Source organism: Streptomyces sp. NPDC046866, assembly GCF_040704625.1.
GTDB lineage: Bacteria > Actinomycetota > Actinomycetes > Streptomycetales > Streptomycetaceae > Streptomyces.
In genome coordinates this window covers 1-57076 of the sequence record NZ_JBEYXN010000025.1, presented here as the reverse complement: position 1 = coordinate 57076, position 57076 = coordinate 1, and the positions used below count along the sequence as shown (strand labels likewise).

The window sequence follows — 57076 nt, the reverse complement described above, 5'->3', positions numbered from 1 at the left end:
GCGCGGCGGACCCGCTCCCCCGCCGGCCACGGCCGGGCCTCGGTCAGCAGCGAGACCGCCCCCGCCGCCCAGTCCACGTGGCTGCTCGGCGCGTCCACGTGCAGGGTCATGGGCAGGCTCTCGTGGCGCAGTGCCTGGACCATCTTGATGATGCCGGCGACGCCCGCCGCGGCCTGGGTGTGCCCCAGGTTGGACTTGATGGAGCCGAGCCACAGCGGCTGGTCCTCGGGCCGGTCCTGACCGTACGTGGCGAGCAGGGCCTGCGCCTCGATCGGGTCGCCGAGCCGCGTACCGGTGCCGTGGCCCTCGACGGCGTCCACGTCCGCGGCCGTCAGCCGGGCGCTGGCGAGCGCCTGCCGGATGACGCGCTGCTGCGCCGGCCCGTTGGGCGCGGTGAGCTGGCTGCTGGCGCCGTCCTGGTTGACGGCGGAGCCGCTGACGACGGCCAGCACGCGGTGGCCGTTCTTGCGGGCGTCGGAGAGCTTCTCCAGGACGAGGACACCGACGCCCTCGCCCCAGCCGGTGCCGTCCGCGGCCTCCGCGTACGGCTTGCAGCGGCCGTCCGCAGCCAGACCGCGCTGGCGGCTGAAGTCGATGAAGGTCTCGGGGGTGGCCATGACGGTGACACCGCCGGCCAGGGCCATGGTGCATTCGCCGTTGCGCAGGGCCTGCGCGGCGAGGTGCACGGCCACGAGGGAGGAGGAGCAGGCCGTGTCGACGGTGACGGCCGGGCCCTCGAGCCCGAGGGCGTACGCGACGCGGCCGGAGACGACGCTCGCCGCGCTGCCGTTGCCCAGGAAGGCGCCGAGATCGTCCGGGACGTCGCTCAGCCGGGAGCCGTAGTCGTGGTACATGACGCCGGCGAAGACGCCGAGGTGTGCGCCGCGCACGCTCTGCGGGTCGATGCCCGCGCGCTCCAGGGCCTCCCAGGAGGTCTCGAGGAGCAGGCGCTGCTGCGGGTCGGTGGCGAGGGCCTCGCGCGGGCTGATCCCGAAGAAGCCGGCGTCGAAGTCGGCGGCGCGGTCGAGGAATCCGCCGTGCCGGGAGTACGTCTTGCCGGGCGCGTCCGGGTCGGGGTCGTAGATGCCCTCGGTGTCCCAGCCGCGGTTCTCGGGGAAGGCGGAGACGGCGTCGCGGCCGGCGGCGAGCAGCTCCCACAGTTCGTCGGGGGTGGTGACGTCACCGGGGTAGCGGCAGGCCATGCCGACGATGGCTATGGGTTCGCGTTGCCGGTTTTCCTCTTCGTGCAGTCGGCGCCGGGTTTCCCGCAGCTCTGCGGTCGCCCGCTTGAGGTAGTCGAGGAGCTTCTGTTCGTTCGACTCTGCCGACACGTGGTCCACCTCGCGGAAGAACGGGAGATACGGGAATACGGGAATACGGGAATGCGGAAATGCTGCAATACGGAATGCGGAAAATATCGATCGCTCTGACGAGGCTATTTCGCGCCACGGGGCCGAACCACCCCTGACGACCCCTATCGGACCGGTGTGACCACATGCCGAAGGGCGCGGCAGCACAGGGGCTGCCGCGCCCTTCGCACGGCGGAGCTCGGAAGCTCGGAAGCTCGGGAGAGGTCAGGCCGCGGCCGCGAACAGCCCGGTGAGCGTGGCCCACAGGGAGCCCGGGGTCGCGAACGTCTCCATGGCCAGGGCGTCGTCGGTGAACGTGACCTGGTAGGTGTTCTCCAGCTCGATGAGCAGGTCGACGATGCCGAGGGAGTCGAGCCCGAAATCACGCAGGTCGAGGTCCGCGGCGAATTCGGCGTCGTCGGGCAGGAAGGTCAGGTGCGGCCTGACGATGGGTTCGAAACGGCTGTCCCACAACATGGTGGTTTTCCTTTCTTGCGGCGGCGGCCGCCTCAGTCGCGGGCCAGGACGCACTCGATGACGCTGTGCTCCGTGGAGAGGTTCTTGATGGATCGGACCTCCAGGCCGGCCTTGGCGGCCTGGGCCCGCATGTCGTCCTCGCCGCGGATGCGGGTGCCCTCCTCGCAGACGACCATCTGGAACAGGGAGCGGATGGCGGAGGCGTTGTCGTGGCCCAGCAGCGGCTCGATGACGAAGAGGACCGGCTCGGCGGCGACGCCCTCGGACTCCTCGATCGTGCGGACCATGGCGCGCTGGACGCTCTCCAGGATCTTGCTGCTGCTCTCGGGGCTCCAGTTGTGCAGGACGTTCTTGAGGAAGTACGCGTCCGCGCCGCTGGGGACCTCGGTGAAGAAGTCGGCCTCGGTGAAGGACAGCCGGCCCTGCAGGTCCGCGTCGCCGGACTCGGCGAGGATGCGGGCGCCGCGGGCGGCGACGTCGCCGCGCTCGGCGACGGTGCCGGTGATGTCGGGGTGGGCGGCCAGGATGCCCTTGAGCAGGTGGCCGGTGCCGCCGCCGACGTCGATGACGTGGCTGATGTCGGAGAAGTCGAAGTCGCGGGCGAGTTCGGCGGCGGCCGGGCGGGTGATGTCGGCCATGGCCCGGTCGTAGACCTCGCCGGCCTCCGGGTCGCGGTCCATGTACGCGTAGATGGAGCTGCCGTACTCGGAGCGGGAGGAGGGGGCGCCGGTCTTGACGGTGGTGAGCAGGTCGCGCCACACGTCGTAGTACATCTCGCCGCCCAGCACGCACCAGTAGCGCATGGAGCGCGGGTGGTCGTCGCGCAGTTGCTGCGAGAGCTCGGTGTGGCCGAACGTGCCGTCCTCGTTCTCGTGGAAGACCCCCACTATGCCGAGGACGCGCATCAGGTAGAGCACGCCGTCGGGGTGGGCGTCGGTGAGTTCGGCGATCTCCTCGGCCGTCTTGGGGCCGTCGGCGAGGTGGTCTGCGATGCCGAGTCGGGCGGCGACGCCCAGGGAGCGGGAGATCCATCCCATGCCGGCGAGCTGCAGGAGCTGCATCCTTGTTCCATCTCCTCAGTGAGTGGGGTGGTGCGGTGGGCGGGAGTCGTTGGTGGTCAGCCGCAGTACGGTGCGGTGCTCGAGCACGTCCTGAAGGCTCAGGCGCAGTCCGTGCCTGCGGGCCCGGCCGACGACCTGTGCGGCGCCGAGGCTGGTACCGCCGAGGGCGAAGAAGTCGTCGTCGACTCCGACCTTCGGGGCCTGGGTGAACTGGGCGAACAGGGAGCACAGCAGCTCCTGTTCGGGGGTCTCGGGGGCCCGGTACGCGGTGCGGGCGGTGAACTTCGGCCTGGGCAGCGCGGCGGTGTCGAGCTTGCCGTTGGCGTTCAGCGGCAGCGCGTCCAGGGTGAGGAACGCCGTCGGCACCATGTAGTCGGGCAGGGTCCGGGCGAGGTGCGCCCGCAGCAGGCGCTCGTCGAGTACGTCGATCCCGGCGGCGGGCACCGCGTACGCGACCAGGTGCACCTCCCCGGACGGTTCGCGGTGCACGGTGACGGCGGCGCGGCCCACGTCGGGGTGGCGCAGCAGGGCCGTTTCGATCTCGCCGAGCTCCACGCGGTAGCCGCGGATCTTGATCTGCCCGTCGAGGCGGCCGAGGTACTCCAGGACCCCGTCGTCCCCTTCGCGCACCAGATCGCCGGTGCGGTACATGCGGCTGCCGGGCGGGCCGTACGGGTCGGCGACGAACCGTTCGGCGGTGAGGGCCGGGCGGCCGAGGTAGCCGCGGGCCAGCTGGGTCCCGGCGATGTACAGCTCGCCGGGGGTGCCGGGGGCGACCGGTCGCAGCAGGTCGTCGAGGACGTGCAGGCGGGTGGTGCTGGTGGGGCGGCCGATGGGCACGGCCGTACCGGGGGTGAGGGGGTCCTCGGGGGCCAGGACGTGCACGCAGCAGCCGACGGCGGCCTCGGTGGGCCCGTACTCGTTGATGACGGTGACGCCCGGGTTGCGGCGGCGGAAGGTGTCGACGACCTCGGAGAGCAGCTGCTCGCCGCCGACGACGAGCTGCCCGGTGGGCGCCGCGCCGTCGGGGAGGGTGTCGAGCAGCGCCATGTGCGAGGGGGTGACCTTCAGCAGACTGGCCTGCTGCCCGCCGGGCTCCTCCAGGGCGGCGATGCGGACAGCGCCGCCGTGCAGCAGGGGCGCGTACAGGGTGGTGACGGTCATGTCGAAGGCGACGGAGGAGTGCAGCAGGGCGCTGCCGGCGGCACTCGGGTACAGGGCGCGGGCGTCACCGAGGTAGGCGGCCAGGGCCCGGTGGGTGACCACGACGCCCTTGGGGCGGCCGGTGGAGCCGGAGGTGTAGATGACGTACGCGGGGTGGTCCGCATCCAGCGGCGTACGGCGCTCGCCGTCGGTGACGGGGTGCGCGGGCAGCGCCTCCAGCGCCCGGACGGTGTCCGGATCGTCGAGCAGCACGACCGGAGCCGCGGCACCGAGACCGGCGCCACCGCCGCTCGTGACGAGGAGGGCCGGACGGGAGTCCTCCAGCATGTGCGCGAGACGGTCGCGCGGGTTGTCGAGGTCGACCGGCAGGTACGCCGCGCCGGCCTTGAGGACGGCGAGGAAGGCGACGACGAGCTCCGCGGAGCGCCGCAGCCCGACGGCGACGAGGTCCTCGGGGCCGACGCCCCGCGCGATGAGGTACCGGGCGAGCCGGTCGGCACGCTCGTGGAGCTCCGCGTACGTGAGGACGGCGCCGCCGTGCACGAGGGCGGTGGCCCCGGGCGTCAGACGCGCCTGCACACCGAGCAGCTCGGGCACGAGAACCTCGGGCCCGGCAACGACGGCGTCGACCCGGACGGGGGTACCGGAAGTGACCATGCTCATGAAGGGTTTCACCTGCCCGCGGGCTGTCGGCGGTCGGACGCGATCAGGGCGCCCAGGGCGCGGGCCGCGGCCGGAGCGCGCAGCAGGTCGTCGTGGGGGACGTCGATGCGCAGCTCGCGGCCGACCGGGTGGCGCGGTGCCGCGGTGGTCACCGCGGCCGCCCCGGCCCAGGCGGCGGGGTCGGCGAGGTCGTCGGCAGCCGTCAGGTAGCCGACGAGGGCGCTGAAGGCGCCCGACAGCTCGTCGCGGATGTCGTCGTCGAGGTCGAGGCGCTCGGCGGTGGTGGCGACGGCCTCGGTGAAGGCCTGCTCGAGGACCAGGCCGGTGGCACCGACCCCGCCCGTCCCCTCCGGGCCGCCCTGCTCCTCGAGCCGGTTCCCCACCGCATGGAAGGCGGCCAGTTCCCGCTCGTCGAGCACGGCGGCGAGCGTGCCGCCCACTCCGTGGAAGTTCTTGAACATCCCTTCGCAGGAGGGGAGTTCGGGATCGAGCAGGATCAGCTGCGGCTGCTCCTGCCACGCGCCGATCCGGTCGGCGAGGGCTGCGGCGAAGACCGAACCGGCGCAGTAGCCGGCCACGGCCGCGACGCGGGTGCCCGTCTCCCGCAGCCCTGCCAGCCACCAGTCGAGGTAGGCCCCGCCGGTGCGGGCGACCCCGTCGCCCGGCAGCGGCGGAAGGCTGGCCCACACGGTCAGCGGCGGGTCCAGGAGCGGGGCCAGGTCGGCGAACTGCGCCTGCTCGCGGCCGCTGCCGGTGAAATCGACCACCAGCGTGACCGCGTCGTCCGCGCCATGACTCAGCGCTCTCCACGCTCTCGGGCTCACCGTGATTCCCAATCCTTGCGACGTCAGGAACTTCACTTCACGCTAGGGTCCCGGTCCTGATCTGCGGACCCCTACCGTTCCCGGCCCGACCCCTAACAGCCGACCGGATGCGTTGCGGGGCGGCGTCAGCGCACCCCGGCGACCCCCGCCGACACCCGCTCCCGCAGGACGTCGAGCACTTCCTGGGGCCGATCCGCCAGATAGAAGTGGCCGCCTCCGGGGAAGACCCGCAGCTCGATGCCGGCGCTGGTGTGCTCCTCCCAGGCGCGGGCCTCGGCCAGGGTGGTGGTGGGGTCGCTGTCGCCGACGAGGACGCAGACCGGGGTGTCGATCCGGGTGCCGGGCTCCGCCCGGTAGGTCTCCACGGCCCGGTAGTCGTTGCGGATGGAGGGGATCGCCATCCGCATGATCTCCTCGTTGCCCAGGACCCGGGCATCGGTGCCGCTGAGTCGGCGCAGCTCCTGGATGAGCCCGTCGTCGTCCCGGGTGTGGACCCGGTCGGCCCGTGTCCGGGAGGGGGCACGCCGCGCGGAGGCGAACAGCAGCACCGGCCCGGGCAGCGCAGCGTCCTGAAGCCGACGGGTCACCTCGAAGGCGACGGTGGCGCCCATGCTGTGGCCGAAGAGGTACAGCGGCACGTCCGGTTCGGCGGAGACCAGGGCGGCGAGCTCGGTGAAGATCCGGTCGGCGAGCACGGCAATGCTGTCGATCAGCGGCTCCCCGCGCCGGTCCTGGCGCCCCGGATACTGCACGGCGAGCACGTCGACGCCGGGGGCCAGGGCCTGCGCCACGGGGAAGTAGAAGCTGGCAGATCCCCCGGCATGCGGAAAACAAACCAGCCGCGGAGCCCCGGCATGAGCGTCGCCATAACGACGCAGCCAGACACTGTCGGTGGCGGGACGAGAGGACATGGAAGCCTCCTCAGGCTCGGTCGATTGATAGAAATCCAGCACGCGGCACACGCCCGCCCGCGCAACGCTTTCCGTTCCGGCCCGCCCAGCGCCTGCCGTTCCGGCCCACCGGCGTTTGCCGTTCCAGCCGCGCCGGCGTTTGCCCTTCCAGCCCCGCCGGCGTTTGAGGCGCGGGGGTCCGGGGGCGGAGCCCCCGAAAGGGGTGCAGGGGCGCAGCCCCGCAGCGGGGCCCGGGGGCCGCAGGCCCCGGTTTCGGGAAGGGGCGGGGTGGGGGAACGAACCGGCGCGGGACCAAGTCCCCCGCCCCCACCCCACCCCACCCCACCCCACCGTCTCAACCCCCCGGCAAGGGATCCGGCAGAAACCCGAAGAGCATGGACGTCAGCGCCCACTGCCCACACAACGCATCCAGCTCCGCACCCCCCACCTCAACTCCCAACTCCCGCAGCCCCGCCAGAAGCCTCCGCCCCGCCTCCCCATCAGCAGCCCCCTCCACCCCGGCAGCCACCCCAGGCACAGCCCACCCCCCGGCCGGAGCCGGAGCCAGGGCCGCAGCGGGCTCCAGATCCAGAGCGGGGGCCGGACCCCGGCGCGGCCGCCGCACATGCCACCCACTACGCCGCTGATACGCATCGGCGAGCCCGGCCAACGCGAAGTCACTCCCCGGCAACCCCGCCAACTGCAGCGACACCGGCAACCCGCCCTCAAAGCCCATCGGCAACGCAATGGCGGGGAATCCCACCCCGCTCCACAGCCCCGGCAGCCAGGAGATCGCCCCCAGCCCCTCGACGTCGTCGTACCGCGGCGCGACTCCGGGCCAGGCAGGCGTGGCCACGGCGGCGAGCCCGGCGAACCTCCGCCGCATGCCGGCCGCCGCCCAGGCCCGCACCCGCTGCGCCCTCACGTACGTGGAGGCGCTGATCAACCCGCCCAGCACGACGGTCCGGCGGAACGGCCGCCCGTACTGCGCCCAGCGCCCCGCGAGGGCCGCCTGGTGCACCTCGTACGCCTCGGCGAGCAGGGTGATGACCTGCGCGGCGAACAGCGGATACAGCTCGGGCAGCTCCACGGGCACCAGTTCGGCTCCCAGCCCCCGCAGCTCCTCCAGGGCGCCGTCGAAGGCGGTACCGCAGCCCTCCGAGAGCTGTCCGGATTCGGCAAGGGCCCGCTCGGGCACACCGATGCGCACCGGCCCCGCCGGATCCTGCCACGTCAGACCACCCGGCTCCCGCCCGGCCAGCACGGCCAGCGTCTCGGCCCCTTCCCGCACGCTCCGCGACAGCGTCCCGACGGTGTCCAGACTCCGGGCCAGCGGCAGAACGCCGTCCACCGGCACCAGCCCGGGCGTCGGCTTGATCCCGGTCACCCCGCACAGGGCGGCCGGGATGCGGATGCTGCCGCCGGTGTCCGTTCCCAGGCCCACGTCGAAGAGCCCGTCCGGCAGCCCCGCCGCGCTGCCGCTGCTGGAGCCGCCGGGATAGCGGTCGGGGTCCCACGGGTTGCGCGGCACCACCAGGCCGAGCTCCGGGTCGGGCCGCCCGAGGGCGTGCTCCGCCAGGGTGGTGGAGCCGACGACGACCGCCCCGGCCCGGCGCAGCCGTGCGACGAGGGGGGCGTCGGCTCCGGCGTACCAGGCCGGGTCGTTGACGCGGGAGTGCCCGGTGACGGGGGCTTCGCGGGTGGCTATCAGGTCCTTGACGGCGACCGCGAGCCCGTGCAGCGGGCCGGTGTCCTCACCGGCCGCCGCGGCGGCGTCCAGCCGGGCCGCGGCCTCGGCGGCCTCGTCCTCGTAGCGCCGGTTGAACACCCCCAGCACGGGGTCGAGCAGGTCCGTCCGGGCCCGCCGGCTCGCGATGCGGCTGCTGACGTCGGCCATGGCGCTCCCTGAGCAGTAGACGGAAGAAGAGCAGGACAAAAGCCCCGTGGACCGGAACGGATGGGGACGTCCCGGACCATGCGGCCCGAGCGTAGGCAGCACCGGCCCACCGCAGTCCCCCTGCCTCAACCCCTATCCGCACCCGGCCGGCACCCGGCCGGCACCCGGCCGGCGCCCGCCCCGGCAACCCATGCCCCCGACACCCTCCCCTTCGCCCTCCGACCAGCGCCGACATCGCAGGTCCGGCCCCCGGGCGCAACCCGTAACTATCTGCCGTGCAGCTTCCTGTCACCGGTCTGCGCTGGCAAGAAGCGGACACGGCTTTGCACGCTTGGACCTGCAAGAGGCCCGGGCCCGGGGGCTGGTGACCGGCGGCCCGGGCGTACCCGGCCGCGGCGCCGGGGGACCGCCTGCCGCCGCACGACGTCGCCGGCCCGAGGAGAACACCATGACGGTCGAGTCCACGACCACCGCCCTCCAGAGCGGACCGGCCGCCCCGCCCGGAACGGGCACCGCCGAGACGACAGAACTGGGCCACGGCACGGCCGTACGCCACCTCATCCACTGCCCGCCGTCATGGGACCGGTACCTGCTGGAGGCACCCGGCAGCAGCGAAGAGCACTTCGTCCTGGCCGGGGACCTTCCGACCGCGCACCCGCTGTTCAACGACGGCCCGGGCCTCCTCCACGACCCCCAGCTGCTGACCGAGACGCTCCGCGAGGTCGGCGAGTTCGTCGGCCACCAGTACTTCGGCGTGCCCCAGGACCGGCCCGGCCTCTTCCACCGCTTCGCCCTCGACCTCACCGGCACCGCCCCCTGGCGCACGGTCCCGGCCGCGGGTCCGGGCCCCTCCCGCCACCGCGCACGCCTCCTGACCCGCCTGGCGGTCCGCCCGACGCACAGCCTGGCGGGGGTCCCCCGCGGGCTGGAGTTCCGCCTCGAGGCCGCCATCGACGACGTGCTGTGCGCGACCGGCACCGCGGGCCTGGTCTTCCTGACCCCGGCGCTGCACCGCAGCCACATCGACCAGAGCCGGCGCGCCCTGCGGGCCGCCCCCGCCGAGGGGGCCCCGTACGGGGAGAGCGCGTGGCCGGTGCCAGCCGCCGAGGTGGGCCGGCGCAGCGAGGCCAACGTGGTGGTGCGCGAGGACCTCAGCGCGCCCGCCGCACCGGACCGGCTGTCCACCTGGATCGTGCCGCAGCCCGACCGCCCGCTGTTCGCCGGCCCGAACCGGCTCGACACCAAGGCCCACGGCGGGGGCCGACCCGCAGCCCGAAACGGAGGCCGGAGCGCCGCAGCCGAAAGGGAAGGCGAAGGGAAGCCGGAAGTGGGCGGCCTCTCCGCCCTGCTCCTCCTCGAAGGCATGCGCCAGAGCGCCCTGCTGGCCGCCGCACGCAGCGGCGCCGTGGACGTGGACCGGGCGGTCCTGGGCTCCTTCGACGTGCGCCTGACCGGCTACGCGGCGGACGACCTGCCGCTGCGCTGCACGGTGGTGTCCGGCCCGGGGGCTCACCGGCGCGAGAGAGAGGCGGCGCTGACGGTGACGCAGAACGGCCGCCCGGTCGCGGACGCCCGCGCCCGCGTGGTCCAGGACCAGGACTCCTAGGGACTAGGGAACGGCCTCTCTGATGGAATTCGGGCTCCTCGGTCCGGTGGAACTCACCGGCGAGGCCCCCGGGGTGAGCCATGCCCCGCGGGCGGCGAAGCTACGGGTGGTACTGGCGGCACTGCTGATGCGCGCCGGCGAGGTGGTCTCCGCGGGCACGCTGATCGACGAGCTGTGGCCGACGGACCCGCCGCGCACCGCGACCACCACCCTCCAGGTGTACGTGTCCCAGCTGCGCAAGGTGCTGCGGGCGGCCGACCCCGACCACGGCCCGGGCACCCTGCTCACCCGGCCGCCCGGCTACACCCTGCAGCTGGGACAGGGCCGCCTGGACGTGACCGAGTTCGAGCGGCTGCATGCCCGCGGGCGCGCCGCCGAGGCCGCCGGCGACCACGCCCGCGCCGCCGGACTCCACCGCCGGGCCCTGGGCCTGTGGCGCGGCCCCCTGGCCGCCGACACCCCGCACGGTCCCCTGCTGGAGGCGGCCGCGGTCCGGCTGGCCGAGACCCGGGCGGCGGCCCTGGACGCCCGGCTGCGGGCGGAACTGGCGCTGGGCCGCCACCACGAACTGGTCGGGGAGCTCGGCGAACTGGCCGCGGAACAGCCGCTGCGCGAGGAACTCCACGGACAGCTGATGCTGGCCCTGTACCGCTGCGGCCGCCAGGCCGAGGCCCTGGAGGCCTACGCCCGGCTGCGCCGCACCCTGGTCACGGACCTGGCCATCGAACCGGGCCCGCCCCTCCAGCACCTCCACCACCGCATCCTCACGGCCGACCCGGCCCTCCTGGCCGTCGCGCCGACCGAGACCCTCCCCTCACCGGCCGAAACCGCGCCCGAGCCCGCGCCCCGGACCGGACCCGAGCACCTCACGAGGGCGAGCGACACGCTGCCCCGAGCCGTCCTCGCCGCCGGGCCGGCACCCGCCGCCCACGACCTTCCCGGCTGGGCGACCGCCGCCGGGCCGGCGGAGCCGGCCCCCGCACCGTACCCCGCCCCCGCCTGGGCGGGCCTGGGCCCGTGGCGGGCCGCGGAGCCCGGAACCGCCGCGCTCGTCGGGGCGGTTGCCGAGGCGTACGCGGCCGGCCTGTGGCCCAGCGTCGTACGGCTCGCCGATGCCCTGACCGCGCCGGTGGAAGCGGGCGCGGCCTGGCCGGAGTGGGCCCGTACCCACACCCTGGCCCTGGACGCGGCCCGCCGCAGCGGCGACCGCCCCGCCGAGGCCCGGATGCTCCGCTCCCTCGGCGACCTCGCCTGGCAGCAGGGCCGTTCGGCCACGGCCCGCACGCACTACGAGCAGGCGCTGCTGACCGCCCACCACTGCGGCGCGTACGAGGAGCACGGCCGGGCCCTGGCCTCCCTGGCCGACCTGCACCTGGACGAGGGCTCCCACGCCCGGGCCCGCGAACTCCTGGACCAGGCCCTGGCCCAGTGCCCCGGCCCCGGCCGGGCCCGCTTCGACGCACTGCGCGCCACCGCCCTCCTGGCCTTGGACGAGGGCGACGCCGAGACCTCCGCCCGCTGCTTCGAGCAGGCCCGCCAGGTGGCCCGGACGCTGGGCGAGCAACGCCTGGAGGCCTACGCCCGCCGGGCGGGCCGCGCCGCGGCCGAGGGCGGCGGCCCCCACCGCGAGGTCCGCCCGGGCGTCTGGCGCCTCCGCATCCCCCAACCCCACCGCCCCCGCGCGACCCTGTAACAACCCCCCGAAACAGTCCCGGCAACGCAACCCCACCGGGCGCAGCCAACCCAGCCCGCCCGGCGCTTGAGCGCTGTGGCCCCCAGCGGTAGCTGGGAGAGGGTCCGGGCGCAGCAAACCCAGCCCGCGCGGCGCTTGAGCGCTGGGGGTCCCCCAGCGGTAGCTGGGAGAGGGTCCGGGCGGAGCAAACCCAGCCCGCGCGGCGTTTGAGCGCTGGGGCCCCAGCGGTAGCTGGGGGAGGGTCCGGGCGGAGCAAACCCAGCCCGCGCGGCGCTTGAGCGCTGGGGCCCCCAGCGGTAGCTGGGGGAGGGTCCGGGCGGAGCCCGGGAAACGGTGAAAGGGCGGGTAGGGGACGAGCCCCGCAGGGCCCGGGCCCCCGGCCCGGACATCGACCCCGCCCGGCCCCCGCCAAGGCACGGCTACGGCCCGGCTTTACCGCCCCTTCAGCACCACCGGCGACGGTGGCGGGGCCCGTGCCCGGCCGCATCCCGCGGGCGCGCCCCGCGACGTACCCACGGCACGGGCCGGAACCGAGAGCACAGGGGGCCCGATGACGGCGCACACCTTCCACCCGGCGACGGCGACGGCGACGGCGACGGCGACGGCGACAACACCACCGCCCACCCCCGCCACGACCCCGAGCCCCCTCCCTCCCGCCCCCACCCTGATCGGCCGAGAAGCCGACGCCCGGGCCCTGACCGCACGCCTGGCCGCCGGCCGCCTGCTCACCGTGACCGGCCCCGGCGGCATCGGCAAGAGCGCCCTGGCCGCCTCCCTCCTGCCCGACCTGACCGAACGCTTCGGCACGGTCACGTACGCGGACCTCTCCGAGGCGGCCTCATCCGCGCAGGCGGCCGCCCTGGTCCACCAGGCCGCCACCGCCCACGGCCCGGGCGGCCTGCTCGTCCTGGACGACTGCCGGGCCACGGGCCCCGAACTCGCCCGCGCCCTCACCCAAACCCTCTCCCCCACCCCCACCCCCACCCCCACCCCCGCCCTGAGCCCCCCGGCCGTCCTCCTCACCTCCCGCCACCCCCTCCGCACGGCGACCGAACAGCTCCTCGCCCTGGGCCCCTTGGCGGTGCCTCCGCCGCCCCCGTACCCGCAGGCCCCCCACCCCCCGGAGCTCGAACGGTTCGCCTCCGTCGCCCTGCTCGTGGCCCGGGCCGCCCAGGCCCGCGCCGGCTTCGCGCTGACCGAGGAGAACGCCGCGGCCGTGGCCGGCCTGTGCACCCTGCTGGAGGGGCTGCCGCTCGCGCTGGTCCTGGCCGCCGACCGGCTGCGCCTGTTCACCCCGCAGGTGCTGCTGGCCCGCCTCTCCCAGGGCGGCGCCGCGTTGACCGGCCTCGCGGGCGGGCCGGCCGACGCCCCCGCCCGGCACCGCTCGCTGGCGGCCCTGGCCGCCTCCCAGGTGGCCGACGCGCCGCCCGAGGCCCGGCGCACACTGGAACGCCTCTCCGTGTTCGCCCCCGGCTTCGGCATGGCCACGGCCGACCGCGCCCTGCGCGCACGCGCCCCGCGGGGCTCCCGTACCGAGGAGCCGCACCTCGACTCCCTCAACTCCCTCGACTCCCTTGACTCCCTTGACGCCTTGCTCGACGGCCTCCTCGACGCCCACCTGGTCACGGCTGGCTCCGACACCCCCGAGCCGCACCTCACCGTCCCCGAACCGGTCCGCTCCCACCTGCGCGGAGAACTCGCCCGCGACGGCCGCCTGGAGGAGGCCCAGGACCGCCACGCCGACGCCTACCACCAGCTCGTCCTGGCCGCCGAACCCCGCCTCGCCGGACCGGAGGAGGGCCGCTGGCTGCGCATCCTGGCCGCCGAGCACGCCAACACCCTCACCGCCCTGGACCGCTTGGAGGCCCGAGGCGACCGGGAGGCGGCCGCCTCGATGCTCCTCGCCCTGCGCACGCCCTGGCTGGTCCACGGCCACCTCGCCGAGGGGGTGCGCCGCTGTGAGCGCCTGCTCGCCGAGCAGCCCGGCCGGCCCGCGCCCGCCGAGTCCGTACAGGCCCGGCTGATCGACCTCTCGGCCTCCTTCACCCTCGCCCTGGGCGATGCGGACCTCGCGGTACGGCGCCACCGGCGCGCCCTGGCCCTGTGCAAGCGGCTCGGCGACCGCCGCCAGAGTGCGCTGGTGACGGCCCGGCTGGGCACGGCCCTGCTGGCCCTGCCCGACGCGGAGGCCGCGGAGGCGGCGCTGCGGCCCGCGCTCACGGCGCTGGAGTCGCTGGGCGCCACGGCCCCGGCCGCCGAGGCCGCGACCGCCCTGGCCCGCGCCCTGCGCCGCACCGGCCGCACCCGCAAGGCCGCCGAACTGCGCGAACAGGCCTTGGACTCCCACCGTCGCATCCGGGCCACCCGGGGCTTGGCGGAGGCCCTGACGGAAACGGCAGAAGCAGCAGAAGCAACGGGCGCCACGGAAGCGACAGAAGCCCAGGCACAGGCACAGGCACAGGCACAGGCACCGGCACCGGCACCGGCACCGGCACCAACAGAAGCGACGCAACCGGGCGCCGACGGCGACGACCTGACCGCCCTCAAGTCCCTGCGCGAAGCCCTCTCCCTCTACGCAGAGCTCGGCGAACGCACCCGCCTGCCGGCCGTACTGGAGGCGTACACCCTGACGCTGCTGCGCACGGCCCCCACCGCTCAGCCCCTCGCCCTGCGCCTGCTCGCCGCGGCCGAGTCGCTGCGCGGACGGCTCGGCTCGGCCGCGGAGCCGGCGCACCGCGCCCGCGTCGCCGAGGCCCTGACCGGCCTGCGGGCGCGGATGCACCCGGCCGCCGCGGCGGTGGCCTGGGCGGAGGGCCTGCGCCTGGACCCGGCCGGCGCGGTGGACGAGGCCCTGGCCCAGCCCCTCCCGACCCGCGCAGCGGCCCCCGGCCCCGCGGTTCCGGTGGCCCAGCCGCTGACGGGCCGCCAGGTCCAGGTGGCCATGCTGGTCGCCGAGGGCCTGACGAACCGCCAGATCGCCGAGCGCCTGAAGATCTCGGAGTGGACGGTCGTCAACCACGTCCGCCAGATCATGCGCCGCCTGGGCTGCGCGTCCCGCGTCCAGGTGGCCTGGGCGGTGGGCCGATGGTCATGACGACCGGACCGGCCGCCACCGACGGTCCGCCGCCCGCCGGCCTCTGGGGTACGGCGGACTCGGCGGGTCCGCCGCCCGCCGTCGCCGAGGCGTGGCGATCGGCGGGCTGGTGGCGCACCGGGACCTTCCTCGACGACCTGTACCGCACCGCCGCTGCCGACGGCACCCGCACCGCCCTGATCGCCGACCGCGCGCACCACCCGGCCGACCTGCGGCTGCGCCGCCTGAGCTACGCCCAACTGGCCACGTACGTGGACCGGTACGCCGCCGCGCTGCGCTCGCTCGGCCTGCGTGCCGGGGACCCGGTCGCCTACCAGCTGCCCAGCTGGTGGGAGGCGGCCGCGCTCACCCTGGCCGTCTGGCGCATCGGGGCGGTGGCGGTGCCCGTGCTGCCCGTCGTACGGGCCGGGGGGCTGGAGCGGATCCTGGCCGCCACCCAGGCCCGCCTGTGCGTGGTCCCGGACGTGTGGGAGGGCCACGCCCACGCCGAGGTCCTGGACGGCCTGGCCCCGCGCCTGCCCTGGCTCCGCCGCAGGGCGGTCCTGCGCACCACCCCCGGCGGCCCCGGCCGGGCCTCCGGCCACGCCCCCGCCCCGGGCACCCTCGACTTCGACGCCTACTTCACCCGCACCCCCCACGAGCGCGGCCCGCACGCCTGCCCGCCCGGCCTGCCCGGCGCCCGGCCCGGTGACCCCGCCCTCCTCATCACGGTCATGGCCCTGGGCGAGCGGTTCCGCGCCGTGCTCCACTCCCCCGACACCCTCTACGCCCCGCTGGCCGCGGCCCGTACCCTGCCCGGTCCGGTACCCCGGCCTGGCGAGGTGTTCTTCTCCGCCCTGCCGTTCACCTCGCTCGCCTCCCTGGCCCACTCCCTCTGCTGGCCGCTCGCGCTCGGCGGCACCGCCGTCCTGCAGGACGTCTGGGACCCGAACCGGTACCTCGACCTGCTCGCCGAGGCGGGGGTGAACCAGGCGTACGCCTCCCCGGCCCAGTGGGCCGAAGTCCTGACGGCCCACGGCACCCGCGCCACCCCCGAACCGGCCGCCCCGCCCGCCCTGCGCCTGCTCCTCTCCGGCGGCCGCACCCCCACCCCGCCGGAGCTGCTCGCCGCCCTGCCCGAGGCGCTCGGCGCGCCCGTGCGCTCCCTGTGGGGCGCGCCCGAGGTAGCCCTCGGCACCCTGGGCGGGGTGGGCGACCCCACCGAAGGCGCCCCGCTGCCCGGCCTGGAGCTGGACTCCCGCGACGGGGGTGAGCTGTGGGTGCGCGGGCCGGCCGTGGCCCACGCCGTGTGGCCGTTCGGCGCCGACCGGGCCGTCCTGCCCTGGCAGCAGGACGGGGGCTGGCTCGCCACCGGCGACCGCGGCGATGCCGCCCGTGCCCGCGTCACCGGCCGCGCCGGACACCGCACCGGTGCCGCGTTCCTCGTACCCGTGGCCGAACTGGAGGAGGCGCTGGCCGCGCATCCCGGCGTACGGGAGGCGGCCGTCGTGGAGTACGGGGACCCCGAACACGGCGAACTGCCCTGCGCGGTGGTCGTACCGGCCGTCGAGGCGGAGTCGCCGGGCCTGGTGGAGCTACGGGAGTGGCTGGCCGGTGCGGGGCTGGCCCCCGCCGCGCTGCCGACCCGCCTGGAGCTGGTGGGCTCCCTCCCCCGGGCGGAGGACGGCACCCTGCGCAAGGACGCCCTGCGCGCCTGGCTCTCGGGCCTCCGCCCGGGCGAGCCCCGGACGGCACCGAAGTGAGCTTGCGGGGCACAACCCGCCACGCCGCCCCGGCCCCTCAGTCCGCCGCCCCGGCCGGCTCCGCCGCCCGCCCGCCGCAGAAGACCTCGTTGACGAGCCGTTGCTGCGCCCGGGCGAACAGCGCCCCCGCCTCCTCGAACTCCAGCCGGGCGTCGCCGGTGGTCAGCGACGCGGTCAGGGTCGTGGCGCCGTCGGGGGTGCTGTACATCAGCGCCGCCCAGCCCCACATCCCGCCGTTGTGGGTGAAGACGGTGCCGCCGCACTCCGTCTCCTGGACGAACAGCCCGAGGCCGTAGCCGAACTTCGGGTGCGGCGTGCGCATCTCGGCCAGCAGCGGGGGCGGCAGGAGCCTGCCGCCCATGAGGGCGGAGAAGAAGGTGTGCAGGTCCCGGGTGGTCGAGATCATGTCACCGGCGGCGGAGATCCAGGAGGGGTTCGCGCGGGTGACGTCGACCGTCTTCCACCGGCCGGCGTCGCGGTAGGTGTAGTACCCGTGGGCGTGCGGCTCGGGCACCTCCGGCGAGGCGTCCGGCACCAGCGTGCCCGTCAGGCCGAGCGGACCCAGGATCCGCCGCTGCATCTCCTCGGCGAACGGCCGGCCGGCGGCCTTCTCGACCAGCAGCCTGGCCAGCACGTAATTGGTGTTGGAGTAGCTCCAGTCCGCCCCCGGCTCGAACCGCGCCGGCTTGGCCAGCGCGAGGCGTACGAGCTCCTCGGGCCGGTAGGTGCGCAGCAGGTCGTCCACCCACTCCTGGCCCTGCCAGGCGATGCCGGGCGCGGTCGTCCCGTCCTCGTAGTACTCGCCGGTGAAGTTGAACAGCCCGCTGGTGTGCTGCAGCAGCATCCGCACCGTGATCCGCCGGTCCAGGCCGAATGCGGGCAGGTGGTCGTCCACCGGGCTGTCCAGCCCGATCGCGCCGTCGGCGACCAGTTGCAGCACCAGGGTCGCGGTGAAGGTCTTGGTGTTGCTGCCGATCCGGAAGTGCCCGTCGGTCGGCGGCGCGGCGGTCTCGCCCAGCTCGCGCACCCCGGCGCTGCCGACCCATTCGCCCTGCCGGTCGTTGACGCGCAGCTGCACCCCGGCCCAGCCGGAATCGACGAGCTCCTCGATGGTCTTCTGCAGCTCCGGACGGAGGGACATGGTGGTGTGCTCCTTCATATCTGCCATGAGCGTCGGTCGAGGGGCGAGCGGGAGGGTCAGAGGCTGCGGGCGGTGATGTCGCCGTAGGCCGTGGTGGCGCGGATGGTCAGGGCGGCGGAGGAGCCGTCGGTGTTCCGGAGCGCGTTGTGGACGCGGCCGTAGGAGGTGCCGGCGTCGAGGGTGGCGCTGACTCCGGGCGCGGCGCCGACGGAGATGCCGCCGTGCTGGGTGCGGAGTTCCACCGTGCCGCGTACGGCTTCGGCGATGTGGAGGTCGCCCTTCTGGGTGGTGATCTCCGCGGCGCCGCCCAGGCGGCCGATGGTGATGTCGCCGGCCTGGAGGGTGAGGCGGGCCCCCGCGGTCTCTTCGAGCTCGACGGTGGCCTGGGCCGCGTCGAGGGCGACGTCGCCGAGGCGTCCGACGCCGTGGAGTTCGGCGAGGGCGGCCTTGGCCTCGATCCGGGAATCGGCGGGCACTCGGACGGCGACCTCGACGGATCCGGAGTCGCCCAGGATCCGGTTCTTCGCCGCGGGGGCCGCGATGCGCAGGACGCCGTCGGCGAAGGTGACCTCGATCTGCTCGGCGGCCTTGACGTCGCGGCTCTTGGACGCGTCGGCGGGCCGCACCTCGACCGTGGCGTCGCCCCCCTCAACGGCGACGAGCCGGATACGGCCCGCGGGGATGTCGAGGACGGCGGTGACCGGGGCGGCGGTGGCGAACTTCTGCATGGTGGTGCGCTCCTTCGTCTGCGGTGCGGGCCCTTGCGGCCCGCTGTTTCCGACAGAAGAAACGCTACGTTGCGTTCAAAGAACCGGCAACGCTCAAGTTGCATGTGAAGGCGAAAAGCCCAGCTCGGGCCACCAAAATCATTGCAATGGGTGCAGATCTAACGCAACGAAACCTGCTATTGCATTGCAATGAGAAGGAGTGAACGCCACGGGTGCACGATGTCGGGCCCCTCAGCCCGCCGTCACCCGCCCCGCGAAGGCCGCCAGTTCCTCGCGCCACTCCGGGGCCAGCCCGCTGCGCGCCGCGATCCGGCCGGCGCGTTCCGTCAGGTCGCGGATGATCTCCTCGGCCACCGCCCGCTCGCGGTCCTCCAGGAGCACCTCGCGCAGCAGCTCCGCCTCCCAGTCGTACTCCGGCCCCCCGGACAGGAACCCGCGCATCCGCCACGCGGCGTGCAGCGGCAGCGCGTAGTCCGCGTACGTGTCGGCCAGGTCCGGGCGCCCCGCGAGGTGGGCGCCGAGCAGCAGCGGATGGCGCAGGGCGTACCAGCCGGCCGCGCAGCCGTCGGTGCAGCCGGCGATGCACTGCCCGGGCCAGGGGTCCTCCAGGTACGCCGCGGCCGTGGCCTCGTGCGTGTACAGGCCGAGGGCGCGCTCGGTGCGCAGCTCCTCCCACAGCCGTACCGCCTCCGGCGGCAGGCCGCGCGCCAGCCGGTCGGCCCAGGCCAGGGCGAGGTCGCCGCCCAGCGTGGCCGCGCACTCGCCGAAGCGGCGCGACTCGCCGGCCCAGCCGTTGCGCTCGTGGTCCCCGGCGTGCCGGACGTGCAGGGCGGGCAGACCCCGGCGCAGGGCCGCGTCGTCGTAGACGTCGGCGCGCACGAGGGTGCAGGTGTCCAGGAGTTCGAGCGCGGCGGCCGCATCGACGGCCGCATCGGCCCCGGGCCCCTCCGGGCTGCCGCCCGCCGCGAGGTACCCGGTGAGCAGCACCTGCGGCCGAACCCGGCCGTCGCCCGCACTGACCAGCTCGGCCAGCGACTCGATCAGCACGGCGGCCCGCAGCTCGCCGGTGCGGCGCCGGTATTCGTCGTTCAGGAGGGTGTGCAGCCGGTCCTCGACCTTCTCCAGCAGCTCCGCCCGCGCCCGGGCGGGTGCCACGACGGCGGTGGGTGCGGAGCGGGTCGTCGGGTGAGTCATGGGGTGCGGCCTCCCGGATCGGCGGTGTACGCCTGAACCTGCCGGACCGCAGGCGCCCGCTCAACCCCGGGCCGGCCCACGGCCCACCCCGGCCCGTCGCCGGCCGCCCGGACTGCCAGGCACTTGCCATCGGGGCCGCCCGACGCGGCGCTCTTGCCATACGCCTGCCATACGCCCGCCAAGGGGCCGCCATGGGGCCGCCACGGGCCGACCTGCCCCGCGCCGCCCCACCCGCCATACACCCGCCGTACGCCGCCGGAGACCCGCCCTCAGCCCCGCACATCTGCGGCTTTAGCGGCAGGCCCGTCAATGAGCCCGCTGTCCGCTGTCCCTCTCACTCGTGGAGACCACATGTCGAACATGTCGAACAACAACGCCAACAACAGCGCGAACAACAGCAACAACAACGCCTCGAACAACAACTCCCTGGCCGTGAACGAGAACACCGACTACACGGCCAACGAGATGCACGCCCCGCGCCTGCAGAGCGTGGTCCCGGCCGACCTCGAGGCGATCATGAACGACATCAACAACAGCAACACCAACAAGAACAACAACATCAGCAACAACGTGATGTCGAACAACAACACCATGAACAACAACAACCCCAACGCGTAACCGGTGATGAGGCAGCGGGGCCGGGAAGTGCTGTCCGCGCCCCGCCCTGCCCACCGCCCTGCCCACCGCCCTGCCCCCCGCCCCCCGCACCTGTCCGGCGACGCCCGCGCCATCGCCGCGTACCGCGACCAGCGGCGCCGGCTCCAGAAGGAAGCCGTCCTGGGCCACGGCGAGCTGATCGAAGCCCTGCTCGCCCACCGCCGCACCCGCCTGGCCGAACTGCGCCGCAGCACCTGGGTGCGCCGCCTGTTCGACTCCACCCACCGGCAGGTCCGCCAGGTCCTGGCCCACCCCGCCTACGCGGGGATCCTGCCGCTGCGCCGCGACATGCTGGTCTGCCTGGCCGAACTGGCCCTGCCGCTGCCCGCGGACGCGGTGATCCTGTCCCACCCCACCCACGCGCCGGCCGCCGAGATCCTGCCCCGCCTGCCGCAGCTGCGCCGGCGCCGGTCCCTGGTCGAGCGGATCCTGGACGAGTCCGACCTGACGCTGCCGGGCACCCCGTTCCGTACCGTCGGGGAACCGCGGTGCGCCGTCATCCTCGGCGGCGACGCCCCCACCGTCGAGGCACTGGCCGGCGTCGCGCACGAACTGGGCCACTGCCTGTACGAGCGCACCCGCCCCGGCACCGGCATCCGCACCCAGCTGGCCTCCGAGCGCCTGGCGCACCGGCTGGAGGAGCAGCTCGTCGCCGCCTACCTGGCCGAGCACGGCAGCCCCGAGGAGGGCCGGGCCTGGTGGGCCTACCAGCGCCGGGTGGACTCCTTCAACCTCTACTTCTTCGAGCTGGAACGCGCCCTGCTGTACGGGGAGCCCGCCGCGGTCCCGGAGCTGATGCCCGAGTCCGCGACGAGCTTCCGCGAGTCGCTGTTCATCGTCCCCGGCTGCCAGGCCGTGTACGCCCGCGCCTCCCTGGCCCGCCTCGCGGCCCCGGCCGCCGCCTAGTTCCCGCCGCCCTCCCGCAGCCGGGCGGGCCGCATGTCGGTCCACTCGCGCTCGATGTGGTCGAGCACCGCCTGCCGGCTGTCCGCGGGCCGGTCCACCCGCCAGCCCGCCGGGACCTCCGCCCCCGCGGGCCACACCGCGTACTGGCCCTCGCCGTTGACCAGCGCGAGGTACTGCGCCGCGTCGTCCTCGAACGGCTGCGTCATCGCTTCGTTCCTCCTTCTCGTGGGTTCGTCTCGTTCATCGGCCCGCGTCCGCGGTTCACGCGAGCTCGTGCGCGGCCATCAGCTGCAGGTCGGCCGGCAGGTCCTGGCGCCGCGTGATGTTGAGCTTGCGGTACACGCGGGTCAGGTGCTGCTCGACCGTGCTCACCGTGATGTAGAGCTTCAGGGCGATCTCCCGGTTGGTGTGCCCGTGCACCGCGAGCATCGCCACCCGCTTCTCGGAGTCGCTGAGCCGGTCGCCGAGTTCGGTGTACGCCACCCGCGGCCCGGCCGCCTCCGCCTCCGGCACGGCCGGCGCCGGCGCGGGCACGTGCCCGGGCAGGATCCGCTCCTGGAGCGCGTCGGCCCCGCAGGCCTTGGCCAGGTGCCAGGCCCGCCGGTTGACCATGTTGGCCCGGCCCGGCTCCCCGGCCTCCTTCAGCACCCGGCCCAGGTCGGCCATCGCACGGGCCAGCTCCAGCCGGTCGCCGGAGCGGCGCAGCTCGTCCACGGCCCGCCGCAGCACCGCCTGGCGTTCGCCCGGCGCGCCCGTCCACGCCTTCAGGCGCAGCGAGACGCCCGCCGTCCACGGGTGGGCGGCATCCGCGTGCTCGAGCTGTTCGGCGACCATCCGGGCCGCCTGGCGCACCTCGCCGAGCTGGAGCAGCGCCTCCGCCGCGCCGGTGCGCCACGGCAGCAGCAGCGGGCGGTCCAGGCCCCAGTGACGGACCGCCTTGCCGATGTCCAGGAAGTCGCACAGCGCCGCGTGGTAGCGGTTCGTGGCCAGGTGGTGCAGCCCGGTCGCCTGGAGCCGGCCCAGCTCCTGCACCGTGCCCGGCAGGGTCTGCGGCAGCGGCCGGGCCAGCTCCCGCGCGGCCTCGTCGGGGCGGCCCATGGCGGTGTACGCGCGGGCGAGCAGCGCCGAAGCCCAGGTCCCGGTCAGCGAGCCCTGCTCCCCCGCCGCCTGCCCGCGCACCAGCCCGGCCTGTTCGGCCGCGCCCGCCAGGTCGCCCTGACGCAGCAGCGCCTCGGTGCGCAGCAGCGCGAACTCCGCCCGCCAGCCCGGCGCGCCCTGGCGCAGCGCCTGCTCGGCGTACGTCTGGGTCCAGGGCAGCGCCCGCAGCGGCCCGTCCAAGTACAGCAGGGCCCGTACGGCCTGCAGCACCGGCGCGAGCGTCGCCTGCGACAGGGCGGTGCCGCGCAGGAACAGCTCGGCCCGGTTCGCGGCGCCGCCGTGCCGGTTGTACCCGGGGACGCCCCAGAACGCGGCCGCCTCGCCGAGGCCGCTGCCGGGCCGGCCGCGGCGGGCCGTACGGTCCGCGAGGGCGGCCGCCGAGCCGCCCGAGCCGCGCCCCGCGACTGCGGCCGCAGTCGCGGCGGCTGCCGGTGCAGCAGTCGGCACGGCGGCCGGCAGCGCGCCGTCGGCGCCATCGGGGGCGTTCCAGCGCGGGAAGGCGAACAGTCCGTCCAGCGGCGCCTGCAGGGCGGCGTCCCGCATGCCGACGACACCCGCCGCAGCACCGGGCTGCCCGGCGGCGTACACGGCGTCCAGCGCGAGAGCCGCCTCCTCGACCCGCCCCTGCACCACCAGCAGCCGCCCCAGCCGGGCCGCTCCCGCGGCGTCGAGCGTGCCGGCCCTCAGCGCCTCGACCGGACCCTGCAGGGCCGCCTCCGCCGCGGCCGGATCCACCCGGGCACCCGCCACGGCCAGCGCGGCGGCCAGCTCCGCCCGGGCCGCACCGCTGCTGCCCGGCGCACCGAGCGCCAGCTCCAGGACCCGTACGGCCCCGGCGGCGTCCCCGCCGGCCAGCAGCTCGTCCGCGGCGGTGCGCAGCACGCCCGGCGCCCACTCCTCGCCGGCGTGCCCGGCGGCCAGCAGCTGCCCGGCGACCTCGGCCACCGGGGCGCCGCTGCGGAACGCGAAGCGCGCGGCCCGCCGGTGGCAGGCCACCCGCACCAGCGGATCCATGCCCTCCAGCACCACCGCCCGGGCCGCCGGGTGCCAGCGCACCCCGTCCAGCAGCCCGGCCGCGCCCAGCGCGAGGACCGCCTGCCGGGCCACCGCCTGGGTGGTGGAGGCCAGTTCGGCCGCCCCGACCACCGAGGCGAGCCCGTCCAGCACGGCCAGCCCCTGAGCCACCGCGAGCGTCACGACCCCGCAGCGCTGGAGGCAGGCCCACACCGCGTGGGTGAACGCCGCGCCGGGCGTGGGCAGCTGCCCGGCGTCCCCCGCGGGGGCCGATTCCAGCGCGGCCCGGTGGTCCTCCAGCAGCGCCCGAAGCAGCAGCGGGTTGCCCCCGCTGAGCGCGGTGAACCGCTCGAGCGCCTGCGCGGGCGGCTCGGTGTCCGCGTACTGCGGGGCGCCCGCGACGACGGCGGCCACCTCCTCGGCGGCCAGCCGCTCCAGGCGCACCCGTACGAAGCCGGGGGCGCGCAGCAGCTCCGTACCCGGCACGGGGTCGTCGCTGCGCTCGTGCACCGACTCGGTGAGCACCATCAGCAGCCGGTCGGCCCGGGCCCGCCGGGCGAGGTGCAGCAGGTAGCGGCGCGAGGCCTCGTCGGCCAGGTGCAGGTCGTCGACGCACACCGCGACCGGAACCCGCTCGGCCAGGGCGAGCACCTGCGCGCAGAAGGCCTGCATCGCCTGAACCCCGCCCGCACCGGCACCCGCACCCGCATCGCCCGCCCAAAAACCACCGCCCCCACCGACCCCACCCACTGCACTCGGGCCACCCGGCCCGCCCGCGTCCTCACCGAACGTCCCGGGCGGCGCGTCCGCGACCAGCTGCCCGACGACGCCCAGCTCGATCCCGCTCTCGGCCGGCGTGCCCATCGCCCGCAGCACCAGCACACCCGCCCCGGCGGCCCGTTCGGCCGCCGTGTCGGCGAACTCCGACTTCCCGCAGCCCACCGCCCCCTCGACCACGACCACCCGGGCCGCCCCCGCGGCCGCCTGGGCCACGGCCCGGTCGAGCAGTTCCCACTGATATCCACGCCCGTTCAACACCACTGCCCCCGTTACTCCAGCACCGGTGAACCTCTGACCGCGGGGGGAGACCCCTGCCCGCGCCCGGTCACGGACCTGCCGCCCTCACCCCCTCGGGAGGGGAAGGGGGGCGGTCACCACCGTCGACAACGTCACCTTATGCAGGTCGGGGCGGTGCAGCCGGTGGCCGAAACCTGCACGGCAACTACTGCACCCCACCCCACCCCACACCCCACAAACCACCAACCCCGCGAACCAGCCCCTCCGGCCTTGCCGGCGCTCGAGGCGCAGGCTTTGGGGCGGCGCCCCAGGAAGCCCGCCCCCGCCACCTCCGAAGCCAGGGCCCGGCAGCGCCACCCCCGCCGGCGTTTGAGGCGCGGGGTTTGGGGCGGAGCCCCAAGAAACCCGGCCCCCGAAACCAAAGGCCCGGCATGGCAACCGTGTGACAAGCCCCCACCCCCACACCCCCACCCGTGACAAGCCCGCACCCCCGCAGCCCCCTCACGGCACCCGGTACACCCCCGCAGCCCCCTCCCGGCTGGGCCCGCGGCCGCCCCCGCCGCACGGTGGAACCACGCCCCGCCAGGGGCCGCGCACCACCCACACCCACCACTCGCAAGGTTTCGGGGGACACCGTGATCCAGCAGCTGCTGCCCCGCCACATCGCCGCCGTCGACACCCACCACGACCGGCACGAGCTCACCCTCTTCCCCGAGGAGGAGGCACACATCCGCGAGGCCGTCCCGAAGCGCCGGCACGAGTACACGACCGCCCGCTGGTGCGCCCGCCGGGCCCTGGCCCAGCTCGGCCTCCCCGCGGCACCCATCACCCCCGGCCACCGCGGCGCCCCGCAGTGGCACCCGAGCGTCACCGGCAGCATCACGCACTGCGCCGGCTACCGCGCCGCCGCCGTGGCGCACCGCTCCCGGACCCGGGCCCTCGGCATCGACGCCGAACCCCACCAGCCGCTGCCGGAGGGGGTGCTGGAGTCGATCGCGCTGCCGGCCGAGTGCGCGTGGGTGCGCCGGCACGCACGGACGCACCCGGGCACCCACTGGGACCGGCTGCTGTTCTCGATCAAGGAGACGGTCTACAAGACCTGGTACCCGCTGACGGCCCAGCCGCTGGAGTTCGAGGACGCGCTCATCACACCGCACCCGGAGACCCATACGTTCACGGCGCAGATCTTCCCGCACCGGCCGACGCCGTACCCGACGACGCTCACCGGCCACTACACCACCGAGAACGGCATCATCCTGACGACGCTGACCATCCCGAACGACGAGGACTGACCCCGCTCGGAGCACCCGAGCAGCAGCAACAACCGCCCCTGAGCGCAGCCGCTAAGCAGCAGCAACCGCCCCCGCGCACAGCCGCTAAGCAGCAGCCGCCCCCGAGCGCAGCCGCTAGGCAGCAACCGCCGCCCCCCGCGGCGTGAAGAGGGCGGCCCCCATCCGGAAGCCCCCGGGCAGCTCCGCCGAACGGAACTCCCACTCCTCTCCCCGGGCCGCCGTGCCGTCGGGCCGCTGGACCCGCACCGGCCTGCCGTCGGGACCGAACCCGAACTGCCCGAAGGGGAATCCGGCGCCCCAGCCGACGGCCTTGCGGTACGCCTCCTTCAGCGTCCACAGCCGGGCCAGCTCGGCATCCCGCTCCGCCGGCGCCAGCTTGGCCAGGGAGACCAGCTCGTACGGGGTGCACACGCGGCGCCCGGCCCCGGAGCCGTACAGCATCCCGTCCGCCCGTTCGACGTCCACGCCGATCAGGCCGCCGCCGCTGGCCCCGACCAGCACCATGCCCTCCGCGCAGCTGACGGCGACGTCCACGCCCGCGCAGCCGGCGAGGACCGGCCGTCCGGCCACGCCCCACTCGACGCTCCCGGTGCCGTCGCCGCGCACCGCGCGCGCGAGCCGCTCCAGCAGCGCCCGGGCGCCCTCGTACTGCTCGCGCTCCGTCGCGGAGACGAGCCCGGCCCGCAGCCCGCCGGCCCCGCCGGGGGCCGCCGTGGTCCTCCCGGTCCGCAGCCGCTCCAGCGGCGCATAGAGGAGGGCGGTTCCGCCGGCGCGCACGAGGTCCCCGGCCCGGTCCCACTCGGGACCCTCCGGACCGACCTCGACCGGCCCGTCCAGCACCACCGACACGCGTCCCGCCGAAACCATGAGCCCCACTCCACGTCCGCCCGCGCCGACCTCACCCGTCGACAGAACCACGGCCGTCCGCGACAGGCCGTCAGAAGCCGGAGCCCATCAGGGCCCAGTCCCCTCCATTCTCCGCGGGCGGCTAAACGACGGCTAAAAGCGGCGTTCACACAGCGGCGCTCAGCGCACGCCGAACTCCCCCGACAGCAGCAGCTTCTTCTGCGGCTTTCCCATGGCATTACGGGGCAGGGAGGTCACGAACCGCACCTCCCGGGGCCGCTTGTGCACGGACAGGTGGGCGGCCACGAAGTCCGTCAACTCGGCGCCCGTGACCCCCTCGGCGACGACGAAGGCCACGATCCGCTGCCCCAGGTCCGCGTCCGGGACGCCGACCACCGCGGCCTCGCTCACCGCGGGGTGGTCCAGCAGCGCGTTCTCGATCTCGCCCGCCCCGATCCGGTACCCGCCCGACTTGATCATGTCGATGGAGGCCCGGCCGACGATCCGGTGCACCCCGTCCGCCTCGTCTACGGCGGCGATGTCGCCCGTACGGAACCATCCGTCCTCGGTGTACGCGGCCGCGGTGGCCTCCGGCCGGCCCAGGTACCCGGCGAACAGCGTCGGCCCGGTCAGCTGGAGCTCCCCGATCTCGGCACCCGGTTCGGCCGCGATCCGCGTGCGGATGCCCGGCAGCGGCGTACCCACGGTGCCGGGGCGGACCTCGCCGCCCGCCCTCCCGCTGACGGTGATCAGTGTCTCGGTCATCCCGTAGCGCTCCACGGGCCGCATCCCGGTCAGCCGCTCCAGGTCCCGGAAGACCGGCGCGGGCAGCGCCGCGCTGCCCGACACCAGCAGCCGGGCCCCCGACAGCGCGCCGGCGGCCTGCGGGTCGGCGGCGATCCGGGACCACACGGTCGGCACCCCGAAGTACAGGCTGCCGCCGGCCTCCGCGTACGCCTGCGGCGTCGGGCGCCCGGTGTGCACGAGCCGGCTCCCGGTCCGCAGGGCCCCGAGCACGCCCAGCACCAGCCCGTGCACGTGGAACAGCGGCAGCCCGTGCACGAGGGTGTCCTCGGCGCTCCACTGCCAGGCCCCGGCGAGGGCGTCGAGGTCGGCGGCGATCGCCGCGCCGGTCAGGACGACGCCCTTGGGGGCGCCCGTCGTGCCGGAGGTGTACAGCACCAGGGCGGGATCGTCGGGCCCCGCGCCCGCCGCCCACCCGGCCGCCGAGCCGGACGCCGCCGCCGACCCGGACGCGCGCCGGGCGAAGTCCACGTCGACGAGCACCGCCCCGGAGTCGCGCAGGATGTGCTCGCGCTCCGCGGGGCCGGCGTCGGGCGGCAGCGGTACGAACGGCACCCCGGCCAGCAGGGCGCCGACGGCCGCGGCCACCGTCTCCAGGGACGCCGTCGCGGTCACGGCGAACGCCGGCGCCCCGGCCACGTCGGCCGCCACGGCCCGCGCCGCGCCGAGCAGTTCCTCGTACGAGGCGGTCCGCCCGGCCACGCAGACCGCGTCCTCCCGGTCCCCGTACACCCCGTCCAGCGCGGTCAGCACGCCCAGCCTCCTGCGGTCACATCGCCTCACCCGCACCGGCGGGTCCCGAAGGCCAGGCTACGGCGGCCGGAACCGGGGAACGGCGCGGGAACGGGACCGGGGCGGCCCCGGGCCGGGGCCGGGGCCAGCCGGGGCCGGGGCCGGAGCCCCTCACCCCGACCGGGATGCCGGCTCGGCTCAGATCACACCCTGAGCCAGCATCGCGTCGGCGACCCGCTCGAACCCGGCGATGTTCGCCCCGGTGACGTAGTCGCCCGGGGCCCCGTACCGCTCGGCGGTCTCGTACGCAACAGCGTGGATCGAACGCATGATCCCGGCCAGCTCGTCCTCGACCCGCTCGGCGCTCCAGGCCACCCGGGCGGCGTTCTGGCTCATCTCCAGGGCGCTGACGGCGACCCCGCCCGCGTTGGCGGCCTTGCCGGGCCCGAACGCGACCCCGGCCTCCTGCAGGATCCGTACCGCCTCCGGCGTCGTCGGCATGTTGGCGCCCTCGGAGACCGCCTTCACCCCGCCCGCGACGAGCGCCCGCGCGTCCTGCGCGTCCAGCTCGTTCTGCGTGGCCGACGGGAAGGCCACGTCCGCCGGAACCTCCCAGACCCGGCCGCCCGGCACGAAGCGCGCCGAGGACCCGCGCCGCGCGGCGTACTCGCTGACGCGGCCCCGCTCGACCTCCTTGATCTGCTTCAGCAGCGCCAGGTCGATGCCCTTGTCGTCGATGACGTAGCCCTGGGAGTCCGAACAGGTCAGCGGGTTCGCCCCGAGCTGCTGGAGCTTCTCGATCGTGTAGAGGGCGACGTTGCCGGAGCCGGAGACGACCGCGCTCAGCCCGTCCAGCGAGGTGCCCTTGACCTTCAGCATCTCGGCGGCGAACAGCACGCTGCCGTAGCCGGTGGCCTGCGGGCGGATCCGGGAGCCGCCCCAGCCCTGCCCCTTGCCGGTCAGGACGCCGGCCTCCCAGCGGTTGGTGATGCGCCGGTACTGGCCGAAGAGGTAGCCGATCTCGCGGCCGCCGACGCCGATGTCACCGGCGGGGACGTCGGTGTGTTCGCCGACGTGGCGGTACAGCTCGGTCATGAACGACTGGCAGAAGCGCATGACCTCGGCGTCGGACTTGCCGTGCGGGTCGAAGTCGCTGCCGCCCTTGCCGCCGCCGATGCCGAGGCCGGTCAGGGCGTTCTTGAAGATCTGCTCGAACCCGAGGAACTTCACGACCCCGATGTCCACGGACGGGTGGAAGCGCAAGCCCCCCTTGTACGGGCCGAGCGCGCTGTTGAACTCGACGCGGTAGCCGCGGTTGACCTGGACCCTGCCCCGGTCGTCCGTCCACGGCACCCGGAAGACGATCTGCCGCTCCGGCTCGGTGAGCCGCTCGAGCAGCGCCACCGCCGGGTCGGCGTACTCGGGCCGGGCGGCGAAGACGGGCGCCAGGGTCTCCAGGACCTCCCGGACCGCCTGGTGGAACTCGGGCTGGGCGGGGTTGCGGCGCTCGATGTCGGCTCGCAGGCCTTCCAGCCTGTCCTTCGGGTCCTTCACGTGTGTCCTCCAAGAAGTGCACTACATGCGGTACGCGGTCACGGGCGGGTCCATGGTGCCGAGCGCCGGTAGCTTCCGAACGGAGCACGCCCCGCACCGGACCCCACGAACACCGGCGAAATCTACTTCCGTCCCGCGCATCCTGCGCGACGTGCGATCACACCGGGCCTACGATCGGCAGCCTTGACGATTCGATGACCTGCACATGACCACCCCCAGACCGGCGCCGCCCAGAGGGAGAACCCATCGTGGAATCCGTCAGACTCGCCGCCCCGGGGGGGGCACTCCCAGCCCGCGCGGCGTTTGAGCGCCGGGGGTCCCCCCAGCGGTAGCCGGGGGAGGGTCCGGGCGGATCCCGGGGGAGGGTCCGGGCGGAGCCCGGGAAACGGTGAAAGGGCGGGTAGGGGACGAGCCCCGCAGGGCCCGGGACCCCGGCCCCCCACCCGCCCCGGGCCCGCCCACCGGCCGGCCAGGCAGGCCGCTGGCCCGCCACAGAACACCCCCACCCCACCGCATCGGTAGGGTGCGGCCATGAACCTCTCCACCCCCCACCTGGCCCCCGTCACCGCCGCCAACTTCGACGCCGTATGCGCCGTCCGCGTCAGGCCCGACCAGGAACACCTGGTCTCCCCTGTGGTCAAGTCCCTCGCGGAGGCGTACGTGCACGGCGCAGTCGCCTGGCCCCGCGCCATCGTCGACGGCGACGAGGTCGTCGGCTTCGTCATGGCCTTCCTCGACATCGCCTGGGACCCCGCCCGGGACCCCGCCGACATACGCTCCGGCATCTGGCGCCTGAACATCGACGCCGCCCACCAGTCCAAGGGCTACGGCCGCTTCGCCGTCCAGGCCGTCACCGCCGAACTCCGCGCCCGCGGCGCGTCCCGCGCGTACGTCACGTGGGAGCCGGGCCCGGGCACGCCCGAGCCGTTCTACCTCGGCCTCGGCTTCCGCCTGACCGGCGAACGCAGCGGTGGCCAGACGGTGGCCGTCCTGGACCTGACCTGACCTGACCTGACCGACTACCCGGCGGCGTGCACCTCGGTGTTCTGGCAAGCGGTCAGCAGCCAGGGCGCACCGTCCCCGTCACGCGTCATCACGTACAGCGGCGCCCCCTCCCCCTTCGGCTCGCCGTCGGCCCCCGTGTACAGCTGGCGCACCTTCACCGCGGCCACGTCCGGCCGCAGGAACTGCGTGTGCACCACCTCGTACGTGACCTCGCCGTCCCAGTCCGCCGCAGGCAGCACGGCCCGGGTGAACTCCGCGATCGCGTCGAGGCCGATGAGTACCTTGCCGTGCCCCGTGGTCCACAGGGCGTCCCGGTGGAAGAGGGCGAGGAAGCCCTCCGCGTCCTTCGCCCGCTGGGTGCGCTGGACCTCGGCGACCACCTGCGCTATGGCCTTCACGGCCGATTCCTGTTCACTCATGCCGTCGATGATGTGGTCTCAACTATGGTTGAGGTCAAGGAATGTGATCACATGTCGGTATGACCAGCACCAAGACGCTCTACCTGCTCTGCTCCGCCGCCCCACCCGTCTTCGACGTCGCCCACGCCATCGAGGACGCGCAGTCCCGCGGCTGGGACGTCTGCCTCGGCCTCACCCCCACGGCCGCCCACTGGCTCCGCGTCAGCCTGGACGGCCTGGCCGCCCTGACGGGCCACCCCGTCCGCTGGCAGTACAAGCTCCCGGGCGAGCCCGACGTCTGGCCGGCCGCCGACGCGCTGCTCCTGGCGCCGGCAACGTTCAATTCCCTCAACGCCTGGGCCCTGGGCCTCACCGACCGCTTCGCGATCGGTGTCGCCGCCGAGGCGATCGGCAAGGGCACCCCCGTCGTCACGATGCCGTGCACGAACGCCGCGCTCGCCGCCCACCCCCAGTTCGACCAGTCGCTGGCCACCCTGCGCGGTGCAGGCGTCACCGTCCTGTACGGGGAGAGCGGCTTCGTCCCCGGCCCGGCCGGCGTGGACGCGCCGCCACACTTCCCGTGGCAGCTGGCCCTGGACGCCGTGGACGCCACCCGCACCGCGAACGGGCAGTGACCGGTTCCGGCTACTCCCCCGTGACGCCGTCGATCGCCTCGCGCAACAGGTCCGCATGCCCGTTGTGCCGGGCGTACTCCTCGATCATGTGGCCAAGGATGTAGCGCAGGGAGTACTGCTCCTCGCCGAAGCTGCCCACCACGTCGAGCGACTCGGCGGCGGCCACGATCGCCCGCGACCGCTCGCAGGCCTCCTGCCAGATCCGGAACGACTCCGCCGGGTCCGCGTCCTCGACGTGGAACTCCGTCCACTCCCCGGCCTCGTTCCGCGGGAAGTAGCCGCGTACGTCCTCGCCGTTCAGGACGTTGCGGAACCAGCCGCGCTCGACCTCCGCGAGATGCCGCACCAGCCCGAGCAGGCTCAGGGCGGAGGGCGCGACCGCCTTGCGGCGCAACTGCTCGTCCGTCAGCCCGGCACACTTCACCATCAGCGTGCCGCGCTGCCAGTCGAGCAGACCGGTCAGGGTGGCACGCTCATCGCCCACCCGCACGGGCGGGACCCTCAGCTCCTCATTCATTCCCCGATGATCGCCCACGACCATTAACGCCGTTAACACTCGGGGGGCGGGGACGGGCGGGGCGGGGGCTGGGGAGCGGGGCCACGGTGGACCGGGGTCGGGGTGTGTTCGGGGGCTTCCCGGCCGCCCATTGTCCTTCCGGTGCGGGCCGGCCTCTCAAGGGCGCTCCCTTCGGTCGCGTCGCTTCGCGATGGCCTTCGGCCACCCTTGACAGACCGGCCCACCCCGGAATGCCAAAGAGCTGCCGGGAAGCCCCCGAAGGATGGCCAGGGGTCAAGTACACAGGCAGCTACGAAGAGACTGCCGCCAGGAGCGTGGAGGCGCACCAGATCGCTACGTGGTCCCTCTTGGCTCAGCGTCAGACCGCCATCGAGGCTGCTGGGGCTCGTACGCCTCGCCCGGCATTAACGCCGTTAACGCTCGTGGGGACCGGCCGGGCGCTTCCGGCTCACCGGCGCCGTCCGTGGACAGGCCCGTTCCACCGGAGGCGCCCCACCCCCGCACGCGCCGTCCGGCGTCCTCGGGCCCGTATTAACGGCGTTAACGCCGACTGGTGTCCTGGGTGGCGTCAGCGCTTGGGGTTCCGGGCGGGTGGGGCGTTAACGGCGTTAATGCCTGCGGGTCCCGGGGCGGGGGTATTAACGGCGTTAACGCCTCGGTCGGCGCGGGGACGTTCCCGCAGGGCTCGGACCGCAGGGCCGGTGGCCGCGGTGGTGGCCAGGGCCATCAGCACCAGCATCGTGAACAGCTCGCCTCCGATGACCCCCAGGCCGAGCCCCGCGTTCAGGACGACCAGCTCGGTCACCCCGCGGCAGTTCAGCAGCGCGCCCACCGTCACCGCATCGCGCACCGGCTGGCCCGCCAGCAGGGCCGCGCCCGTACCCGCGCCCCACTTCCCCACGACCGCCACCGAGAGAACCGCTCCCGCCCACAGCCACGTCGTGCTCCCGCCCAGCAGCCCCACATCCGTCTTGAGGCCGCTTCCGACGAAGAACAGCGGCAGCAGCACCGGCACCGCGAACTCCCGCATCCGCGCCGCGGCCGCCTCGACCGCCTCGACCCGGGGCGCGACCGCCCCGAAGACGAACGCCCCGAACAGTGCGTGCACCCCCATCGCCTGGGTGCAGTAGGCGGCCAGGCAGAGCCCGCTGCACAGGCCCACCACCGGCCCGGCGCCAGTCCGGCCCCACCGCTCGATGCCCCAGGTGAGGAGCGGGCGCACCGCCCACCACATCACCGCCAGGAACGCCCCGGCCAGGACACCCATGCCGGCGATGCCCCAGCCCGCCGTCCCCGGGCCGGCCAGTGCCGCCACCACCGCCAGCAGGCACCACGCCACCACGTCGGCCACCGCCGCGCACGCCATCGCCAGCGCCCCCACCGGCGTTCCGTACAGGCCCTGGTCCTTCAGGATGCGGGCCAGGACGGGAAACGCGGTCACGCTCAGGGCGACCGCCACGAACAACACGAACGCCGGGCGTCCCGCCCCTTGCGGCGCGAAGCCCTCGTACATCGCCGAGGCCAGCAGAGCGCCCAGCCCCAGCGGGACCCACACGCTCGCCTGGCTGACCGCCACCACGGCGCGGCCCCGGCCCCGCAGCAGCCCGACGTCCAGCTCCAGCCCCACCAGGAACATGAAGACGAGCAGCCCCAGGTTCCCCAGCACCCCCAGGTACGGGAGCACCTCCCCCGGCAGCAACCACCGGCTCCCCGCGGGCCACAGCCACCCCAGCAGCGAAGGGCCGAGGACGATCCCCACCAGGATCTCCCCCACCACGGCCGTCTGCCCGAGCCGCCGCATCAGGGCGCCGGCCGCCCCGCACGCGAGCACGACGAGGGGTACGGCGACGAGCACGGCCCCGAGCGGATCACGTGATGCCCCCACCGCCCCAGGCTCCGCCCGCGCCCGAACCGCGGCAACGAACCGCCCCACACTTCCAGGGGTCGACCATTAACGCCGTTAACACCGCGGCCGCCCTCACGCACTCTTCGACCGGTGTTCTCACACCCGCGGGGTGCTCGCCACGGGGGTGCGGGGCCGCCCTGCCGCATCGGGGCCTCCCGAACCCCTTTCGTTAGCAAAACTCAAGCGTGGCGCTCACATTCGGCTGCGAACGTTAGTAAAGTCCCTCTCATGACTTCGCCCTCGTCTCAGAGCGACCGAGAAAAGGTCGTCTCCAAACTCCCCCCGTGGCTGCGCCAGGAGTTGAAGATCCGCACCGCCCAACTCCGCGTGGACATCCAGGACGCCGTCCACCAGGGCATCGCCCAGTGGAGCGCGCTCGCCTCCGCCCCGTCCCCCGTGGACACCTCCGGCGCCGAGTCGTTCTCCACCTGGCTCCCGGCCGGCCAGTGGGAGTCCTTCCGCTCCGGCGCCAAGGACCGCGGCGTCTCCCTCATCCAGGGACTCGCCCAAGCCGTCCGCCTCTGGCTGGAGATGAACCCGGCCCCCACGGTCAAGCGGCCCTCCGTCGTCCGCCGCATCGTCGTGTGCAACCAGAAGGGCGGCGTCGGCAAGACCGCCATCACCGCCGGGACCGCCGAGGCCCTCGCCGAGGACCCCGACTCCCTCCACCCGGTCCGCGTGGCCCGCCAACTGGCGCGCCTGTCCTCGGGCGACGCCCCGGACGCAGGCCCCCACCCGGCCGCCCCGGATCCGAACGCCCTGGACCTGGAGGACCTCCCGGGCCTCGGCATGCGCGTCCTGCTCGTCGACTTCGACCCCCAGGGCCACCTGACCAAGCAGCTCGGCCAGCAGCCGCTGCCCATCGGCGGCGACAGCCTCACCTGCCACATGGCCGGCGAGGCCAAGGGCCCCCTGTCCGACCTCGTCGTCCCCATCCCGGACGCCCGCTTCGGCGACCGCCTCCACCTCCTGCCCGCCTGCACGGACGCCTTCCTCCTCGACGTCCGCCTCTCCACGGTCCGCGCCCGCGAAGCCGCCCTCGAACGGGCCCTGGCACCCCTGGAGTCCGACTACGACGTCATCCTCATCGACTGCCCGCCCAGCCTCGGACTGAGCATGGACGCCGCGATCTACTACGGCCGCCGCCGCGACACCGAGCAGCCGGGCGCCTCCGGCGCACTGATCGTCGTCCAGGCGGAGGACTCCTCGGCCGACGCGTACGACCTCCTCACCTCCCAGATCAACGACCTGCGCGACGACCTCAGCCTCGACATCGACTACCTCGGCCTCGTCGTCAACCTCTACGACGGCCGCCGGGGCTACATCGCCACGTCCTCGCTCCAGGCCTGGATGGACATAAAGGATCCGCGCGTCGTCGCCGTCGTACCCGACCTCAAGGAACAGCGCGAGGCCGTCCGCGTGAAGCAGCCCCTTTTCGTCTACGCACCCAAGGGCGACCAGGCCGTAGCCCTGCGCGCCCTGGCCCGGGAGATCTCATGAGCAAGGCCGACAAACTCGGAGTCTCGGCATCCTTCGCCCGGGCCCAGCCCGTGAGCGTCAGCTCGCGCCGCGCCGCCATCGCGGAGGCCACCGGCGCCCCCACCTCCGGTGTGACGCCCCCGTCCGAGGTCCCCATCGAGGCCCTCGCGCACAACCCGTTCAACCTGCGCGAGGACCTCACCGAACTCGACGAGCTCGCCCAGTCCCTCTCCACCCGCGGCCAGCTCCAGCCCCTGGCGGTCGCCACCCGACTGGCCTTCATGGAGGCCCACCCCGGCCAGACCGACGGCCTCGGCCGCGCCCCGTACGTCGTCATCGACGGCAACCGCCGCCTCGCGGCGGCGCAGCTCGCCGGCCTGAAGACGATGCACATCCACGTCAACGACTCGCTCGCCGCATCGGCGGCGGACATCCTGGAGTCGGCGCTCATCGCCAACGTCCACCGCGTCGACGTGGCGCCCATGGACCAGGCCCGCGCCCTGCAGGAGCTCGTCGACGTCCACGGCTCCCAGGCCCAGGTCGCCAAGCGCCTCGGCAAGACGCCCGCCTGGGTCTCCCAGCGCCTGACCCTGCTGAACCTCACCCCGACCCTCCAGGAGAAGGTCGACTCGGGGGAGCTCAAGGTGGAGCCGGCCCGCCGCATCGGCCGCCTTCCCCAGGAGCAGCAGGAGGCGGCGGCCACGGAGTCGATCAACACCCCGGCGCCGCCCCGTCAGCGCTCCACCCCGGCACCCACACGGCCGTCGGCCCCGGTCCGGCCCCCGGCCCCGGAGCCCCCCGTGCCCACGACGGCCGCCACGCCCCGCATCATGATCGCCACGGATTCCCCCGAGACGATCGCGGACGCCCTGACGGCCCACCTCACCCCGGACGACCTCAAGGCCGTCACGGAACTCCTGATGACCCGCATCTGAGCCCGACCACCCCACGCCGGGGGCGCTGACGGCATTAACGCCGTTAACGCCCCCACGTGAACGGCGCAGGGACCGAACGCCTCCGGTCCCTCGGCCACGCGGGCATTAACGGCGTTAACGCCCGCCGACGACCGCCCCAGGGACCGCCCCGAGGAGCATCCGGACGACCGCCCAGGGACCGAAGGGACTGAAGGGACTGAAATTCGCCATTACCTTCAGGCGGTTTTCAGCCACCCCAGGGCGCACGTGTGCGCGCCTCCCGAACGGATCGGCGGACAGAAGGGCCCAAGGGACCCAAGGGACTGAAGTGACCGAGTTCAGGCAACGGTCGGAGCGGACAGCCCGCGCTGCGAGCGCACGGTCTTCCTGCCGACCTGCCGCGGCGCGATCGTGCGCGGGTCCACCGCCTCGCCGGGCGCCCCTTCGCGGTACAGGCCGTCGGGCTCTGCGTCCCGGTCGTGGGGGAGCAGGTAGAAGACGCGGCGCTTCTGCAGACCGCTGTCGGGGTCCGCTTCCGCGGTGTCGCCCAGCTCGGTGAAACCGATCATCCGGCCGTCGCGGTGGTAGCGCGGCTTGCCCCGGCGCCGCGGGGTCTTGTCCAGGGCCTGCCGTACGTAATCGAGCTCTTCGGGGTCCTCCAGCCACACCACTTTGTCCTCGTGGGCGAGATCGCTTGCTGTCAGTAGCGAGCTCATGGCCTGGGTCCTTCCTCGTTCACGTCGGGCCTTCCGGGCCCCTGGGTCCTCCACGCCGCGAGCGACGCCGATACCGGTATGCGACAGGGCCCCGTGGGCCACCGCCGGCTGCTGGGTCTGTTCATCTTCCTTGTCCATCGTAGGCGTGCCCGCCCCGGGGAGGCGGCACACGTCGGCCGATCACGTCGCGTTTGCCCTGTTCGCGTCGCGCGGTGGCTGTTCTTCGTCGGCCAGGAGCGCCAGGCCGGGATAGAACTTCTGCCCGTTCGAGCGGAGCATCTCACTGGGTGAGGCGACGCCGACCTCGGCGCGGATGCGTGTGGCGAACGCACGCGTGGTGGCGGGGCGCAGGCCCTCGCCGTCGAGGCACCATGCACTGTAGGCCCGGTAGAGGGCGCCCTGCTCCACCTTCAGGTCGCGGGGCTCGGGCAGGTCCGCCCCGGTGGTGCAGCATTCCGCCAGGAACCGCCCGATGTGGTCCTCGGTGGTGGCGTAGGCCTGCGTGGCGGTACGGACCACGCTCGGCCCGGTCAGGGCCGGCTTGGTCGCAAGGTAGGCCTTGGCTCCCTGGATCATCCAGTGGAGGATGCCCGGACCCTCCTCCTGGACCAGTGCCTCCGCCAGATTGTCGATCTTACGGTGGTCGGGGACGACCCGTTCGAAGGGGATCAGCCGGATCCGGCGCCAGAACGCGTGGCCGCCGGTGCCCACCTCGGGCCGGTGGTTGCCCAGCAGCCACAGCTTGTGGGTCGGCTCGAAGCTGAAGTAGTCCTGCCGCATGCGGCGCGCCTTGAGCCGGTCGCCACCGGTGAGGAGCTTGACGCGGGCCTCGTCGAACTTGTCGTGCGGCTTGAGCTCACTGCACACGAACAGGCGACGGCCGTGCAGCTCCGTCAGCTCGGTCGAGTGCTCGTTGAACTTGCCCCGCTCCATCAGGAAGCCGGGCGGGGCCACGTCCGCATAGTCGCCGAGGATCTTGATCACCACGTCGAGGAGGGCCGACTTGCCGTTGGCGCCAACCCCGTACAGGAAGGGCAGCACCTGGCCGCCCACGTCCCCGGTGATGGAGTAGCCGAGCAGGAGATGCAGAAAGTTGATCATCTCCTTGCCCTTGTCGTCGTCGCCGAAGGTCTGGTCGAGGAAGTCGTGGAACCGCGGCGTCGGCATCGCCTCCGGAGCCAGGTGCGTGGCGCGCGAGTGCAGGTCCCGTGTCGGGTCCGGCTTGTGCAGGTCGCCCGTGCGCAGGTCGACGACGCCCGACGGCGTGCACAGGGCGTACTTGTCGCCGTCCAGGGAGTCGGGGTCCAGGGCGAGCTCGGGCGAGGCCTTGGCCTGGGTGAGCATGGCCTTCACCCCCGAGGTGGACATCGCGCGCTTGCGGTGCTGCGCCAGCTCCCGGTCGGTGAAGACCCCGCGCGGGTCGTGGTCGGGCAGTTCCTCCGCCATCTCGCCGGCGGCCCAGATCGCCGCCTTCTCCCCGCCCGTGCGCTTCCACCGGTACTCGTCCCACACGTACCAGCCCAGTCCCTCCACATGGCGGAACCGGTCGTGGTGGAGATGGGCGAACAGCTTGGCGTTGCCGCGGTCGGTGAGGTTGCGCAGCAGACCCGAGGAGATGAAGTCGCCCGCCCCCGTGCCGGCCGCCGCCTGGGCGGCCCCCTGCTGGGCGGGCAGGCGCCGGCCGGGCGTGACGGTCTCCGTGGTGAACGCGGCGAGCTGTTCCGCCGCTGCCTGGGCGTTGAACCCCGTGCTTTCGGCGCTGCTCATGGGCGTTCCTTGGGGTGGATGGGTCGGTTGCTTCCGGCGTTGAGCCCTGTTTCGACGATGAGGCGGTTGCGGCGCGGCTGGTGCGGCCGTGCCCCGTCCGCGGCCTCCAGGAGCAGGCGGCGGCACTCCTCGGCGGGGAAGTGGCCCGCGGCGGCCAACCCGCCCGCGGTGAACGCCGCCCGGTTGAGCTTCTCGCTGAAGGCCGTTCCTGCGGGGCTGGCCCCACAGGCGCGCACCGCGTCGATGAGCGGGGCGAGGATGCGCTGTCCGGCCCCTGCGGGGCCCTGGGCCTGCGGGCGGCGAGGGCGGGCCGCCAGGGGGCCGTGGGAGGGCTCTGCGGGGGTCGTTCCGACCGAGTGCCCGGTGCGGGTGAGTTCGGCGGTCAGCCACAGCGGCAGGGGCGCGGGGAGCCGTGCTCCGGGCAGGGCCTCGTACACGCCGGAGGCCGTACGGGTGCCGGGCGCCACGATGTAGCCGCCGACCGCGCGTACGTCGACCTGCCAGGCGAGCGCCACCTTGGGGCTGGAGCCGGTGGACGACCGGAAGCCCGGACCGTCCTTGGGCGCCCGGTACCAGATGTGCATGCCCCCCGACGGCGTACGCACCCGCAGGGTCGAGGCGTCCTCGCACGGGTGGGGGCGCGAGCGGTACGCGGCGAGCAGCGCCAGGGTGTCGAAACCGTTCTGCAGTCCGGTCAGGTCCACCCGGTCGTCCACGGGGATGCCGGGCAGCAGCCGCTGACGGTCCGGCAGCGGGGTCCGGTGGGCGTCCACGTCGAGGACCACGAGCCGGGCCGGCCCGCACGAGACCCCGACCCCGAATCCGGGCTCGGTCTCCCACCAGCGCAGCAGCGTGGGCAGGTCCGTGGTGGCCGCGTGGAAGCCGTGGCACCAGCGGCCCTGCGCACGGCAGGGGCATTCCTGCGGCGGGTGGTGGGCGCTGCGGCAGTCGGGACAGTTCGGGGCGGGCGTCTTGGTCCCCGGGGCCAGAGGGTGCACCGGGTAGCCCCGCCGGGCCAGCCAGGCGGCCACGTCCCGTGCCGTCCTGCCACTCTCACCGTGTGGCAGGCTCTCGGAATGGACGGGCACTGGCTCTTCCTTGACGCATGGTTAGGGGCTGCTGCTGTCCCGGGGCTGTTCTCCGAGGTGTGCGCCGACCTGCACCTCAGGGACCAGAGGGACTGAAGATTCACTATGTCGGAGACTACCCCAGAGATCGTGACCGCTCGGGATGCAATCTCCGCCGTATCCGAAGTTCAGTCCCTTCAGTCCCTCGGTCCCTGGCAGTTTCCAACTGCTTTGTCCGGAGAAGCCCCTTCTCCGAAGCCGGTGCCCACCCGGGCGTGTCGCGGCCCGTTCCCTGACCCGTCCTTCGGTCCCTGACCCTCCGGCAGCAGGACCCCCGGTCCCTTTCGGTCCCTGGGCGCGGCAGAGCCCTTCCGCTCCGCCCGACCGCCGCTCGGACCGCCGCAGGTACCGAAGCCGTCAGACCCTGTTCAGTCCCTGTGTGTTCAGTCCCTGGAGAAAAGTGCAGGTCAGAGCGTTGTTGGGAGTGGGGGAGGGACTGAAGGGACTCAGAATCCCTACTTCCGGCCTTTACGTGCGTGCGTGTATGCGCCCGCGTAAGTATGACTGGGTATGCCTGAGCAGCTCATAACTAGAGATTTGAGTCCCTTTGGTCCCTGTGATCCGAGGCCCGAGCCCCTGACCTGCAGGTTTATGCAGGGACCGAAGGGACAGGGACCGAAGCGTGTGAGCCGGGCTTCAGTCCCCCCGGGCCGGGGGAGGGAGCGCCGGGGGAGGGGGAGGCCGGAACGCTGTCTCGGGCGGCTGGGGTTCGAGCATGGCCAGCGCACGGCGACGCGCCCGCCTGCCGAGCCGCAGACGGGACCGATTTCGTCCTGGTGGAGGACCCCGGCACGCGGGTGCCCGTGACGGAGCGCTTCAGCGGCGGATGCCCGCAGGTCCGGCTTGTCGACGTCGAGCCGGGTGACGTGTTCGCCGTACCCGTCGTGCTCGTCGCCGATCAGGCACTCGATGCCGGGTCCGATCCGTGACGCGGTTCTCTGGGGCGTGGTGTGCGGACGCGGCGTACGTGCTTCACCGTCACCGCCGCCGGGATGCCGGCCAGGAGGAGGGACAGCCCCACCGGGAGCACCCCTGCCCACACCGTGGGTGAGACGTACGCGGTGCCGGACGCGCCGTCCACCAGCCACGCGCGGACCGGCTGCGAATCGATGTCGCCCTCGACGGGGACGTCGAACGACGGGCCGCCGCCGTCGGGGGTGAAGGTGCCCGAGCAGGACGTCGAGGTTCCCGCATTGGCCGCGGTGTTGTCGTACGTCCGGCAGTCGGCTTCGGTCACGGTGCCGGGCTCGCCCCACAGCACCGCCCGCAGCTCTGCGGTGAAGTTCGCCAGTACGACGTAGGCCAGGATCAGCCCGACCAGACAGGCCAGCGCCAGCCACGGGGCGGGTCCGACCTGCTCCGGCTTGCTCCGGGGTCCGTCGAGAACGTTCTCACCCTCGCTCATCCCCACCCTCGGATCGCCGACGGACCTTCATGGTGACCGATCCGAGGTGCCCTCGGAAGCCCTCCATGACGTGCTGGTGGGCTCGCACGATCGTCGGGTCGGCCGACACCAGCCGACCGGTGTCGTCGGCCGCGCTCGGGCCCGCTACGGGCCTCCTACAGCTCGAACTCGATGTGCTCGAGCTCGGTGTACTCGACCAGCAGCCCCTGGGCCCGCCGGCCGTGGTCCTTGAAGTAGGTCTCCTGCAGACCCTCGGCGGCGATCTGCCGCAGCCGCTGCTCCGTGGCCCCGCCCTCCTGGGCCTCGAAGAGCCGGCCGGCGAACTCCGGCGGGAGCGCCACGGTGAGGTGGCGCATGCGGGCGTCGTCGGTGGTGCCGGGCGCGGCCGTGTAGCCGAAGCGGGCACGGGTGTCGATCATGATGCCGCCCGTGGTGGCGGCGGCCTTCTTCGCCCGGGCCCGGACCTGCGGCTGCCACCGCAGGCGCACCTCCCGCTCGAGCCGGGCGGCGAGCTCCGGCCGGGGCTGGCGGAGCTGGTCCTTCATGTACCGCTCCACGGTGCGCCGGCTGATGCCGAGCAGCCGGGCGACGTCCTGGGTGCGGCCCTTGTACTGCTTGACGAGGAAGCGCATCCGGGCGCCGGCACTCTTGGGCACGGGGCGGGTGAACGCCCGCTGCAGCGCCTCCTCGAGACCTTCGCCGACCGTGGCCATCGGGCCCGCCTACTCTCCGCTGTCCTCGGCCGTGATCCGGCCGTCCTTGATGTACCGGGCCAGGTTGAGCTCGCCCCCGTACTCCTCACGCAGGCCCTCGGCCCACAGCACGCTCTGGGTGCCCTCGTGCTTGACCATGCCGGGGGAGACGCCCAACTGGAAGCCGCCCTTGAGGGGCTTGCCGTCCTCGTACGGGAGGAAGTCCAGCGGACCGGGCCCGTCGGAGGCGTACACGGCGCAGTCGGACAGTACGGCAACCGGGAAGCGGCCGGTGGCCGCGGCCGTCCTGAGCATCTTGCGGTGCATGTTGACCCGCGTCCGCGAGATGACGGCCGCGCGGATGTCCGGGCGCCAGGTCGGGCGCTGCAGCGCCGGCCAGGGCTGGCCGGGCCGCCAGCCGCCGCCCCGGGGCCGTTCGCGGAGCTTGCCGATGCCGCCCTTGACGGTCGCCTTGATCGCCGACAGCACCAGCGCCAGCTCGGGGTCGACCTCCCGGTGCCGGGCCATCGCCTCCAGGAAGGCCTGCGGCTCCATCCCGGTGGTGACGCCGAGGTCGGCCATGGTGGCCACGTAGGCGTCGCGCAGCCGCTGGTACCAGGCGTCCAGGTACCGGCCGGTCTCCCTGCGCAGCCAGCCCTCGGCAGGACGGACCTCGTACCCCAGCTCCACCGCGTAGGCGACGGTCGGGGTGGCGTACCACGCAGGCCCCTCGGGCCGCACGCCGGTCGCGGTGAACGGCGAGGGCAGCCGCGGATCGAGCTCCACGTGCGAAAGGTCGACCAGCCAGCAGCCGGGCACCTTCGCGTCGAAGGCAGGCCGTTCGACATGGACGGGCGCACCGAGGCCCACGACGGCACCGTTGGCCCCCGCGGCGAAGGCCATGTTGACGTCGATCCCCACCACGTACGGCCGGAGGCACTCCTCATCGGTCAGGGGCCGCGCCCAGTCGTACGCCTCCTCCACCAGCACCTCTTCCGGGCCCCGCTGGTGGAACCGCGGCAGGTGCGCGAGCAGCGGATGCCCGTCCGGCGCCTCCGGCGGCGCGCAGTCCACCGGCTGGGTGCCGAGCGAGCCGGGATTGTGCTCACTGTGGCGGCGGCCGTCGGCATCGGGCCGGCCCGCCCGCGTCGGCGGGTGCAGGGAGGTCATCAGCTCCAGGCCGTTGACCGCGGTCGACCCGCGCGGGGTCAGGACCCGGGTCGCGTACGTACCCAGCAGCCGCGCCAGCTCGGCCGGCGGCAGCTCGGCGGCCCGCCCCCAGGAACGGCTGTCCAGGGCGTCCCAGCCCGGCAGGCACAACTGCACGCAGGACCGCTTGCCGCCCTGCGCGGGCCGGTAGATCCGCGCCCACGGCCCGAGCCCGCGCCGGGTCAGCTGCCACTGTGCCTTCGCCAACTGCTTGACGACCTTGTGGTCCTCCGGCAGCCGGCCGGCGTGCCGCTCCTCCTGGGACAGCCGGGCCGGCAGCCCGTACCGCTCGGCGGCGGCATCGGTCAGCACCAGCAGCGGATCGGCGTCGCGCCCGTTGGCGACGAGCCGCGGCGCACCCAGCCCCGCCTCCCCGAGCGCCCACTCCACCAGAGTGGGCAGCGACTTGGCCGGCACGTCCAGCACCAGGCCGCCGACGCAGTACGCGACGACCTGCCGATCGGCCCCCGCGTCGAGCACGGCCAGCGGCCCGTGGGGAAACCGCGGATCCCCGGCAACGGAGCCTCCCCCGCCCCGCCCCTCACGCACCCGCGGCGGCGCCTCCACCCGACCCGAAGCCTTCACGGCACCGGAACCAGGGCCAGCGACAGAGGAAACGGGGGAGACAGGGGAGACAGAGGTAACGGGGGAGACGGGGGAGACAGAGGAAACGGGGGAGACAGAGGCAGAGACAGGGCCGACGGAGGAACCGGAGGCACGCTCCGAATCACTCTCGGGACCACTCTCGGGACCACCCTCGGAAACGTTCTCGGAAGCCGGGAAGCGCTCCGCCAGCCCCTCCAGCAGCCTCGCGTACGCCCCCCGCTTCGGCGCGCGCGGCTCGCTCCGGCCGGACTCCCAGCCGCTGACCGTCTCGCGCCGGGTCTGCAGCACGGCGGCGATCTGGTCCTGGCTCAACCCGGCGGCCTCGCGGAGCCGCCTGCGCTCCGCAGGCGGCGGCAGGCGGTCCTGGCCGACCTGTTCGAGCAGTGCATCAACGGCACTGAACAGCTCGTTCTCCGTGGTCACAGGGCTCACCTCCACCGGCACCCTACACACGGCACCCCCGAACCGCACGCCGAACCACACGCAGACCGCACACGAACCGCACATCAGGAAGCAGCGATCTCGCCGATCCATACGACGATGCCCTGCGCCGTACTCGCCCCCGCTCGCCCGTCCGGCGGATGTAACCCCGGGCGCGGGGCGCCACAGCCCGGAGGGGATACGGATGTTCTCGACACCGGCACCCGGCCCGCAGCCCGACCCGCAGCCGACCCGCCCCGCAGTCCCAGGGAGACCCAATGATCCGGATCAACCGACGCGACCTCGCCCTCCTGGCCCTCCGCGCCGGAACCGGGGCCGTACTGATGGCCCACGGTACGCAGAAGCTGTTCGGCTGGTTCGGAGGCGGCGGCCTGGACCAGACCGCCGCCGCGATGGAGCACATGGGCTTCACCCCCGGCCGCCGCAGCGCCCTGGCAGCCGGCCTCGGCGAAGCCGGCGGCGGGGCACTGCTCGTCCTGGGCCTGGCCACCCCGGCCGCGGGCGCCGCCGCGGCCGGCGCCATGGCGGGCGCCGTGTCCGTCCACGCCCCGGCCGGGTTCTTCGCCCAGGGAGGCGGATTCGAGTACCCGGCGTTCCTCGGGTTCACCGCCGCCACCATCGGCCTGGCCGGCGCCGGCCGCTACTCCCTGGACCACGCCACGGGCCACACCTTCGACCAGCGGTGGATGCTCGTCACGGCCTTCACCGCGAGCGCGGCCGCGGCGGCCGCGGTCGTCGCCAAACGGGCCAAGAACCAGCAGAACGCGACCCCCTGACGCCGTACGGCCGGCCCCTACACCGGCCCTACGGCACCCCGCCCCCGCCCAGCAGCAGCTCCGCCAGGGCCGTACGCGTGTGCTGCACCGAGCGGCCCGTACGGGTGGTGGTGAGGAGGCCGGCCGCACGCAGCGCCGCGGCATGGGCCGAAGCGGTGGCATTGCTGACGCCGAGCCGCCGGGCCAGCCCCGTCGTCGTGCACGGGCCGTCCAAGGACCGCAGCAGCGCCAGCCGGGTCCGCCCCAGAACCCCCGCAAGCGGCTCCTCGGGCGCCCCACCCCCCTCCGGTACGGGCGGCAGCCCCCGCCCCGCCGGATACGTGAGCACCACCGGCCGGCCCGGCAGGTCCTGGACGAGCGGCCCACGACGCCAGTGGAACGTCGGCCGCAGGATCAGCCCGCGCCCGCCCAGGCGAACCTCCCGCACCCCCCGGGCGCCCGTACCCGGCGGCCACTCCCAGACCCCCTCCCGCAGCCGCGACCCGGGCGCCAACCCGCTCAGGCCGGCGCCCAACCCGTTCCCCGCGACCGTCAGCGCATGCCGGGTGAACTCCGCCCGGTGCAGCTCCTGAACCTGCGGCCACACCGGCGCGAGCACCGACTCGAACGCCGCCCGCTGCGCCCGGTCCACCACCCGCCAGGCACCCGCGTCCCCGCCGTGCAGGGCCCGTATCCACGGCGGGGCCGGCCGCCCGGCGTACACCTGCTCGATCCCGGCCCGCACGCACTCCGGGCGGGCCGCCCTGACCATCGCGATCCCTTCGTCCAGCGAGTCGCCGAGGACGTCGAGGAAGGCGGGGGCCGACCCGCCCGGCACCAGGTCCGCCAGCGGTTCGACCGCGCTCGGCAGGCTCCGCAGCAGCCTGTACCGCCACCGCCCAAGCAGCGGCTCCCCGTGCGCGGTGCCCAGCAGCATCAGCGCCGCGTGCAGCTCGGGCACGGGCGAGGGCCGCGGCGCGAACCGCACCCGCGCGAGATCCTCGGCAGTGAAGTGAACCCGCAGCACACATGCCCCCTCCGCACCAGCCTTTCGGCCGCACCCACAACCCTCGCAACGGCCCCCGCCCGCCTCCAGGATGCCGCCATGCCCCCTTCCTCCCCACCCGGCCGCCGCACCATCGCCAAGGCCGCCCTCGCAGCAGCCGCCGGCCTGCTCCTCGCCCCGGCCCCCACCCCCGCCTCGGCCTCGGCCTCCGGGGGCTCCCCCACCCCCCACCTCCGACTCCCCGCACCCAGCGGCCCGCACCCCGTGGGCGCCCGCACCCTCCACCTCGTCGACCGCTCCCGCACCGACCCCTGGGACCCCGCCATCGGCGCACGCGAACTCATGGCCACGGTCCTGCAGCCGGCCCGACCCGGCCGCGGCTTCCCCCGCGCCCCCCACCTCACCCCCGCAGCCGCCGCCGAGTTCGCCGTCCTCGCCCACCTGATCCACCCGCCCCTGCCGGCCACCGGCGTGGACTGGGCGGCCACCCTCACCCACGCCCGGGCCGGCGCCCCACCGCTGCCCGGCCGGCGCCCCGTCCTGCTCTACAGCCCCGGAGGCGGCGACGCCCGCAGCATGGGCAGCTCCCTGGCGACCGACCTCGCCTCGCACGGCTGGACCGTCATCACCGTCGACCACCCCGGCGACGCGAGCGAGGTGGAGTTCCCCGACGACCGGCCCGGCCGCCCCCGCGTACGCACCACCGCCCTGGGCCCGGACATCGACGCGGCGACCTTCCGCACGATGATCGACACCCGCGTCGCCGACCTCCGGTTCGTCCTCGACACCCTCGGCCTGGACCGGGTCGGCCTCTACGGCCACTCCGCGGGCGGCACCGCCGTCGCCCAGGCGCTCTACGAGGACCGCCGGATCGCCGCCGCCGCCAACCTGGAGGGCTACCTCGACCAGATGGACGGCGAACTCCTCCCCGTCGCCCGGCACGGCACGGACCGGCCCCTGCTCCTGGCCGGCACCGACGGCTTCCGCAACGCCCGCCTCGACCGCTCCTGGACGGCCCTCCTGGCCCACGCCGGCCCCACCGCCCGCCACCAACTGGACGACACCGCACACTGGGCCTTCACCGACTACGCAGCCCTGGTCCCCCAACTCCAGGAGGCCGCCCTCATGACCGCCGAGGCCCGCACCGCGATGGTCGGCCGCGCAACCCCCCGCACCACCGTCCCCACCGTCCGCACCCTCCTGCGCACGTTCTTCACCCGCCACCTACCGCCCCCGGCCGCACCCTGACGCCCGTGAGCGGCGGGCGGCGGGCGGCATCAGGCGACGGCGGTCCCCTCGAGCTCCACCATCAAGTCGGGGATGGCCAGCCGCGCCACGCCCAGCATCGAGGTGGCCGGCGCCACCCCGGCGCCGCCCAATCGCGACGCCAGCACGCCGTAGTCCCGGACGAGCCGGTCGACGTCGGTGGTGTAGACGGTGAGACGGACCAGGTTGGCAAGGGACATGCCTGCCTCGGCGAGCACGGCCTCGAGGTTGTCGAGGCTCAGCGCCAACTGCGCCGCCATGTCACCGGCGTGCCGGGGATCGCCGTCAGCGCCCGTCGCGGTCTGACCCGAGCAGTACAGGGTCCGGCTGTGCCCGGAGACGAGCTCCGCCTGGTTGAACCCCATCTCCACCGACCACGTCACCGGGTTGACCGCCGTTCGTTCCATCGCCACATCAGCTCCAGTCGATTCGTCGAGCTTCCTCGTGCTGATGAGCCTGCCAACGCATCACGACACCCCCTGTCACGTATTCGATAAAATTCTCGAATGCGCGCTGACCGACTTGTCTCCCTCGTCCTGCTCCTACGCCGACACGGTCGGCTGTCCGCCGGCGAGTTGGCCCGCGAGCTGGAGGTTTCCACCCGCACCGTGCTGCGCGACATCGAGGCGCTGTCCAGGGCCGGCGTCCCGGTCTACGCCCAGCGCGGCCGACACGGCGGCTTCGCCCTGCTGCCCGGGTTCCGGACCGAGCTCACCGGACTCACCCCCGACGAGGCCCTTGCCCTGCTCGTCGCCGGATCACGGCGCGGCGCACAGGTGTTCGGCCTGGGCTCGGCGCTCGCCTCGGCGATGCTCAAGGTGGTGGACGCGCTGCCCGAGACCTGTCGGGACACCGCGGCCGGCGCGGCCGAGCGGTTGCTCCTCGAGCCGGAGACCGACCTCCTCTCACGTCGGCTGGCCGCCGAGGATCCGCCTGACGACATGGCGGCCGAGGTCGTACGCGCGGTACTCACCGGACGCAAGCTGCAGATCCACTACGCCGCCGCCGACCAGGCCCCGCAGTGGCGCACCGTGGACCCGATCGGCCTGGTCAGCATTCGCGACCGCGGCTACCTGCTGGCCACCCGGTCCGGCGTGGACCGCACCTACCGGCTGTCCCGGATCCTGGCCGCCAAGGAACTCGCCGAACCCGCGCAGCGCCCCGACCGCGTCGACCTGGACCGGGCCTGGCAGGAACGCAGCACCCGGTTTCGCACCGGCGGCGACCAGGTCGCCGTGCGCCTACGGATCGACCCGGCGCGGCGCGAGGACCTGATGGACACCGCCCTCGCCGTGCGTGCCGAAGAGACCGAACCCGGCGGCTGGCTGCGCCTGGAGGTGACCTTCCAGGACCCGCGACACGCCGAATGGGCGCTGTGGCAGCTCGGCACGCACGCCGAAGCCCTCACCCCGCACTGGCTGCGCACCTCCCTGCACACCCGCGCCACCACCATGGCCACCCACTACGAAGCGTCCCCCTGACGCAGGAGGAATCGGGTTGCCGTCATGACCCGATGAGGCGCCCGATCAGCGTGTAATTTCCACTCGAGCGAATCCCGAACGTCGTCGGACCCACCTCCGCCTTGGCGGTTCCTGCCGTGAGCGTGCACCAGTCCTGGTACAGGTAACTGTCCGCGCCCCCGATGGAGCAACGCCAGGCGTAGGTGTCCGCCCGCAGCCAGATCGTCCGCTGCTGCCGGCTCCCCGGCACGATCTGATGGGTGTCCTCGTCGAACAGCAGCACCTCCCAGAGGTAGTAGTCCGCCGCGAGGTAGATGTACCGGGTGTCGGTGCCCGCGTAGTCGCTTGGCCGGGGGCTGTTCGTCAGGTAGAGCGTCCGCCTGACCTCCGCCGTGCCCGCCTGCGCGGGTCCGACCGACCACACCACGAAGGCCGCGGCAGCCGCCACCACGGCCGCCAACCTCACCGTGCCCCGCTTCGCACTCCTCGTGAGAACGTCCACGCTTCCCCCCACACTCGATGTGATCGGAATGAGTCAAACGCCGGCCGCAGGCGGGCCGCTCACCGGACCGTACCCACACACCCCCCGCGCGTCCGGTTCCTTCCTGCACAGCCTGGAGCCGACCGAGGTACCACACAGCCCTTTAACGGCGACGAAGAGGAGGACCGCGCCCCTTCACCGCGTACAAGCGCTGGTGACGGGCGGGAGCCGGGCGCGCCGCGATGGTCAGCTCGGCGGCGTGGCGATCCGCGCGGCGAGTCCGTCGAGCAGGGCGCTGAGCCCGTACCGGAAGAGCGATTCGGGGGAGAGGCCGGCGCCGGCACGGGCGGCGGCGAAGGCCGGGAAGGACCCGCCGTCCACCAGCGCCGCGAGCCGGGCTTCCTGGGCCTGCATCCACTGCTCCCCGTTCACCCCGCTGGACCGTTCCGCCGCGGTTTCCGGTTCGAGGTCGATGGCGTGGCCGCGGACGTACCCGAAGAGGGTGACGGCGGCGTGCATCCGGGCGTCGTCGTCCAGGCCGAGCCCGTCCAGGGCCTCCAGGGCCCATTCGATGTGCCGGATGCCATGGGGGATGAGCAGGGGGCGGTTGAGGTTCATGGCCCCGGCCAGCCAGGGGTGGGCCCGGTACAGCCGCCACTGCAGCGCCGCCGACAGCTCCAGCCGCTCCCGCCAGTGCGGCGGCGGCCGCTGCGGCAGGTGCTCCTCGGCGAACACCGCGTCGGCCATCAGCACCACGAGCTGCTCCTTGGTGCTGACGTGCCGGTACAGGGACATCGCCGAGACCCCCAGCTCCGCTGCGAGCCGGCGCATCGTCAAGGCCGCTGCCCCCTCCGCGTCCGCGATCGCGACGGCCGCGCGCACGATCCGTGCACGCCGCTGCACGTCGTCGTCCGTGCCGGACCGGCGTCCCTGGCCCGTCGAGGGCCGGGCCGCGACCACGGTCCCCACCCCCGGCACCGCCCGCACCAGCCCCTCCTGCCCGAGCGCGGCCAGGACCTTGCTCGCGGTGGCCATGGCCACCCCCCACCGCTGGGTGATGGCGCGGGTCGAGGGCACCCGGTCCCCGGGCCGCAGTTCCCCGCGCTCGATGCGTCCCCGCAACTCGGCCGCGATCCGCGCGTACGGCGCCTGTCCCCGCTCCGTCATCCCACCCTCCCGAGTGCACTAGTACGCACGCACCTTACCGCCCTAGAACACTTTCCCCAACTCCCCAGTTCCCAGAAGCACTTCACCCACATACGTTGTACGCATCCCAACAGAGGAGCCAACGATGAACAAGCCCCCCACCCACCCCCGCCCGCACCCCCACACCACCCAGACGGTGCTGATCTCCGGCGGCAGCGTCGCGGGCCCCGCCCTCGCCTACTGGCTGCACCGCCACGGCTTCACCCCCACCATCGTCGAGCGGGCCCCGAAGCTCCGTGACGGCGGTTACGCGGTCGACTTCCGTGGTGAGGCACTCGACGTCCTGGACCGCATGGGCCTCCTCCACCGCATCCGGGCGCTGGACACCAAGACGGGCGACGCGACCATGGTGGACCCCGAGGGCCGCCCGTACGCCACCCTCCCCGCGGCGGTCTTCGCCGGGGACCTGGAGGTCCTCAAGGGCGACCTGACCCGGATGCTGTACGAGGCCACCCGAGAACGTCGAATACGTCTTCGGCGACTCGATCGCCACCCTGGAACAGGACGAAGACGACGTCCTCGTCACGTTCGAGCACGGCGCTCCCCGCCGCTTCGACCTGGTCGTCGGAGCCGACGGCCTCCACTCCCGCACCCGCGCCCTGGTCTTCGGCCCCGAGGAGGAGTTCGTCCGCCACCTCGGCATCTACACCGCGATCTTCAACCTGGACAACTACCTCGGCCTGGAGAACACCGGCCTCCTCTACGCCACCCCCGGCAAGGCCGCCAACATCTTCACGGCCCGCGACAACACCGAAGCCCGCGCAGCCTTCCACTTCGCCGCCGAACACCTGGAGTACGACCACCGCGACCAGGAGGCACACAAGCGGATCATCGCGGACCGCTTCGCGGGCGAGGGCTGGGAGGTGCCGCGCCTCCTGCACGAGATGGCCGCCGCACAGGAGTTCTTCTTCGACGCCAATGCCCAGGTCGTCATGGACACCTGGTCCGCGGGCCGGGTCGCCCTCCTCGGCGACGCGGGCTACTGCGCCGGGCCCACCTCCGGCCGCGGCACCTCCCAGGCGCTGATCGGCGCCTACCTGCTCGCCGGCGAGCTCGCCGCCCACGGCGGCGACCACACGGCCGCCTTCGCCGCATACGAGCACCGGATGCGTCCCTGCGTGACCGAACACCAGACCCTGGGCCGCGAGGGCGCGGAACGCTTCTTCCTGCCCGCCCCCACCCAGGAGACCCTGAACCTACTGGCCTACACCCACACCACCTGAAGGACCCCCGCACGCGACGACCGAACCGCCGCCACGGTCCGTCCCGGCCGGCTGCCGGGACGGACCGTAGTGTGGTCCGGGGTCGGGCTCAGCGGGTGCTTGCGCGGCGCCGCCGGCGGAGCACGACGGCTCCGGCCGCCAGGGCGAGTGCCGCGCTGGAACCGCCGGCAAGGAGCAGGGTGGAGGGCGGGGCGTCGTCTTCCGCGCGCTGGAGGCTGTAGCCGCTGGAGTAGCCGGTGGTGTCGTACTCCGAGCCGGGCAGCTTGTCGGCGTAGCGGGCCTTGACCAGTTTCTGGTAGTCGCTGAGCGACACCGATGCCTGCCCGCCGAGTCCTTGGCGGGCTTGGTCGTTGAGGGGCTCGACGGTGGTGAGCTTGAGCTGGTACCAGCCGCGGATCTGCGGCTCGGTGAAGACCAGCGTGCCCAGGGTGGCCTTGCTTGCGTAGGCGGCGTCGCTGTCGCCGTCTCGCACGGCTGCCAGGTGCCAGCCGCCGCCCTGGGTGGGCGCGAGCATGACGGTGGCGTTGCGGCCGTTGACGGCGGTGCTGAGCGAGGAGACCAGTTGCGTCAGCTTGACCGCCTCGGTGGGCAGCGGCTTGGCGGTGCCCGCGACGAACCCGGGGGTGATCTCGTTCAGTGCCACCGGGTCCTTGATCGTGAAGGCCGGGAGCCCCTGGCACGGCTCCGCCGTTTCGGGGATGGTCTGCACCGGCTCACCGGCGTTGCCGGTGGGCACCGGAGTACGCAGGAAGCGGCACACCGCGTTGTGGACGTCGGCGGACTTCACCGTGTCGAGGGCGGCCTGGTAGTCGGGGATGTCGGCGGGGAGAGGATCCTTGCCCGGGGCCGCGTGCGCCGGACCGACGACGGACAACATCGCGGACGCACTCACTGCGATGACGAGGGACAGACGGGAGAAGGCAGAGGCCGCCCGCTTGCCGGACGTCTTGGTGCCGCTGGTGTCGCGCATGTCAGCCTGCCTTAGCGGGAGATACCGATGCGGGAATGGGTCCACTTGGACGAGCTGTTGCTCACGTAGTCGTTGTAGTTCCACCACGTGTACGTGGTGGTGTCCGGCCACGGGTCGGCGACGGCGATCGTGTTGTTCGACGTGTCGAAGCCGTAGACCACGTTCATGTGGCCGCCCCCGGACGTCCACCCGATGCGGGCCCCGATCGGCCGGGCCGCCTTCACATCGGTGTACACCTGGTTGAACGTGGCTGCGCTGCTCAGGCCCGAGCCGGTGTGGGCCATGCCGAGGCTGCTCCAGCCCCTGGCCATGTCGTCGAGGGTGGCGGGCTGGTTGTTGCAGCCGTAGTAGGGCTGGGCCCGGTTGCAGAAGTCGGTCTGTGTGGAGCCGAAGCCCTGGAACTTGGCGATGGTCAACCCGGAGGCGACCCAGCACCACTGGGTCTTCTCCTGCTTCAGCATGCTGATGGTGTCCTGACCCGCTTCCGCGTGAGCCGTACCTCCCGCGGCCGCGAGCGATCCCAAGGCGGCCAGCGCGATGGCCGACACCGTGGTTCCGTACCTGAACCTACCCATTTTCCTGCCTTCCCCTGGTCGGTGCACGAGATGCACGGGGCAATCCGGCAGAAATATGACAGCGCATCATGTCTACGGCACATAGAGGCCTTACAGAAATTACCCCTTACTGACGACTTCTCAGCTAATAACCCGAATCGGCACTCACGTCTCACGACCTAGCCAAAGCCACCCACGCTGCTCCCACGTCCCAGCGTTCGGCGGGGCCGAACAGTACCTGGTTGGCGGGATCGACCCTCCACTCCAGGCTGTTCGGGGCGACGGGTGCCGCCGGCGCCTGAATGTCTCGTCTGTGGAAGGCGTCGACCAGGCGGCTCCACAGGGAGCCGCCCGGCCGAGCCGCTGGTTGCTGCGGCAGAACCTCCACAGCCTGCCGGAGTGGAATGGAGGCGGACAGCGGCTGCCCGGCCTGCCGAAGGCGGGAACGGTTCGTGCACACGTTCGCGCTCGACGTGGACCCCCGGCGGCCGGGCCGTGACGGGTACGCCTGGACCACGACCTCTGTCGCGCCGGATAAGGGCAGTCCGACGCGACACCCCGCCGCCACCGTTCCGCCATGATGACGACGCCCCGCCCGCGCTCCTTCGTCCGCGCCGGACTCACCACCGCGGCCGAGCACGACGGACCGTTCGACGGCGTGCCCGCACACCTGCGGCCACCGCTGGAGGAATGGCTGCAGTTCGCCCTGGACGCCGAGGCCGCCGAGATGGCCGCCGCCGTCCACGACCGGCTGCCACCCCCGTACCGCAGCGGCCTGGCGCACTCCAGCTGCTCCACCGGCACTTGGACGGCGCCCCGCGCCGGCTGCTCGGCGACGCGCTGGGGTGAGGAGGCGGGGCAGCTGCCTGCGCCCGTCAGACGCTGTTGCCCCTGGTGGCTCCAACAGGAGTACGCGTACTACGAGCGGCCTGGTGCCGCCCGGGAGCCTTGCGCGAGGCCTTTAGTCGCGTGGGCGGACGCCCCCAGGGCCGGGGCCCATGGAGGAACCTGACCGGCCCGCGCCGCGGCCCCTTACAGACCCAACCGAGCGAAGCCTTACGGGAGGAGACGGAGGTCACCTCCCGGCTCGCCACAGAAGCCCAACCGGAGGCCCTGGGGTACACGGGCCGCGTCCTCGTCATGCAGATCATCCGAACCACGTTCAGGGCCGACGGCACGCCCATCGGCAAGACCATGACCATCCAGGGCGGAAGCACACCGCTCGTGTGGGAACTGAGGCCAGCGGACGTGGAGGACGAGGAGGCGTACCCGGTGCCCTCCGCTCCAACGGTGCCAGCGCCCCGGGGCCCGGCTAAGGCGGTACGGACGTACCTGGTCGGCATGGAGGATTCGCCGCTGACGAAGATCGGTCAGACCACCGGCACGCTCAAGTCCCGGCTGGCCCAGACCAGACCGGCCAGCCTGCCCAGCTCCTGCCGCTCCTGGATGTCGAAGGCGACTACGAGGCCGCGCTGCACGCGCGATTCGCGGAGTACCGCGTGCGCGGGGAGTGGTTCGACCTGACGCCCCTCGGTGATCCCGCCACGGCCGTCACGGACGTGCTCGCGGCACTGGGGCTGGACATCCGCCTCGAGGAACAGGGCGATGCCTCCTACCAGGTGCCGCTGCACTTCTGACCCTGCTGCAAGACCAGCATCGGCGCGCACACCGATGCCGACCTGGGCGCTCAAGGCCCTCCTGCACCGAGGTCGTGGCGCGGCAAGGGGGGCCGGATCCCCCTTGCCGCTGCCCCGGGCGGGTCAGCTGCTCGCGGAGGTGACGTGCGGGGCGGGCTCGTGCTTGAAGTTGGCCTGGCCGAAGTTCTTCTTCACGGCGGCGTCCCAGGAGCCGTCCTGGACCATCTTCTTGAGGGCGGCGTTGATCTTGGCGTGCAGATCCTTGTTGCCCTTCTTGATGCCGATGCCGTAGCTCTCGCTGCTCAGGCTCAGCCCGACGAGCCGGAACTTGCCCGTGTTGCCCTTCTGGGCGGCGTAGCCGGCCAGGATCGCGTTGTCCGTGGTCATGGCGTCGACCAGGCCGTCCTGGAGGGCGATCACGCACTCGGAGTAGCCGTCGAGCTCGAGCAGGCTGGCCTTCGGCGCCAGGTTCTGCTTGATGTTCTGCGCCGAGGTGGAGCCGACGGTGGAACAGAGCTTCTTGTTGTTGAGGTCCTCGGCCTTGGTGATCGTGGCGTCGTCGGCGCGCACGAGGAGGTCCTGGTGGGCCGTGAAGTACGGGCCAGCGAAGTCGACCTTCTCCCGGCGCTTGTCGTTGATCGAGTACGTGGAGGCGACGAACTTGACCTCGTTGTACTGGAGCAGCAGCTCGCGGTCGGAGCTGTCGACCTTCTTGAACTCGATCTGCTCCGGCTTGTAGCCGAGCTCCTTGGCGATGTACCTGGAGACGTCCACGTCGAAACCGGAGAAGGTGTCGCCGGCCTCGCGCAGGCCGACACCGGGCTGGTCAAAGGCGATGCCGATGGAGAGGGTCCCCTTGGGTCCTTCGTCGCCGCCGCAGCCGGTGGCGGTCAGGGCGAGGCCGATCACAGCGGCCATCGCACCAGCCTTGGGGACCTTCATGTTGCAACTCTTTCCTCTGGGACGCGGGACGCGGAGCGGGATCGCCGGTGCGCGTGGAACCGCGGGGTACGTGAAAAGCGTCAAGACGCGTGTAAGACGAACCTAAGAATGCTTCCGCCGCGGTGTCACTGGATCTAGGCGAAACTTGAGGTAACGATCCGGCTCGACCGGCGTTTCTGCGGCGATTAGGGCTTCCTGCAGGCGGTGTACCGGCTGTGGTCCGAGCAGCTGGACCTGGTCGCCGAGGCTGCGCGGAACCGGACGCGGCGGCGATGTTCCTGGCGCTGGAGGCTGAGGTCGGCCCGCGTGCGGAGGTCGAGGCCGCGGCGCGGCTGCTGGACGAGCTGCTGCCGCCGGGCGACGAGGAGCCGAGGCGGAGATGCGCCGCCAGCTGGCCGGCCACTACAACACGGTTGTGAGTTGGGGGTGTGGTGGCGGGGTTTGGGTGTCATCGGTGTGTGATGGGTTTCTAGCGTGGTGCAGCATGGTTCCTGGCTTCGTGGTGGCTGTCATGGGGTGACCAGGGGGCTGCCATGCGCTGATAGCACGTGGATGGCGTGGCTGTCACAGGGTTGGAAGTTCCTGTGTTCGGAGTGGCCTGCTTGGGTTGTGCTGGCGGGTATGGCTGGTCGGTCGGGTCGTGGTGTACGTGATGAGGCAGGGGCTTCGGCTGCGGGGTCTGGCGCGGGTCGGGGTGTGGTGGTTCGGCGTTTGCTCGCGGTGGAGGAGTCGGGGGTCGTGTCCCGGCTGCATGTGAGGGTCGCTGCGGAGCTTGCCGGGGTGTCGGAGCGGACGGTGTGGCGTTGGCTCGCTGAGGGGCGGGCGGGGCGGATCGAGGCGAGGCCGCGCCGGGACGGGTTCGCGTTGAGCGAGCCGCTGTGGGCGGTGCTCGCGGAAGAGGGTGGGAACGTCTGCGGTTTGCATCGGCGGATTGAGCGGGCACACGCTGATGGTGGGCTGGAGGAGTGGGGTGTGGGGCGTGTCCCGTCTCTTTCGACACTCCAGCGCGTGGTACTCCGGGATCTGCGTGCGGGTCGGGTGCTGGAGGTGGCGAGGCCTTCCCGGAATCGGGTTGAGGCTAGCCGGTATGAACGGGTCCTGGCCGACCTGTCTGCTGTGGGACGAGCCGGGTACGGCGGCTGCGTTGCTGCTGTGTGGGGGGGGGGGGGGGGGGGGGGGGGGGGGGGGGTTTGGGCGGGCGCCGGCGTGGGGGTCGCGGGTGCTGACCTGGCACCAGGTTCCCGGGCTGGATCAGG

The 57076-nt window shown here is 73.6% G+C and carries 47 protein-coding genes and 1 pseudogene (1 of these 48 cut by a window edge); 17 read left to right on the top strand and 31 right to left on the bottom strand.

Annotated elements, in window-relative coordinates; genetic code table 11:
- The 7 genes from AB0953_RS28860 to AB0953_RS28830 form a co-directional block, all read right to left on the bottom strand.
- Window positions 1-1331, bottom strand: the beginning of a protein-coding gene (locus AB0953_RS28860) for a type I polyketide synthase (RefSeq protein ID WP_366862510.1). The gene continues 14242 nt to the left of window position 1, outside the view; the window shows 1331 of its 15573 coding nt (coding positions 1-1331); it begins with the start codon at window positions 1329-1331; the stop codon falls past the left edge of the window.
- Window positions 1332-1574: 243 nt separating this feature from the next.
- A complete protein-coding gene (locus AB0953_RS28855; RefSeq protein ID WP_366862509.1) occupies window positions 1575-1826 on the bottom strand; it encodes an acyl carrier protein in 252 nt (83 codons plus the stop codon).
- 32 nt (window positions 1827-1858) lie between these two features.
- Window positions 1859-2887 (bottom strand): methyltransferase, encoded by a 1029-nt coding sequence (locus tag AB0953_RS28850; RefSeq protein ID WP_366862508.1) that lies wholly within the window; start codon window positions 2885-2887, stop codon window positions 1859-1861.
- A 15-nt stretch (window positions 2888-2902) separates the two neighbouring features.
- Entirely contained in the window at window positions 2903-4714 is a 1812-nt protein-coding gene (locus AB0953_RS28845; RefSeq protein ID WP_366862507.1) for a non-ribosomal peptide synthetase, read from the bottom strand.
- Window positions 4715-4722: 8 nt separating this feature from the next.
- A complete protein-coding gene (locus tag AB0953_RS28840; RefSeq protein ID WP_366862506.1) occupies window positions 4723-5538 on the bottom strand; it encodes a hypothetical protein in 816 nt (271 codons plus the stop codon).
- A 125-nt stretch (window positions 5539-5663) separates the two neighbouring features.
- Window positions 5664-6449, bottom strand: coding sequence for an alpha/beta fold hydrolase (locus AB0953_RS28835; protein WP_366862505.1), 786 nt, complete (start codon window positions 6447-6449; stop codon window positions 5664-5666).
- Between the two features lie 334 nt (window positions 6450-6783).
- On the bottom strand, window positions 6784-8325 hold the full coding sequence (locus AB0953_RS28830) for an amidase (RefSeq protein WP_366862504.1): 1542 nt from the start codon (window positions 8323-8325) through the stop codon (window positions 6784-6786).
- A gap of 448 nt (window positions 8326-8773) precedes the next feature.
- Between AB0953_RS28830 and AB0953_RS28825 the strand changes: the two genes are divergently transcribed.
- The 4 genes from AB0953_RS28825 to AB0953_RS28810 all read left to right on the top strand — a co-directional run bounded on the left by AB0953_RS28825 (window position 8774) and on the right by AB0953_RS28810 (window position 16460).
- Entirely contained in the window at window positions 8774-9931 is a 1158-nt protein-coding gene (locus tag AB0953_RS28825; protein WP_366862503.1) for an AfsA-related hotdog domain-containing protein, read from the top strand.
- A gap of 22 nt (window positions 9932-9953) precedes the next feature.
- Entirely contained in the window at window positions 9954-11624 is a 1671-nt protein-coding gene (locus tag AB0953_RS28820; protein ID WP_366862502.1) for a BTAD domain-containing putative transcriptional regulator, read from the top strand.
- A 550-nt stretch (window positions 11625-12174) separates the two neighbouring features.
- Window positions 12175-14718, top strand: a complete 2544-nt coding sequence (locus tag AB0953_RS28815) for a LuxR C-terminal-related transcriptional regulator (protein WP_366862501.1) — start codon at window positions 12175-12177, stop codon at window positions 14716-14718.
- Entirely contained in the window at window positions 14715-16460 is a 1746-nt protein-coding gene (locus AB0953_RS28810; RefSeq protein ID WP_366862500.1) for an AMP-binding protein, read from the top strand. The genes AB0953_RS28815 and AB0953_RS28810 overlap by 4 nt, the downstream gene beginning before the upstream one ends.
- Before the next feature lie 37 nt (window positions 16461-16497).
- On the opposite strand, the gene AB0953_RS28805 is transcribed toward AB0953_RS28810, so the two are convergent.
- The 3 genes from AB0953_RS28805 to AB0953_RS28795 form a co-directional block, all read right to left on the bottom strand.
- On the bottom strand, window positions 16498-17601 hold the full coding sequence (locus AB0953_RS28805) for a serine hydrolase domain-containing protein (RefSeq protein ID WP_366862499.1): 1104 nt from the start codon (window positions 17599-17601) through the stop codon (window positions 16498-16500).
- Between the two features lie 56 nt (window positions 17602-17657).
- A complete protein-coding gene (locus AB0953_RS28800; RefSeq protein ID WP_366862498.1) occupies window positions 17658-18329 on the bottom strand; it encodes a DUF4097 family beta strand repeat-containing protein in 672 nt (223 codons plus the stop codon).
- Window positions 18330-18560: 231 nt separating this feature from the next.
- The gene (locus tag AB0953_RS28795) at window positions 18561-19523 is read right to left on the bottom strand and encodes a polyprenyl synthetase family protein (protein WP_366862497.1); all 963 of its coding nucleotides are present in this window, start codon (window positions 19521-19523) and stop codon (window positions 18561-18563) included.
- Window positions 19524-19874: 351 nt separating this feature from the next.
- Between AB0953_RS28795 and AB0953_RS28790 the strand changes: the two genes are divergently transcribed.
- On the top strand, window positions 19875-20141 hold the full coding sequence (locus tag AB0953_RS28790) for a hypothetical protein (protein WP_366862496.1): 267 nt from the start codon (window positions 19875-19877) through the stop codon (window positions 20139-20141).
- Window positions 20142-20147: 6 nt separating this feature from the next.
- Entirely contained in the window at window positions 20148-21086 is a 939-nt protein-coding gene (locus AB0953_RS28785) for a hypothetical protein (RefSeq protein ID WP_366862495.1), read from the top strand.
- Here AB0953_RS28785 and AB0953_RS28780 read toward each other — a convergent pair.
- Both AB0953_RS28780 and AB0953_RS28775 read right to left on the bottom strand, forming a co-directional pair.
- Complete coding sequence (locus tag AB0953_RS28780) at window positions 21083-21292, bottom strand: MbtH family protein (RefSeq protein ID WP_366862494.1); 210 nt, start codon at window positions 21290-21292, stop codon at window positions 21083-21085. The two genes, AB0953_RS28785 and AB0953_RS28780, sit on opposite strands and share 4 nt — an antisense overlap.
- A 55-nt stretch (window positions 21293-21347) precedes the next feature.
- Complete coding sequence (locus AB0953_RS28775; RefSeq protein WP_366862493.1) at window positions 21348-24296, bottom strand: AAA family ATPase; 2949 nt, start codon at window positions 24294-24296, stop codon at window positions 21348-21350.
- 614 nt (window positions 24297-24910) lie between these two features.
- Between AB0953_RS28775 and AB0953_RS28770 the strand changes: the two genes are divergently transcribed.
- Window positions 24911-25567 carry a 4'-phosphopantetheinyl transferase superfamily protein gene (locus AB0953_RS28770; RefSeq protein ID WP_366862492.1) on the top strand — a complete coding sequence of 219 codons (657 nt, stop codon included), beginning with the start codon at window positions 24911-24913 and terminating at the stop codon, window positions 25565-25567.
- 114 nt (window positions 25568-25681) lie between these two features.
- Here the strand turns inward: AB0953_RS28770 and AB0953_RS28765 are convergent, their stop codons facing one another.
- The 3 genes from AB0953_RS28765 to gdhA form a co-directional block, all read right to left on the bottom strand.
- Window positions 25682-26434, bottom strand: a complete 753-nt coding sequence (locus AB0953_RS28765; RefSeq protein ID WP_366862491.1) for a 4'-phosphopantetheinyl transferase superfamily protein — start codon at window positions 26432-26434, stop codon at window positions 25682-25684.
- Window positions 26435-26593: 159 nt separating this feature from the next.
- Window positions 26594-27970, bottom strand: a complete 1377-nt coding sequence (locus AB0953_RS28760; protein ID WP_366862490.1) for an AMP-binding protein — start codon at window positions 27968-27970, stop codon at window positions 26594-26596.
- Between the two features lie 177 nt (window positions 27971-28147).
- Entirely contained in the window at window positions 28148-29503 is a 1356-nt protein-coding gene (gene gdhA, locus AB0953_RS28755; RefSeq protein WP_366862489.1) for an NADP-specific glutamate dehydrogenase, read from the bottom strand.
- Between the two features lie 531 nt (window positions 29504-30034).
- Here gdhA and AB0953_RS28750 point away from each other — a divergent pair.
- Complete coding sequence (locus tag AB0953_RS28750; RefSeq protein ID WP_366862488.1) at window positions 30035-30508, top strand: GNAT family N-acetyltransferase; 474 nt, start codon at window positions 30035-30037, stop codon at window positions 30506-30508.
- Window positions 30509-30522: 14 nt separating this feature from the next.
- Here AB0953_RS28750 and AB0953_RS28745 read toward each other — a convergent pair whose 3' ends face one another.
- Window positions 30523-30927, bottom strand: coding sequence for an SgcJ/EcaC family oxidoreductase (locus AB0953_RS28745; RefSeq protein WP_366862487.1), 405 nt, complete (start codon window positions 30925-30927; stop codon window positions 30523-30525).
- A gap of 59 nt (window positions 30928-30986) precedes the next feature.
- Here AB0953_RS28745 and AB0953_RS28740 point away from each other — a divergent pair, with 59 nt between their 5' ends.
- Window positions 30987-31541: a flavoprotein gene (locus tag AB0953_RS28740; protein ID WP_366862486.1), complete on the top strand. Its 555-nt coding sequence runs from the start codon at window positions 30987-30989 to the stop codon at window positions 31539-31541.
- 10 nt (window positions 31542-31551) lie between these two features.
- Here the strand turns inward: AB0953_RS28740 and AB0953_RS28735 are convergent, their stop codons facing one another.
- Both AB0953_RS28735 and AB0953_RS28730 read right to left on the bottom strand, forming a co-directional pair.
- Window positions 31552-32058 (bottom strand): DinB family protein, encoded by a 507-nt coding sequence (locus AB0953_RS28735; protein ID WP_366862485.1) that lies wholly within the window; start codon window positions 32056-32058, stop codon window positions 31552-31554.
- Between the two features lie 568 nt (window positions 32059-32626).
- The gene (locus tag AB0953_RS28730; protein ID WP_366862484.1) at window positions 32627-33943 is read right to left on the bottom strand and encodes a cation:proton antiporter; all 1317 of its coding nucleotides are present in this window, start codon (window positions 33941-33943) and stop codon (window positions 32627-32629) included.
- 249 nt (window positions 33944-34192) lie between these two features.
- Between AB0953_RS28730 and AB0953_RS28725 the strand changes: the two genes are divergently transcribed.
- Entirely contained in the window at window positions 34193-35464 is a 1272-nt protein-coding gene (locus AB0953_RS28725; RefSeq protein WP_366862483.1) for a ParA family protein, read from the top strand.
- A complete protein-coding gene (locus AB0953_RS28720; RefSeq protein WP_366862482.1) occupies window positions 35461-36378 on the top strand; it encodes a ParB/RepB/Spo0J family partition protein in 918 nt (305 codons plus the stop codon). Before AB0953_RS28725 ends, AB0953_RS28720 begins: the two co-directional genes overlap by 4 nt.
- Before the next feature lie 317 nt (window positions 36379-36695).
- On the opposite strand, the gene AB0953_RS28715 is transcribed toward AB0953_RS28720, so the two are convergent.
- The 6 genes from AB0953_RS28715 to AB0953_RS28690 all read right to left on the bottom strand — a co-directional run bounded on the left by AB0953_RS28715 (window position 36696) and on the right by AB0953_RS28690 (window position 44302).
- On the bottom strand, window positions 36696-37073 hold the full coding sequence (locus AB0953_RS28715) for a DUF6009 family protein (RefSeq protein WP_366862481.1): 378 nt from the start codon (window positions 37071-37073) through the stop codon (window positions 36696-36698).
- Between the two features lie 180 nt (window positions 37074-37253).
- On the bottom strand, window positions 37254-38840 hold the full coding sequence (locus AB0953_RS28710; RefSeq protein ID WP_366862480.1) for a phage/plasmid primase, P4 family: 1587 nt from the start codon (window positions 38838-38840) through the stop codon (window positions 37254-37256).
- On the bottom strand, window positions 38837-39871 hold the full coding sequence (locus tag AB0953_RS28705) for a bifunctional DNA primase/polymerase (RefSeq protein ID WP_366862479.1): 1035 nt from the start codon (window positions 39869-39871) through the stop codon (window positions 38837-38839). Before AB0953_RS28705 ends, AB0953_RS28710 begins: the two co-directional genes overlap by 4 nt.
- A 994-nt stretch (window positions 39872-40865) precedes the next feature.
- Window positions 40866-41372, bottom strand: a complete 507-nt coding sequence (locus tag AB0953_RS28700; protein ID WP_366862478.1) for a hypothetical protein — start codon at window positions 41370-41372, stop codon at window positions 40866-40868.
- Between the two features lie 155 nt (window positions 41373-41527).
- Window positions 41528-42085 carry an XRE family transcriptional regulator gene (locus tag AB0953_RS28695; protein WP_366862477.1) on the bottom strand — a complete coding sequence of 186 codons (558 nt, stop codon included), beginning with the start codon at window positions 42083-42085 and terminating at the stop codon, window positions 41528-41530.
- A gap of 9 nt (window positions 42086-42094) precedes the next feature.
- The gene (locus AB0953_RS28690; protein WP_366862476.1) at window positions 42095-44302 is read right to left on the bottom strand and encodes a helix-turn-helix domain-containing protein; all 2208 of its coding nucleotides are present in this window, start codon (window positions 44300-44302) and stop codon (window positions 42095-42097) included.
- Between the two features lie 275 nt (window positions 44303-44577).
- On the opposite strand from AB0953_RS28690, the gene AB0953_RS28685 reads away from it, so the two are divergent.
- Window positions 44578-45096, top strand: coding sequence for a DoxX family protein (locus AB0953_RS28685; protein ID WP_366862475.1), 519 nt, complete (start codon window positions 44578-44580; stop codon window positions 45094-45096).
- A 28-nt stretch (window positions 45097-45124) separates the two neighbouring features.
- Here AB0953_RS28685 and AB0953_RS28680 read toward each other — a convergent pair whose 3' ends face one another.
- Window positions 45125-46102: a helix-turn-helix domain-containing protein gene (locus AB0953_RS28680; protein WP_366862474.1), complete on the bottom strand. Its 978-nt coding sequence runs from the start codon at window positions 46100-46102 to the stop codon at window positions 45125-45127.
- A gap of 78 nt (window positions 46103-46180) precedes the next feature.
- On the opposite strand from AB0953_RS28680, the gene AB0953_RS28675 reads away from it, so the two are divergent.
- Window positions 46181-47329: an alpha/beta fold hydrolase gene (locus AB0953_RS28675; protein ID WP_366862473.1), complete on the top strand. Its 1149-nt coding sequence runs from the start codon at window positions 46181-46183 to the stop codon at window positions 47327-47329.
- Between the two features lie 29 nt (window positions 47330-47358).
- Here AB0953_RS28675 and AB0953_RS28670 read toward each other — a convergent pair whose 3' ends face one another.
- Window positions 47359-47754 carry a RidA family protein gene (locus tag AB0953_RS28670; RefSeq protein WP_366862472.1) on the bottom strand — a complete coding sequence of 132 codons (396 nt, stop codon included), beginning with the start codon at window positions 47752-47754 and terminating at the stop codon, window positions 47359-47361.
- Between the two features lie 99 nt (window positions 47755-47853).
- Here AB0953_RS28670 and AB0953_RS28665 point away from each other — a divergent pair, with 99 nt between their 5' ends.
- Window positions 47854-48828 (top strand): WYL domain-containing protein, encoded by a 975-nt coding sequence (locus AB0953_RS28665; RefSeq protein ID WP_366862471.1) that lies wholly within the window; start codon window positions 47854-47856, stop codon window positions 48826-48828.
- A gap of 22 nt (window positions 48829-48850) precedes the next feature.
- Here the strand turns inward: AB0953_RS28665 and AB0953_RS28660 are convergent, their stop codons facing one another.
- On the bottom strand, window positions 48851-49309 hold the full coding sequence (locus tag AB0953_RS28660) for a hypothetical protein (RefSeq protein WP_366862470.1): 459 nt from the start codon (window positions 49307-49309) through the stop codon (window positions 48851-48853).
- A 225-nt stretch (window positions 49310-49534) separates the two neighbouring features.
- Complete coding sequence (locus tag AB0953_RS28655; protein ID WP_366862469.1) at window positions 49535-50455, bottom strand: TetR/AcrR family transcriptional regulator C-terminal domain-containing protein; 921 nt, start codon at window positions 50453-50455, stop codon at window positions 49535-49537.
- Window positions 50456-50579: 124 nt separating this feature from the next.
- Between AB0953_RS28655 and AB0953_RS28650 the strand changes: the two are divergent.
- Together AB0953_RS28650 and AB0953_RS28645 are read left to right on the top strand one after the other, a co-directional pair.
- Window positions 50580-50783: pseudogene (locus tag AB0953_RS28650) on the top strand (FAD-dependent oxidoreductase); the annotation flags it as partial.
- A 196-nt stretch (window positions 50784-50979) separates the two neighbouring features.
- Window positions 50980-51717: an FAD-dependent monooxygenase gene (locus AB0953_RS28645; protein WP_366862530.1), complete on the top strand. Its 738-nt coding sequence runs from the start codon at window positions 50980-50982 to the stop codon at window positions 51715-51717.
- Between the two features lie 88 nt (window positions 51718-51805).
- On the opposite strand, the gene AB0953_RS28640 is transcribed toward AB0953_RS28645, so the two are convergent.
- Both AB0953_RS28640 and AB0953_RS28635 read right to left on the bottom strand, forming a co-directional pair.
- Window positions 51806-52687, bottom strand: coding sequence for a hypothetical protein (locus AB0953_RS28640; protein WP_366862468.1), 882 nt, complete (start codon window positions 52685-52687; stop codon window positions 51806-51808).
- Window positions 52688-52698: 11 nt separating this feature from the next.
- Window positions 52699-53148 carry a papain-like cysteine protease family protein gene (locus tag AB0953_RS28635; protein ID WP_241253650.1) on the bottom strand — a complete coding sequence of 150 codons (450 nt, stop codon included), beginning with the start codon at window positions 53146-53148 and terminating at the stop codon, window positions 52699-52701.
- A gap of 1526 nt (window positions 53149-54674) precedes the next feature.
- On the opposite strand from AB0953_RS28635, the gene AB0953_RS28630 reads away from it, so the two are divergent.
- Window positions 54675-54878, top strand: coding sequence for a GIY-YIG nuclease family protein (locus AB0953_RS28630; protein WP_366862529.1), 204 nt, complete (start codon window positions 54675-54677; stop codon window positions 54876-54878).
- 123 nt (window positions 54879-55001) lie between these two features.
- On the opposite strand, the gene AB0953_RS28625 is transcribed toward AB0953_RS28630, so the two are convergent.
- Complete coding sequence (locus tag AB0953_RS28625; RefSeq protein WP_366862467.1) at window positions 55002-55820, bottom strand: glutamate ABC transporter substrate-binding protein; 819 nt, start codon at window positions 55818-55820, stop codon at window positions 55002-55004.
- Window positions 55821-57076: the final 1256 nt, after the last annotated feature.

What these genes read in the sequence shown, in the direction of transcription:
- AB0953_RS28845 (WP_366862507.1), bottom strand. Translation starts at nt 4,714, where the DNA reads ATGAGCATGGTCACTTCCGGTACCCCCGTCCGGGTCGACGCCGTCGTT.
- AB0953_RS28735 (WP_366862485.1), bottom strand. Translation starts at nt 32,058, where the DNA reads ATGAATGAGGAGCTGAGGGTCCCGCCCGTGCGGGTGGGCGATGAGCGT.
- AB0953_RS28720 (WP_366862482.1), top strand. Translation starts at nt 35,461, where the DNA reads ATGAGCAAGGCCGACAAACTCGGAGTCTCGGCATCCTTCGCCCGGGCC.
- AB0953_RS28740 (WP_366862486.1), top strand. Translation starts at nt 30,987, where the DNA reads ATGACCAGCACCAAGACGCTCTACCTGCTCTGCTCCGCCGCCCCACCC.
- AB0953_RS28745 (WP_366862487.1), bottom strand. Translation starts at nt 30,927, where the DNA reads ATGAGTGAACAGGAATCGGCCGTGAAGGCCATAGCGCAGGTGGTCGCC.
- AB0953_RS28765 (WP_366862491.1), bottom strand. Translation starts at nt 26,434, where the DNA reads ATGGTTTCGGCGGGACGCGTGTCGGTGGTGCTGGACGGGCCGGTCGAG.
- AB0953_RS28780 (WP_366862494.1), bottom strand. Translation starts at nt 21,292, where the DNA reads ATGACGCAGCCGTTCGAGGACGACGCGGCGCAGTACCTCGCGCTGGTC.
- AB0953_RS28635 (WP_241253650.1), bottom strand. Translation starts at nt 53,148, where the DNA reads ATGCTGAAGCAGGAGAAGACCCAGTGGTGCTGGGTCGCCTCCGGGTTG.
- AB0953_RS28715 (WP_366862481.1), bottom strand. Translation starts at nt 37,073, where the DNA reads ATGAGCTCGCTACTGACAGCAAGCGATCTCGCCCACGAGGACAAAGTG.
- AB0953_RS28785 (WP_366862495.1), top strand. Translation starts at nt 20,148, where the DNA reads ATGAGGCAGCGGGGCCGGGAAGTGCTGTCCGCGCCCCGCCCTGCCCAC.
- AB0953_RS28750 (WP_366862488.1), top strand. Translation starts at nt 30,035, where the DNA reads ATGAACCTCTCCACCCCCCACCTGGCCCCCGTCACCGCCGCCAACTTC.
- AB0953_RS28810 (WP_366862500.1), top strand. Translation starts at nt 14,715, where the DNA reads ATGACGACCGGACCGGCCGCCACCGACGGTCCGCCGCCCGCCGGCCTC.
- AB0953_RS28790 (WP_366862496.1), top strand. Translation starts at nt 19,875, where the DNA reads ATGTCGAACATGTCGAACAACAACGCCAACAACAGCGCGAACAACAGC.
- AB0953_RS28805 (WP_366862499.1), bottom strand. Translation starts at nt 17,601, where the DNA reads ATGTCCCTCCGTCCGGAGCTGCAGAAGACCATCGAGGAGCTCGTCGAT.
- AB0953_RS28700 (WP_366862478.1), bottom strand. Translation starts at nt 41,372, where the DNA reads ATGAGCGAGGGTGAGAACGTTCTCGACGGACCCCGGAGCAAGCCGGAG.
- AB0953_RS28820 (WP_366862502.1), top strand. Translation starts at nt 9,954, where the DNA reads ATGGAATTCGGGCTCCTCGGTCCGGTGGAACTCACCGGCGAGGCCCCC.
- AB0953_RS28675 (WP_366862473.1), top strand. Translation starts at nt 46,181, where the DNA reads ATGCCCCCTTCCTCCCCACCCGGCCGCCGCACCATCGCCAAGGCCGCC.
- AB0953_RS28825 (WP_366862503.1), top strand. Translation starts at nt 8,774, where the DNA reads ATGACGGTCGAGTCCACGACCACCGCCCTCCAGAGCGGACCGGCCGCC.
- AB0953_RS28695 (WP_366862477.1), bottom strand. Translation starts at nt 42,085, where the DNA reads ATGGCCACGGTCGGCGAAGGTCTCGAGGAGGCGCTGCAGCGGGCGTTC.
- AB0953_RS28625 (WP_366862467.1), bottom strand. Translation starts at nt 55,820, where the DNA reads ATGAAGGTCCCCAAGGCTGGTGCGATGGCCGCTGTGATCGGCCTCGCC.
- AB0953_RS28655 (WP_366862469.1), bottom strand. Translation starts at nt 50,455, where the DNA reads ATGACGGAGCGGGGACAGGCGCCGTACGCGCGGATCGCGGCCGAGTTG.
- AB0953_RS28800 (WP_366862498.1), bottom strand. Translation starts at nt 18,329, where the DNA reads ATGCAGAAGTTCGCCACCGCCGCCCCGGTCACCGCCGTCCTCGACATC.
- AB0953_RS28835 (WP_366862505.1), bottom strand. Translation starts at nt 6,449, where the DNA reads ATGTCCTCTCGTCCCGCCACCGACAGTGTCTGGCTGCGTCGTTATGGC.
- AB0953_RS28670 (WP_366862472.1), bottom strand. Translation starts at nt 47,754, where the DNA reads ATGGAACGAACGGCGGTCAACCCGGTGACGTGGTCGGTGGAGATGGGG.
- AB0953_RS28850 (WP_366862508.1), bottom strand. Translation starts at nt 2,887, where the DNA reads ATGCAGCTCCTGCAGCTCGCCGGCATGGGATGGATCTCCCGCTCCCTG.
- AB0953_RS28815 (WP_366862501.1), top strand. Translation starts at nt 12,175, where the DNA reads ATGACGGCGCACACCTTCCACCCGGCGACGGCGACGGCGACGGCGACG.
- AB0953_RS28685 (WP_366862475.1), top strand. Translation starts at nt 44,578, where the DNA reads ATGATCCGGATCAACCGACGCGACCTCGCCCTCCTGGCCCTCCGCGCC.
- AB0953_RS28665 (WP_366862471.1), top strand. Translation starts at nt 47,854, where the DNA reads ATGCGCGCTGACCGACTTGTCTCCCTCGTCCTGCTCCTACGCCGACAC.
- AB0953_RS28710 (WP_366862480.1), bottom strand. Translation starts at nt 38,840, where the DNA reads ATGAGCAGCGCCGAAAGCACGGGGTTCAACGCCCAGGCAGCGGCGGAA.
- AB0953_RS28830 (WP_366862504.1), bottom strand. Translation starts at nt 8,325, where the DNA reads ATGGCCGACGTCAGCAGCCGCATCGCGAGCCGGCGGGCCCGGACGGAC.
- AB0953_RS28640 (WP_366862468.1), bottom strand. Translation starts at nt 52,687, where the DNA reads ATGCGCGACACCAGCGGCACCAAGACGTCCGGCAAGCGGGCGGCCTCT.
- AB0953_RS28795 (WP_366862497.1), bottom strand. Translation starts at nt 19,523, where the DNA reads ATGACTCACCCGACGACCCGCTCCGCACCCACCGCCGTCGTGGCACCC.
- AB0953_RS28855 (WP_366862509.1), bottom strand. Translation starts at nt 1,826, where the DNA reads ATGTTGTGGGACAGCCGTTTCGAACCCATCGTCAGGCCGCACCTGACC.
- AB0953_RS28725 (WP_366862483.1), top strand. Translation starts at nt 34,193, where the DNA reads ATGACTTCGCCCTCGTCTCAGAGCGACCGAGAAAAGGTCGTCTCCAAA.